Here is a 48,242-nt window from a genome sequence, read left to right on the forward strand (position 1 = left end):
CGGCGTAGGCACCGCCCGCCTTAATCGCGTCCACGACGCCCGGCTCAGCGCCGGGGGCGGCGTGCAGGAGGCGAGCATTCATCTTGCGCGAGCCGTTGGAGGTGAAGGGCGCAACCGTGGCGACCTTGAGGCCCGACTTGCGCGTCCCCTTGCGCAGGCGCAGGAACATGGCACCGCACTCGTCCTCGGGCTCGAGGGCAACCAGCAGCACCTGCCCGGCGCTCTCCAGATCGGAGTACGTGACGTCGAGGCCGGAGCCGGCGACGAAGGAGGCCAGGAAGGAACGCTCTTCCTCGCTGGAAGGACGCGAACGGAAGTCGATCGAGTCGGAACCGACGACGGTACGAGCGAACTTCGACCAGGCCCAGGCGTCCTCGAACGTGAGGCGACCGCCGGGCAGGAAGCCAACGGACGAACCCGCCGACTCCAGGCCCTCGCGGACGCGGTCGAGCGCGTCGGACCAGGAGGTGGGAACCAGCTCGCCATCCTCGCGCACGAGCGGGTAGGTCAGGCGGTCAACCTTGTCCCACTCGAAGGCAAAGCGGTCCTTGTCGGTAATCCACTCTTCGTTGACCTCGGGGTCGTTGCCGCTCATGCGACGCACGACCTCGCCGCGGCGCATGTCCTGGCGGATCGCGCTGCCCGACGCGTCGTGCTCCGTGACCGAGGCCGTGGAAACCAGGTCGAAGGGGCGCGCGCGGAAGCGGTAGGACGCGGCGGTCAGGGCACCGACCGGGCAGATCTGGATGATGTTACCCGAGAAGTAAGACGCGAAGGCGCGACCCGACACGTCGCGCTCGGCGACGGACAACTCGCCCTCGTTGAGCGAACCGACGATCGCGTCCGTGCCGAACGGGGACGACAGGGACGAGGTCGAGGCGTCCTTGGCCAACGGGTCGAAGAAGTCGAGCGTGGTCGTATCGAAGCCGCCGACCTGCTCGCCCATGAAGTAGTGGTGGTCCGTGGGGGCGGTGCCGCCACCTCGGCCCTGCAAGTCCATGAACACGTCGCCCGAAATCTCCTTGCCGAAACGCACGCAGCGCTGGCACAGGATGCAGCGCTCGCGATCCAGCAGGATCTGAGAGGTCAGGCGCAGCGGCTTCTTGAAGGTCCGCTTGGCGTCCGTGAAGCGGGACTTGCCGCGGCCCTCCGTCAGCGCCTGGTTCTGCAGGGGGCACTCGCCGCCCTTGTCACAGACCGGGCAGTCCAGCGGGTGGTTGATGAGCAGGAACTCCATAACGCCACGCTGGGCGCGGTCCACCACCTCGGAGGTGTGCTGGGTCTTGACGACCATGCCCGGGGTGACGGTCTGCGCACACGAGGGCTGGGGCTTGGGCATGAAGCGCAGCTGACCCGTGTTGCGGTCGGGCATGCCAACCTCGACCAGGCACTGGCGGCACGCGGCCACGGGAGCCAGCAGCGGGTGGTCACAGAAACGCGGGATCCGGATGCCGGCCTGCTCGGCCGCGCGGATCACGAGCGTGCCCTGGGGGACAGAAACCTGAACGTCGTCGATGGTGACGTCAATCATGTTGGGCGCGTCGCTCATCGGCCACCTCCTCGCGCGTAGTTAGCGGACGCCTCGTAGGGGAAAAGCTCGCGGGCGGGCGTGGTGAGGCCAGCCTCGAACTCGTCGCGGAAGCGCTTGATACCCGACATGATCGGGGTTGCTGCGGCGTCGCCGAGCGGGCAGAAGCTACGGCCCGCGATGTTGTGTGCGATCTCGTCGAGCAGGTCGACGTCGCCGGGGCGACCTTCGCCTCGCTCGAGACGCAGCATGATTTGCTTCATCCAGTAGGTGCCTTCGCGGCAGGGCGTGCACTTACCGCAGGACTCGTGCTGGTAGAACTCGGACCAGCGGGTGATGACGCGGACGACCGAGACGGTCTCGTCGAACACCTGCAGGGCACGCGTGCCCAGCATCGAACCGGCAGCACCCACGGACTCGTAGTCGAGGGGCGTATCCAGCTCGTCTTCGGTGAAGATCGGCGTGGAGGAACCACCGGGGGTCCAGAACTTCAGCGTGTGGCCGTCGCGGATGCCGCCCGCCATCTCGATGAGCTGACGCATCGTGATACCGAAGGGGGCCTCGAACTGGCCGGGGTTGTTCACGTGACCCGACACGGAGAAGATGCCGTGGCCCTTGGACTTTTCGGTGCCCATGGACGCGTACCACTCGGGAGAGTTGCGGAAGATACCCGCCACCTGGGAGATAGTCTCCACGTTGTTGACAACCGTGGGACGGGCGTACAGGCCGGCCACCGCGGGGAACGGGGGCTTGAGGCGCGGGTGGCCTCGGCGCCCCTCGAGGGAGTCCAGCAGGGCCGTCTCCTCACCGCAGATGTAGGCACCGGCACCCGCGTGTGCGGTGATGCGCAGGTCGCCGAGCACGCCGGCTTCGGTCGCCTCGCGCACAGCCTCCAGCAGGCGGCGGTACACGTGGGTGACCTCGCCGCGCAGGTAGACGAACGCGTGGTCGCAGCCGATCGCGCGCGACGTGATCGCGATTCCCTCAATGAGAACGTGCGGGTTGCCCATGATGAGCGGGATGTCCTTGCAGGTGCCCGGCTCGGACTCGTCGGCGTTCACCACGAGGTAGCGGGGACCGCCGTCGGCCGGGGGCAGGAAGGACCACTTGAGGCCGGACGGGAAGCCTGCGCCGCCACGGCCTCGTAGACCGGAGTCCTTGACGGCCTGAATGATCTCGGCGGGCTCCATCGTGCGGGCCTTTTCGAGGCCCTGGTAGCCACCGCGGCCCCGGTAGGAGTCCAGCGTCCAGGAACGCTCCTCTCCCCACCCATTGGTAAGGATCGGGGTCAGCGGCCCGGGCGTCACGTATGCGGTGCTCACTTCGCCTTCACTCCCTTCTTATTCGAGGCCTTCGTGGATGCCTTCGTGGCCTTCGTGGGGGCCTGGTCGGCGGCCTTGTCAGCCACCGGTTCGGTCCAGCCGTTCTTCGCGGCGATCTCGCGGCCCAGCAGGGTCGCGGGGCCAGCGGAGGGGCCTTCGTTCTCGTGCCCATCCAGGAAGCCAGCCAGGACGCGCTCGTTCTCCTTGAACGTGGGGGCGACGATGGGGCCGCGCGTCGGGTGGATGTCGCGGCCAGCCTGGATGTCCTCGATCATCTCCAGGGCCGACTCGGGACTCTGGTTGTCGAAGAATTCCCAGTTGACCATGACGACAGGCGCGTAGTCGCACGCCGCGTTGCACTCGATACGCTCGAGCGTGATCTTTCCGTCTTCGCTGGTCTCGTCGCTGCCGACGCCGACCTTCTCGGAGACCTTTTCCCAGATCTCGTCGCCGCCCATGACGGCGCACAGCGCGTTCGTGCACACGCCCACCAGGTAGTCGCCGGTGGGGTGACGCTTGTACTGCGTGTAAAAGGTCGCGACGGCACTAATCTCTGCGCGGGGCAGGTCCAGCGTGGCGGCGATAAAGTCGATGCCGTTCGGGCTGACGTAGCCGTCGACGGACTGGATCAGGTGCAGCATCGGCAGCAGCGCGGAGCGCGAGTGACCGTCCGGGTAGCGGGCGATGATCTGCGCGGCATCCGCCTGCAGGCGTGCCAGGGTGTCGGGTGTGTAGCTCATCGGTCAACGCCTCCGAGAACGGGGTCGATAGCGGCCAGGGCGACGACCACGTCGGCCAGCTGGCCGCCTTCGGTCATCATGGCCAGCGCTTGCAGGTTGGCGAAGGAGGGGTCGCGGAAGTGCGCGCGGAACGGGCGCGTGCCACCGTCGGAGACGAGGTGGACGCCCAGGATGCCCTTCGCGTGCTCGACGGTCTGGTAGACCTGGCCGGCGGGCACGTGGAAGCCCTCCGTGACGAGCTTGAAGTGGTGGATGAGAGACTCCATGGACTCCCCCATGATCTCGCGGACGTGCTCGAAGGAGTTGCCCTGGCCGTCCGTGGCGACAGCCAGGCGCGCGGGCCAGGCGATTTCGGGATCGGCGACCATGGTGGGCGCGCCCTCGCACTGGTCGAGCTTGTCGAGCACCTGCCAGATGATGCGCATCGACTCATAGCACTCGTCGAAGCGAACCATCGTGCGGTTGTAGACGTCGGACTTGTCGCGGGTGGGGATATCGAACTCGAAGTTCTCGTAGCCGCAGTAGGGCTGGCTCTTGCGCAGGTCCAGAGGCAGGCCAGCGGCGCGCACGCCTGGGCCGGTCGAGCCGAGGGCCATGAGGCCGCTCAGTGGCATGACGGCCACGTCGCACAGACGCTTCTTGAAAATCGGGTTCTCGACCAGGATGTCCTGGAGCTCGCCGATGTCCTTACGGCAGCGGCGTAGACGGTCACGGATGTAGTCCGTGGTGCCCTCACCGATGTCCTGCACGACGCCGCCGGGGCGGATGTACTCGTGGTTCATGCGCAGGCCCGTGATGCGCTCGAAGATGCGCAGGATCTCCTCACGGCCACGGAAACCGATCGTCATGATCGTCGTGGCACCCATTTCGTTACCGGTCGAGCCGATGGCGACCAGGTGCGAGGCGATCCGGCACAGCTCCATCATGAGGATGCGGATGAGGGACGCGCGCTCGGGGATGTCCTCTTCGATGCCGAGGAGCTTCTCGACGCCGAGGCAGTAGGCGGCCTCCTGGAAGAAGGGAGCCACGTAGTCCATACGCGTGCAGTACGCGACGCCCTGGGTCCATGTGCGGTACTCCATGTTCTTCTCGATGCCGGTGTGCAGGTAGCCGGTGTCGATGCGGGTCTCGCGGACCTTTTCGCCGTCAAGCTCGAGGATGAGGCGCAGAACGCCGTGGGTCGCGGGGTGGACCGGGCCGAGGTTGACGACGATGCGCTCGGAAGTGATGGCCTCGATCTCGTGCAGGACGTCGTCCCAGTCGCCGCCCTGGGTCAGGACCTCGGGGATGTCCTCGAGGGGCAGGTCGGTCGCGCCGGCGGGCGCGTGGAAAGCGGTGGTCATCAGTTCACACTCCTACGAACATCGGCGGAAGCGTTGACGGCACCCTTGAATTCGACGGGGATGCCGCCCAGCGGGTAGTCCTTGCGCTGGGGGTGTCCGACCCAGTCGTCGGGCATCGCGGTGCGCGTGAGCGAGGGGTGCCCGGTGAAGACGATGCCGATGAGGTCCCAGGTTTCGCGCTCCTGCCAGTCGTTTCCGGGGTAGACGGAGACGATGGAGGGGATGCGGGGGTCCTCGTCGGGGCACGTGACCTCGAGGCGGATCATGCGGTTGTACGTGATCGAGTACAGGGGGTAGATGGCGTGCAGCTCGCGCCCCTTGTCGAGGGGGTAGTGCGCGCCGTTAGTCCCCAGGCACAGCTCGAAGCGCAGGTCGGCGTCGTCGCGCAGGTACTTGGCGACGCGCGCGATGTGCTCGCGGGCGATGAAGATGCCGAGCTGGCCGCGGTCAATGGTGACCTTTTCGATGACGTCGGAGACCTTCAGACCGTCGGCGGAGATGAGCTCTTCGAGGACGTCAACGACCTGGTCGAACCAGCCGCCGTAGGGGCGGGAGGCCTCGCCGGGCAGGAAGGAATCGGTCACGAGGCCGGCGAAGCCGGAGGTGGAGGAGTCGGTGCCCGCGCCGAAGAGGCCCTTGCGGTGTGCGATGGGCTCGGGGAGGGCGAAACCGCGCTGGGACGAGGCCTGGGCGACCTCGGCGGGCGCATTTTCCTCGGGGGTGGAAAGGTCGCTCATGCGAGGAGTCCCTTCATCTGGTGGGTGGGGGTCGCCTCGAGGGCGGCCTGCTCGGCGCGGCGCGCGATCTCGCGGCGGTGCACGCCGAGGGGTTCCTTGCCGATCTGCTCACGCAGGACGAGGACCGCGTGGATGAGGGCCTCGGGGCGGGGCGGGCATCCGGGCAGGTAAACGTCGACGGGGACGATGTGGTCGCAGCCCTGGACGACGGCGTAGTTGTTGAAGACGCCGCCGGAGGACGCGCATGCACCCATGGAGATGACCCACTTGGGTTCGGGCATCGAGTCGTAGACGCGGCGGATGACGGGGGCCATCTTGTGCGAGACACGGCCCGACACGATCATCATGTCGGAGTGACGCGGCGAGGCGCGGAAGACCTCGAGGCCGAAGCGCGCCATGTCGAAACGGGGGGTACCGGCGGCCATCATCTCGATGGCGCAGCACGCCAGGCCCATGGTGACGGGCCACTGGCTGTACTTGCGTGCGAGTCCGAGGACTTTTTCGACGCTGGTCAGCGCGATGCCCGCGGGCAGGGATTCTTCAAGTCCCACTTGTCTATCCTTTACTTCTCTTTTAGTAGTCCAGGCCGCCGCGTCGCCATTCGTAGGCGTAGGGGACGCAGAGGGTGACCAGGAAGCTCATCATGACGACCAGTCCGAACAGGCCCAGCTGGTTGAAGCTGACGGCCCACGGGTACATGAACACAACTTCAATGTCGAAGATGATGAAGGTCATCGCGACCAGGTAGTAGCGCACCGGGAAGCGGCCCTCGGTGAGGTGAGCGCTGGTCGGCTGGATACCGCACTCGTAGTTGTCGGCCTTGGTCGTGGACTTTTTGGTGGGGCCCAGGATCGCGGAGGCGACCAGGCCTCCGAAGGCTAGGACGAGGGCGGCTGCGGACATGATGAGCAGCGGCACGTAGGGATTCGTCATCGTTCCTCCCGGTTATGGGTGGTGGTGGTCATGCGGGGCGCACCACCTTGGTCAGCATGGTGATGAGTTGGTCGTCGAAGTCGCCCCCGCTCCTCTCGTACCCGTCCGACAGGAGTTTGTGGACGAGCGTCATGAGGCGCGGAATGGGCAGCCCGACGTTCGTGCAGGTGCGCATGATCGTCGGGTTTTCGATGAGCGCGACGAAGATGCGGCCGAGCTGGTAGTAGCCGCCGTATTCGTCGCGAAGCATGTGGGGGTATTCGCTCATGGCGCGGTCGATGCCCGCGCGGTGGGAGCGGGACAAAGCCTGCGCGATGCACGAGGCCGCGTAGCGTCCGGCTTTCATGGCGGGGGCGATGCCTTCGCCGTTGTAGGGGGAGACCATGCCGCCGGCGTCGCCGACGAGGACGAGGCCCTGGACGTAGTGAGGCTTGCGGTTGAAGCTCATGGGCAGGGCGGCGGAGCGCAGCTGGCCGATTTGGTTCTCGGGGGTGAAGCCCCATTCCTCGGGAAGGTTCGCGGTCCAGGTCTTAAAGACCTCGCGGTAGGGCAGGTTAGTGGCACCGGCGCGCGAGGCGACCGAACCGAGGCCGACGTTCACGATGCCGTCGCCCATGGGGAAAATCCAGCCGTAGCCGGGCAAAAGGTCGGAGGCTCCCGGAGTGCCGCTCCACAGTTCGAGGTGGGATTCCATCCATTCCTCGTCGCCGCGGGGGCTGCGGAAGTAGGCGCGCGCGGCCACGCCCATGGGGCGGTTCATCTTCTTTTCGAGGCCGAGGCTGGTGGCCAGTCGCGCGGCCACTCCCCCAGCGTCGACGGTGATGGAGGCGCGTACCTCGAAGGTTGCGGCGCTCTTGCCACGGCCAGCCTTTGCGGTCACGCCCACGACGCGACCGGAGCCGTCCTGGATGGCTCCCGTGACGGTCACGCCTTCGTAGAGGCGCGCCCCGGCCTCGACGGCGCGCTTGGCGAGCGCCTGGTCGAGGTCCATGCGGGCTCGGGTCATGCCGTATCCGGGCAGGGACTTCTGGTCCGGCCAGTCCATGTGGACGGTATGGCCGCCACCGATGACGGTCAGGCCGCGGTTTCGCATCCAGCCGGTGGTGTCCACGCCCATCGCGATGAGTTCGTGGACGGCGGCGGGGGTGAGTCCGTCGCCGCAGATCTTGTCACGCGGGAACGTGCTTTTCTCAAGAAGGACGACGTCAAGGCCAGCTCTGGCCAGGTGATAGGCGGTGGAGGACCCGCCCGGGCCCGCGCCGACGACGACAACGTCAGCGCTCATGTCGCTAGGCATGGTGGATGCCACGGCATTCCTCCGTAACGTGGGCGCGCGGGTGCAGCCGCGCAAGTGTGCAAGGCGGACGAAGTGTGCACATCACTTCATTCCGCCAGTCAGACTAGCTAGGTCACCCTCACCTCGCCGAGCACGCGACTTTTCCGCACGTTTTCAGTCGCCGAGGCCGAGGAAGGCCACGCTCACACCTGTCATTTGCGCAACGCTTCCTTGTCGTAATTGACACTTTCTGCCACACCATAGTGAACGCTCTCGGGCGCGCCAGCCCCACCGCGCCGTCACCCCACGTTGCGGCCATCATGGGGGGCACTCGCCCCCGCCCACGACAAAGGCCGGGATCCCCGCAAAGGGACCCCGGCCTCGTCAATGACAAACTACGGCAGCGGCTTGACCGCGCGGTGCATGCAGGCGATGCCGCCGGTCAGGTTGCGGTATTCGACCTCGTCCCAGCCGTTCGCGGCGACCATGCGCGCGATTTCTTCCTGCGCGGGCCACTGGCGGATCGACTCGACCAGGTAGTCGTACGCGCCATCATTCGTAGACGCCAGGCGCGCCATCGTCGGCATGACAGTCTTCTGGTAGACGCTATACAGGCCGCGGAACGCGCGCGACGGCGGGGTCGAGAACTCCAGGATCACGAGTCGGCCGCGCGGGCGCACGACGCGCGCCATCTCGCGCAGTGCCAGGGCCGGATCCGGGATGTTGCGCAGGCCCCACGAGATCGTGACCGCGTCGAAAGAGCCGTCCTCGAAGTCCAGGTCCATCGCGTTGCCGTGGACGAACTCGAGTTCGGGGTGACGCTCGCGACCGACCTCGATCATGCCTTCGGACAGGTCGCAGGCGACGACCTCGGCGCCACCCTGTGCAAGCGCAGCGGCCGACGCACCGGTGCCGGCCGCCAGGTCCAAGATGCGCTCGCCGGGGTGCGGGGCGACCGCCTTGCGCAGGGCAGTCATCCAGACGTGATTCAAACCGCCCGTCATCAACGTGTCCATCATGTCGTAACGCGTGGCGACGGAGTCGAACATCGAGGCAATCTCTTCGGGGACCTTGGTCAGGTCCGCGCGGGGGGCTTCTGTCATGCGTTAATCCTCCCACGTCTTTCAGCACGCCGCCGCCCCTGCTCCTACCATGGACCCATGCATGACGACTGTGGCTGCTCACGCCTCGCTTTTCGGGCGTTCGTCCTGCCCCCGCAGCACCCGGGGTCTACTTGCTCACTGACATCTCTGCTTCCCGCGTCGGGTGGGGCGGCCTGGCTCGGCGAGCGCCGCTCCATGATCGGCCTCGGTCGCGCACTCACGCTCGAGTCCGCGACCCCCGACGCCATCGCCCGGGTGCGCCGCGCGTGGGAGGCCGCCCCGGCCTCGTCCCCTGTGCCTGGCCCTTCCCCGGTCCTCTTCGCGTCCTTCGCGTTCCGCTCCCCTGCCCGCTCGGTGGCTTTTGTGCCCGCGCTGACTCTCATCGACGAGGCCGGGGCGCGCTGGGCGATCACCGCCGGGATTGGGGATGCGCCCGATCCGCTGGCGGCGGTTGATGCTGCCCTCTCCTGCGCTAGGCCTGCCGCCCGCGTACCCGATTCCCTGACGTTTGGTCAGGGGTCGATGTCGCGGACCCAGTGGCGTGATTCGGTCCAGGCGATGGCCGCACGGCTGCGCGAGGGAGCGGCCGATAAGGCCGTCATGGCGCGCGACATGACGATTCGGTGCTCGCGCGGCTTCGATGAGCGTTTCCTTCTCGAGCGCCTGACCGACCTGTATCCCTCGACGTGGCGTTTCTGCGTTGATTCGCTGGTGGGGGCGTCGCCGGAGATGCTGATTGCCGCTTCGCATGGGACCGCGTCGTCGCGCGTCCTGGCGGGTACGTGCAAACCCGGCGAGGGCACGATGCTCGCCTCCAGCCCGAAGGATCTGCGCGAACACGAACTGGCCTCGGAATCCGTGTCATCAATTCTGACGTCTCTGTGTTCCGATGTGCGTGCGCAGGGTCCCTTCCTGCTCACCCTGCCCAACGTCGTGCACCTGGCGACGGACGTTCACGCGCGATTGGGATCGGCGCACCTGCTGGACCTGGTGGCCGCCCTGCATCCGACGGCGGCCGTGTGCGGGACGCCGCGGGCGGCGGCGATGCGCCTCATCGAGGAGCTGGAGGACACCGAGCGTGGCCGCTACTCCGGGCCAGTGGGCTGGGTCGACACGGCCGGCAACGGCGAGTTCGCTATCGCGCTGCGCTGCGGACTCGCGTCTGGGACGAGGCTTCGCCTCTTCGCGGGGGCCGGCATCATGCCGGACTCGGACCCCGACCTGGAACTCGCCGAGACCGAGGCAAAGATGCGCCCGCTCCTGGACGCCCTCGGGGTGTGAGCGCTCATTCTGGAGCCAGAGGATTCACCCCCGCCAGGAGGATTCAACCCGATCTGAAGGGATTAAACCTTCGCTGATCGGCTGCAACACCCCATCGGTCACACGCTCACCCGTGGCCGCGGTGCATCGGCGCACAGCCCACCATCACGGCCTCGCGCACAGCCCCTCCCACCATGCGCTTCAGTCCCCTTGACACGCACGCAAGCCCGCTCTTCGGAGCCTGGGTCCCCTCTTCCGCACGTGGGCCTGTTATTCCGAACCTGGGCAACCCCGCCCACGTACAGGACAGACGGCCCACATGCGGGACAGAGGGTTCACGTGCGGGACACGTTGGCCCCCAAGCCGTTGTCACACGCGGCCAATCCGTCACGGTTCATGGGAGAGCCACACACAGGCCGCGATACTTCAGTATTCACATAAACGAGGCACACACGACCAGCTAAAACACAAGTTTTTCCGCACCATTACACCGGAAACTCAACACTCACGCCACGCCTCGTGTCCTATAACCCAACATCCCCGCCACGCGCAAAGGCCCGCCGCCCCACGAGGGGACGGCGGGCCTCGTCGATGAGCGTCAGGACCCCTGGATCGTGACCGACACGTCCCGGGTCGCCCCGTCGCGAGCGATCGTCAGGTTGATGGTGTCGCCCGCCCGGTAGCGGCGCACGTAGCCGATGAGCTGCTTGGGGCTGGTGACTTCCTGGCCTTCAACCTTGAGGATGACGTCGCCGGAGCGCAGCCCGGCAGCGGCGGCACCGGAGCCGGAGGAAACCTCCTGAACCTGCGCGCCGACGTAAGTGTCGGAGCCGACGGTGACGGTTGCGGCCTTGACGGTGACGCCGAGCATCCCGTGGGAGGCAGAACCGGTCGTGATCAGCTGGTCGGCGATGGAGACGACCAGGTCGGAGGGGATCGCGAAGCCCAGGCCAATCGACCCTGCCTGGCCGTCGGCGGAGGTGGCCAGCGACTTGATCGAGGAGTTAATGCCGATGACCGCGCCGGTCGCGTCGAACAGCGGGCCGCCCGAGTTACCAGGGTTGATGGAAGCGTCGATCTGGATGGCGTTGGTGACGACCAGGTCGGAGGACGCCTGCGCCTGGTCCTGCGAGGTGGAATCCTCGTCCATGGAGACCTCGACGGGGCGGTTGAGCGCCGAAACGATGCCGGTCGTGACCGTGTTCGACAGGCCCAGCGGCGCACCGATCGCCATGACGGGCGCGCCGACCTGCAGGCTTTGCGACGAGGCGAAACGCGCGACCGTCAGGTTCGACGGCGGGTTCTCCAGGCGGATGACCGCCAGGTCGGTGGTCTTGTCGTGGCCGACGATGCCCGCACCGTAGAGGCGTCCGTCCGCCAGGGTGACCTGGATCTGCCCGCCGTTGATCGCGGGCGAGATCACGTGGTAGTTGGTGACGATGTCACCCTGCGCGTCGTAGATGACGCCGGAGCCGGTGCCGCCTGATGAGGCGTTCTGGCTCTGGATGGTGACGACTGCCGGCGAAACCGCCGAGGCGACGGCCGTCCAGTCGGTGGCATCGCTCGACGCGGGCACGGTCGCGACGGTGCCGTTGTTGAGGTTCTGCGGCGTGGTGACGCGCAGCAGCTCGGGGCGCATGTAGAGCATCGCGCCCAGCGTCAGAACGATTGTCAGGAGCATCGCGCCGAGCAGGGCGACCCAGCCTGGACCCTTCTTTTTGACGACGACGACCGGTGCGGGGGCCGAGGCCGGGGCCGGGTATCCCGTGACCGGCTGGCCCGTGGGCGCGCCGTAGGTGCCGCCCGGTGCCGTGGTGCCTTGCGCGTGCGGCTGCGTGTCGGTGGGAGCTGCGGCTGGGGGCGTGACGGGGGCTGAGGCTACCTGAGGCGCAGCCGAGTCCTGGGTTACCGCCCCATCCTGGGGTGCCGACGCCGCCTGCTGCATAGCCGATTCCTGGGGCGCGGGAATTGGGGTGTGAGGAGTGTTAGCCGTGCGCATCTCCTGCGTGACGTCCGCGCCGGTCGGCGCTGGAATTGGCGTGGCGGCGCGCGTCTCCTGCGCGGCACGTTGGGCGGCGGTGCCGCCGACGGTGGGCAGGTCGGTGTCAGGTGCGGACGAGGCCGGACGCTGCGGGTAGCTGGGGGCGGCACTGGCCGCCTGATCGGCCTGTTCATCGGGTCTGGGAATACGAGGCTCAGTCATGGTTTCCTCTGGTGTCAGTTCATTAGTTACTCACCAGTATGAGCCGTTTCCTCAAACGAGTACTGGAAGCCCCCTGTGAGTTTCCTGAATAGTGGACACGCGCGCGGGGAATTCGCGCGGCCGGGATCAGAACTCGGCCTCGCACAGGGCGTTGCGCGCCTGCGCGTACAGGTGCGCCGCGCGTTCGATGGGCACGTGGATGAGGCGCGGCCCCGTTACCGGGGCACGAAGGATTGAGGCGAGTTCGCTCGGAGCGTACGCCCGCGCGAATCTGATGCCGTAGGCGGCCGCGAGCGCCTCGTAGTTGACGGCTTGGGCGACGCCGAACCAGCGGTCGTAGGCCTGTGGGGTGGTGGCGCGGCCGTGTTCGAGGGTGGCGAAGATGCCGCCGCCCTCGTCGTCGGCGACGATGATGTCGAGGTCGGCTCCCGTCGCTGCGGCGAGCGCCAGCGAGGATGCATCGTGGCTCAGGGTCAGGTCGCCCATGACCGCTGTGACGCGCGACGCTTGGTTCGGGCCTGCGTCCTTCCCGCATCGAGCGGAGCGGGGGGCCGAGGCCTCGTCGCGGTGAGCGTAGACCCCAAGACTGAGCGCGATGCCGACGGCGGTGGCGATGGTGCCGTCGATGCCGGCTTGTCCGCGGTTGGAGTAGACGTGACGCCCGTTCAGGGAGGCGACGGCCAGGTCGAAGGCACGCACGGGGTTGGAGGCACCGAGCACGAGGGGGCCGACCGTGGCCGCAGCGACGGCCCGTGCCAGGTCGAGCATGCTGCGCCCGGACCCGCCGGCCAGAAGGGCGTCGATGCGAGAGGCGGCTTCGTCGACGGCGGAGCGCACGCGCGCGGCCCACGAGGATTCACAGGACGGGACGCGGGGTGCAGCCAGCGCGGGCACGACGATGGAGGCGTTGCCGGAGATGTCGACCCACGGGGTGCCGGCGTCGACGACGATGACGCGCACGTCGGGACGGGCGAGCAGCGCGTGGATGGGCCGCGAGAGGGTGGGTCGCCCGGTGACGACGACGGTGTCAACTTCTCGTCCCAGAGGCGACGATACGATGGCCTGCTCGAAGGGGGTCACTTCCCCGCCCGCCCACGCGCCGGACGCGGGTTCCGCCAGGAGCGGGAAGCCTGAGGTCAGCGACCACTGCGCGGCCCGCGGCGAGGCACCTTCACCGGCGACGATGAGGCCTGCGCGCGCCTCGCCTACGACGTCCTCCCAGCGCGCGGGCGCGAGGCTGGCGGGGAGTACCCGGGTGGGGCGAGGAACGAACGAGGCCGGGGCCTCGTCTGCGGGATCGGGCGCGGATCCGCCGTCAGACTCCGCGCCAACGCGGACCCCCTGTGGCGTGAGCGGATCCCTGAATGCGACGTTGATCTGGACGGGTCCAGGCGTTCCGGTAGGCGCGCCGAGGGCGGCGGCGAGGGCGCGCGAGAGCTGCCCAACGAGGGAGCGCGAGGGTTCTTGCGGTTCCAGGTCGATGCTGGCGCGGGCGTGGACGCCGAAGAGTCCTGCTTGCGCGGTGGCTTGCGAAGCGCCGACGCCGCGCAGCTCGCCGGGCCGGTCGGCGCTCAGGACGAGGAGGGGGAGGCGCGCGTGGGAGGCCTCGAGGACGGCGGGGGTCAGTTCAGCGACGGCGGTGCCGGAGGTGACGATGATGGCGGGCAGGGCACCGGTGCGCGCGAGGCCCACGGCAGCGAAGCCGGCGCTGCGCTCATCGAGGACGGGACGCGCGTCGCCCCCGAACGCCCCTGCTTCGAGGGCGTAGGCGAAGGGCGCGCTGCGCGAGCCAGGGCAGTACAGGACGTGCGTGAGGCCCAGGTCTTCCAGAGTGGACAGGATCGCGCGGGCGGTATCGACGGCGGGCATGCGCCCAGCCTACCGGGAGACCTCTTCCAGGTGCTCGGCCATGCCTTCGAGGCGCATCCCCCACCGGCTGACCAGGTCGGAGTCCTCGGGGCCTCGCCCGATGAGGTTCAGGTCCGGCGCGAGGCGTCCGACGGGCAGTCGGCCTCGTTCGGGCACGAGGGGGGTGGTGACGTCTCCGACGAGCAACGAGGCCGTGGCAAGACCGGCGGCTCGGGGGACGCCGGGAACGGCGGCGGCAGCTGCGACGCCGATGGACAGGCCCACGGAGGTTTCGAGCGCGGAGGAGACGACGACGCCGAGGCCGCACTTGCGGGCGACCCGCAGGGCGGAGCGGACGCCGCCGAGGGGCGCGACTTTGATGATGACGACGTCGGCGGCTTCCTTGCGAGCCACCTCGAGGGGGTCCTCGGCGCGGCGGATGGATTCGTCGGCGGCGATGGGCACGTCCACGCTGCGACGTACCTCGGCCAGCTCGTCGACGGTCAGGCAGGGCTGCTCGACGTATTCGATGGGGACGACGCCGGCAGCGTCCGTCATCGCGGGGATGGCGGCGCGCGCGTCGTCAACTTCCCAGGCTCCGTTGGCGTCGAGGCGGATCATAGCCTGCCCGCCGACGGTTTCACGCAGCGCGTCGGCGACGGCGGCGATGCGCGCGCAGTCGCGCGACACGCTCACACCGGGTTCAGCGACCTTGATTTTCGCGGTCGCGCAGCCGCCGGACGCTTTGACGCGCTCGTAGGCCTCTTCGGGCGAGATGACGGGGATCGTCACGTTGACGGGTACGTACTTACGACGAGGCACGGGCGGGAAACGGCGCGCGGATTCGAGGGCGGCACCCAGCCAACGCGCAGATTCGGCGTCGTCGTAGTTCCAGAAGGGGGCGGCTTCGCCCCACCCGGCATGACCATGGAGGAGGAGCCCCTCGCGGCGAGTCACCCCGCGGAAGCGCGTGGTCATCGCTACCTTGTACACGAGAATGTCGTCGACGCCTTCGAGGGCGTAGCGCGTCTGGCGGCTCATCGTACGCATGGGGATGCGCATGAGCGTGGCATACGGCGATGCATTCATCGGACCACTCCTTACATATCGGTAATATTGTCACCCATGATGCCCCCCAAGCTCAACCGCTTCACAGTAGCAGTTGTCAGACATTTCGCGCTAACTATCTGAAAATGACAGACTCTCAAGGATTGCCAAACGCCTGGCAAATAAGGATATCTCACACATCACACACGAACTGACTAGTAACAAGCGACTCAACACCCCCACCCCACCCCTCATTCCATGCGGTTAGCTTGCCACCGGGAACGACACGCAGCCGCGCAAGCGACCTACCCGGTTGGACACGCCCTCTTTCCCCAGCCGCCGCGGGACGCGGCCCGGTGCCGGAAGCCCGCCCCGGCCTCGTCCATTAAAATCCGACATATGAGCGCTCTCCCCTTCGTCTCCGACACCTTCGACCCGACGCGCTGGCGCCAGGTCGAGGGCTTCGACTTTTCCGACATCACCTACCACCGCGGTATTTCGCGCGGCCCCGAGGCGGACGGTCGCCCCGAGGGCGCGGATATGCCGGTCGTACGCATCGCCTTCGACCGCCCTGACATCCGTAACGCTTTTCGTCCCGGCACGGTCGACGAGTTGTACCGCGCGCTCGACCATGCGCGCCAGACCTCCTCGGTCGCGGCTGTCATCCTGACCGGCAACGGCCCCTCGGCGCGCGACGGCGGGTACTCGTTCTGCTCCGGCGGCGACCAGAGGGTCCGAGGCCGTGACGGGTACCGCTACGAGGTCGAGGGCGCGGACCCCGAGGCGGCCACCGCCCAGCGGCGCGAGCAGATCGACCCGGCGCGCGCCGGGCGCCTGCACATCCTGGAGGTCCAGCGACTCATCCGCACGATGCCCAAGGTCGTCATCGCGGCCGTTCCCGGCTGGGCTGCGGGCGGCGGTCACTCCCTCAACGTCGTGGCGGACCTGTCGGTGGCCTCCATCGAGCACGCGGCCTTCATGCAGACGGACGCGAACGTGGGGTCTTTTGACGCCGGCTACGGCTCCGCACTGCTGGCCCGCCAGGCCGGGGACAAGCGTGCGCGCGAGATCTTCTTCCTGGCCGAGCGCTACGACGCGCAGACGGCCGAGCGGTGGGGCGTCATCAACCGCGCGGTCCCCCACGCCCAGCTCGAGGACACCGCCCTCGAATGGGCGGCGATCATCGCGACGAAGTCCCCGCAGGCCATCCGCATGCTCAAGTTCGCCTTCAACCTCGCCGACGACGGCCTTGCAGGCCAGCAGGTGTTCGCGGGTGAGGCCACGCGCATGGCGTACATGACGGCCGAAGCCCAGGAGGGTCGCGACGCCTTCCTCGAGCACCGCGCCCCTCGCTGGGAGGACTACCCGTACTACTACTGAGAGCGGTTCCTGTACAGAAACTCCGCGACTCACAGGCCCGGGATCTCTTCGATCCTGGGCCTCCACCTCAGGCGAGGTAGACGCGCGCCTCCCATTCTCCGAGGCTCTCGGGGACTCCCCGCTCGGCCTCGGGCAGGTCGCGGTTGGCAAGGAGCAGCTCGCCGCCCACGCCGCGCGCGGCTTCTCCGAGGGATGCGGGCTGCGAGGAAAGGTTGACCAAGATCGTGGCCACGGCCTCGTCGAGAGTGCGCCGATAGGCGAAGACCGCGGGCGAGGGGGTCGCAATTCTCTCGAAGGTCCCGGAGGCGATCACGGGCAGGCCGTGGCGGATATCCGCGAGCGCACGGTAGTAGGCGTAGACGGAGGACGGGTCACCCACCTGGGTGGCGGCGTTGATCTCCGTGTAGTTCGGGGTGACGCCGATCCACGGGGTGCCGTCGGTGAAGCCCGCGTCCGGCCCCGCGTCCCATTGGACGGGGGTGCGTGCGTTGTCGCGGCCGGTGGCGCGCATCCCGGCCAGGACGTCCTCGGGGCTCTCCCCCGCCGCCACGGCGTCGTGGTAGTAGCGTAGCGCCTCGACATCACGGAAATCGTCGAGGCCATGGAACACCCCGTTGGTCATACCGAGCTCCTCGCCCTGGTAGACGTAGGGGGTGCCACGCAGCATGTGCAGCGCCGTGGCCAAGGCGGTTGCCGACTCATAGCGGTACGCTTCGTCGCCGAAGCGGCTGACGGCGCGCGGCTGGTCGTGATTGTCCAGGTAGAGGCTGTTCCAGCCGATCTCGCCCTGCGCCTCCTGCCACTGGGTGAGGCAGTCGGCGAGTTCACCGGGGCGCAGCGGGCGCGGGTGGAACTTCCCCGCTTCGAGGCCGAGGTCGACATGGTCGAACTGGAACACCATGTCAAGTTCGCGGCGGGCCGGATCCGTGAAGAGCAGGACGTTGTCGCGGCGCACGCCGGGGCACTCCCCGACCGTCATGGTGCCGCTGCGCCCATCGAAGACCTCACGTCGCATCTCGGCGAGGTATTCGTGCAAATGCGGGCCTTCGGAGAAGTGCGGGAAACCCTCGCCCCACGCGCGCCCGGGGTAGACGACGCCGTCAGGCAGGCCCGGGTCCTTCGAGATCAGGTTAATGACGTCCATGCGGAAGCCGTCAACGCCGCGGTCGAGCCACCAGTTCATCATGCGATAGACGGCGGCGCGCACCTCGGGGTTCTCCCAGTTCAAGTCGGGCTGCTTCTTGTGGAACAAGTGCAGGTAGTACTGACCCGTAGCCTCGTCCCAGGTCCAGGCCGAGCCAGAGAAGAAGGACCCCCAATTATTGGGCTGCGCCCCGGCCTCGCCGCCCACGCACCCGGGGCGAGGGTCGCGCCAGATGTACCAGTCACGCTTCGGGTTATCCCGCGAGGAGCGCGACTCCACGAACCACGGGTGTTCGTCGGAGGAGTGGTTAACAACCAGGTCCATAACGAGGCGCATCCCCCGCTCGTGGACCCCCTCCAGGAGGCGGTCGAAGTCCGACAGCGTGCCGAACATGGGGTCGATGTCGTAGTAGTCGGCGATATCGTAGCCATTATCCGCCTGCGGGGACGCGTAGATCGGCGAGAGCCACAGAACGTCCACACCCAGAGCCTTCAGGTAGTCGAGCTTGGAGCGGATCCCCTCAAGGTCACCGAAGCCGTCGCCGTCAGAGTCTTTGAAGGAGCGCGGGTAGATCTGGTAGACGACCGCGCCCTTCCACCACTCGTCGGGGCCGAGGCCGTTGCCCGTCGCGCTCACCGCATCGTCTCGGAAAAACATGGAACACCTGCCATACGTTGAGGGGCGCTCAGCGCCCGTGCTGTTACGCGCAGACTACCGCGTGTGCGACTGCCGCGCAGGCGCGTTGCGTCCACATAAAAGTCGCACGTAATTCTCCCCGGCCGGTTTTCAGCACCGCCCACAAGCACTGCAATTCCAACGGCCTAGTTTCGAAGCCTGAACTAGTTATCGAGGAATTACACGCAACATTATTGGGGAACCGCACCAGCGCCTCCGCCACCCGGGCAGCCCGCCCAGAACAGAAAGCACCACAGAACCCGGAGAGCACAACTGCGATGCCCCAACAGGAAGACCCAGCCCCGACGAAACGATACGGATAGGAAACAAGCAGGCGGATAGGTTAACACCGTCACGGATAGGAAAATAGCCTATCCGCATGCTCACAACCTATCCACGAAGCCACAACCTATCCACGAAGCCATCCCCTAGCCCCACCAGGCCAGACACCCCTACACAGAGACGCCGCACAGCCCCCGCACAACCCGCACAGCCCGCACAACCCGCACAACCCGCACAGCCCGCACAGCCCGCATAGCCCGCATAGCCCGCACAGCCCGACAAAGCAGCGAGCGGGCCGGAACCATAGGGTTCCGGCCCGCTGCGAGATGCTCAGTGGCGATCAGTAGTGCACGACCACCGTGTCGCCCATGTCGGTCCAGTCGTAGATGAACTTGGCAGCGTCGACGGGCATGTTGACGCAACCGTGGGAGCCGCCGTACCCGCTCCATCCGAAGGAGGAGCGCCAAGGGGCACCGTGCATCGCGTAGGAGCCGGTGAAGTAGGTGACCCACGGGACGCCTTCGGTCTCGTACTTGGTGCCGTCGGCGTTCTCGCCGCGCATGGTCTGCACGTCGTACTTGAGGTAGACATGGAAGGTGCCAGTGACGGTCGGGGTATCGGGCGCGCCGGGGACCATGTAGAAGGGTCCGCCAGCGACCTTGCCGCCGACGTACGGGGTGACGGTGGCATCGGTGAGATTGATGTCGACCCACTTTTCGCCTTCAGCGGCCTGGTAAACCAGGTTTTCGGTACCTTCGGCGACCTGCTTGGTTTCAGAGCCGGGCTCGATGTCGTCGTAGTGGAACAGCCCCTCGTAGGAGGTGCCGTTGGTCATGGCCTTGACGACGCCCTTGGTGATCTCTTCGGTGTTGTTAGTCTTGAGGCCCTTCTTGCCTTCGCGGGCGGTGGTCAGCACGTTGCCGGAGGAGTCGACGTTCTCGACGCGGTTCTCGGCCTTGACGTCGGTTTTTGCAGCCAGGGCATTGACCCAGTCAGCGACCTTGACGGTGCTGATGGAGGGTTCGTCGAGGGAGCCGTCATCCTTGGTGAGGAATTCGACCCAGTGCACCTTGTCGGAGCGCTCGGCGACGAACAGGTCGATGCCGTCGGAGATTTCGATCGAGGTGTCGAGCAGGTCGTTGCCTTTTTGGGCGGCCTGCTGCGCATCGGCGGTGGTGACGCTGGGCTCCATCTGTGAAACGGTGACGTTCTGCGACACGGAGGCGAGGGTGGCGCCGGCCTGCTTGACGGCGGCGGCGACCTCATCGCGGGCGATACCGTTGCCGTTTTGCGCGGGCGTGACGGTGAAGGATTCCTCATCGGGAGCGATGATGACCTGGGCGTCTTTCATTTCCGAGGTCAGGGTGGAATTCACGGTCGCGGTGAGCTTCTTGATGGAGTCCTCGCTGACAGTGGTCACGGGTTCCAGGGCGCGGCGGGAGAAGAGGGCACCGATGAAGGACGGTAAGGAGGTCGAGTCTTTCATGGCCTCGTTGGCGGTTGCTTCAGCATCGACGGAGATCCCGGCTTCGTTGAGCGAGACCGTGGTGGTCTTTCCTTCGACGGTGAGAGACACCTTGGCGGCGTCGGCTCGGGCGGTGACCGCGGAGATGACCTGGTCGCGGCTCATGCCTTCGACGGAGATCCCGGCAACGGTGGTGCCGGGCAGGACGCGACCGGAGTAGTTGGCCGCGTATACGATGATGGCGCAGACGACAAGGAGGACGAGGGCGCTTGCTGCGCCGATCGCCCATCTGGTTTTGGTGGAAAGATTTTTGAGCATCGGTGTTCATCCTAACGCCTCGCGCACCCTTGTGGTAGCAGACTGTTGAATTTTCAGTTGCGCAGTATGCCACATGAAAATAACCGGAATATCAAGAAATTGTTTACTAAACGTGATGATTGCCGCGAAGCGGCCTGCCACCAGCAACAACGCAAACGCTTATCCTTGTAATATCTGCGCTCGCTGTCGATCTTGGGAGGCACATCATGACTGCGCCGCGAATTCTTGTCGTCCCCGGCGGGACTGCGATTAGCGCCGTCGCCCTGGCTAACGCGTCGATTCATAAGCTGGTCGAGCTCTACGAGGAGCGCCAGGCCGATCCGAACCACCCCGCGCCGCACACCGTTGTCTTCTTGCGCGACCCCGCCCTGGTTCCTCCCGCCACGCTGCGCGGGTCTGCGGCGACGCCTGAGCAGGCGTTCCCCGAGGAGGACTACCCCGGCCTCGCCAATCAGATCAAGAACGATCCGCATTTCTTCGATGGCGTGGACCTGGTCATTTCGACGTCGGGGTCCAGTGCGGGTAAGCCGCGCCTGGTTGGCCTATCGATGGATGCGCTCATGGCCTCGGTGAAGGCGACTGAGCTGGCGTTGGGCGGCCCGGGACGCTGGATTCTGGCGCTGCCGACGCATCACATTGCCGGCGCGATGATTCTCTTGCGCGCGGCCGTCGCGGAGACGAACCCGCAGGTCGTAGATACGACGAACGGCTTTGACCCGCGTGACCTCCTCCCCGCTATCAGAGGTGTCACGCAGGATGAGATGCCGGGTTACCTGTCGCTGGTGCCCACGCAGCTCGTCCAGTGCCTCGACGCAGGCGAGGAAGTTGTGGACGCGATGCGGTCCCTGTCAGCGGTCCTCGTGGGCGGCGCGGCGATCAGCCAGCATCTGCTGGAGCGCGCCTTGAATGCGGGACTGAAGGTGCGCATCACCTACGGCATGACGGAGACGTCGGGCGGCTGCGTGTACGACGGCGAGCCGATGCCCGGCATGACGGTGCGCGCGGTCGATTGGGATGGCCGTACCCGCCTGGCATTCAACGGTCCGACGCTGATGACGCGCTACTTGGACGCGGAGAGCCCATTCTTCGAGGAGGGCGGTCACCGTTGGCTGATTTCGGGCGATATGGGCGTCATTCGGGCGTCGGGTAAGGTCGAGGTGAACGGGCGCGCGGACGACGTGATCACATCGGGCGGCCTGTCGATCGCGCCGGGTCCTCTGCGTCGCGCGGTCCGCTCCTACGAGGGGATTTCGGACGCGTGGATCATGGGCACCCCGGATGAGAAGTGGGGTCAGATCGTGACGGCTCTGGTCGTTCCGAATCAGATGCCGACTGATTCTTTGGAGATGGCCGAACTCGGTGCGGCGGTGCGCGAGCACGCCGCCGCTCGTATTGGGCGCGCGCAGGCACCGCGCCGCGTGGTCGCGGTGACGGAGCTGCCGTACCTGGGCTTCGACAAGATTGACCGCGGTGCCGCTATGGCGACTGCGAACGCCGCAACAGCCACTGAGAGGAACTGGGTGCGCTAACCCGACCTGGCCCGACCCGGCCCGACCTAACCCTCCTGGCCCGTCCGACGGGCGGGCGCTGGCTCCAACTACACTGGTGGCTATGGCTACCGTGACGGATTGGATTGAAGGCGCTCGCCTGCGCACCCTGCCCGCTGCCGCTGCACCCGTGATTGTCGGGTCGGCGGCCGCGCATCATCTGGGCGGGTTTGACGCGGTGCGGGCTTCCTTGGCGCTCGTGGTGGCGTTGGCACTGCAGGTGGGTGTCAATTACGCGAATGATTATTCGGATGGGATTCGCGGCACGGATGACAATCGTAAGGGTCCGGCGCGTCTGACGGGTGGCGGCCTCGCTACGCCGAAGACGGTGCTGGCTGCGGCGCTGGGCTGCTTCGCGCTGGCCGGCGTTGCGGGCCTTGCACTGGTGGCTCTGTCGGGCACGTGGTGGCTGATCGTGGCGGGCGCGGCGGCTGTCGTGGCCGCGTGGTTCTACACGGGCGGCAAGCACCCGTACGCCTACATGGGCATTGGCCTGTCCGAGCTGATGGTCTTCGTGTTCTTCGGCCTGCTCGCGTGCGTGGGCACGGCTTGGACACAGGTGCAGGTGGCCCCGTGGTGGCTGTGGATGTGTGCGTCGGCGCTGGGTTTGCTGTCGGTGGCGCTGCTCATGGCGAATAACATTCGTGATATTCCGACGGATCGCGAGTCAGGCAAGATGACGGCCGCCGTGCGCCTGGGTGACCGGGCGTCGCGCTGGGTGTTCGCGGCCTGCGCGTGGGTGCCGGTGGGAATGATCGTGGCGCTCGGCGTTGCCCTGGGCATGCATCCGCTGGCGACGTGCGCGCTGGGCGTGGGCACGGCGGCCCCGGCGGTCGGGGTGAGCCTGCCGGTGCTGACCGGCGCGTCGGGCCGGGCGCTCATCGTCGTGTTGCGCAACACGGGCTTCTTCACGCTGGCGTGGGCGGTTCTCGCCGGGTTGGCGCTGGTTCTGTCCTAGAGGGAAAGACGAGGCCGGGGCGCGTTGACGCGGACCGGCGCGGCTACGCTAAACACTTTCACGAGGCCGGGGTAGCCACGCGGGGGCCGACGCGGCTCAGCGTCCCCTGCGGTAGAGGGCCTCGTGTGCCCAGTCGCCGAGGATGCCGATGGCTGCGGCTCCGACGCAAACGACGGCGATGGATTCGAAGGAGCCGGAGGCCAGCCAGGGGGTGAACACGCCGATGCCGATGGCGGCGCTGCCCTGCATGGCCAGGTCGTTCATGGCGACGGCGCGGCCGTTCTGGCCGGGGGCGACGGTGGCGAAGACGGTGTCGTAGATGGGGGTGAAGAGTGCGCCGAAGCCGGCGTAGATGAGGCACATGGCGGCGGTGATGACCCACGGGCCGGAACTCATGAAGAGGGCGAGCAGCGCGGTTCCGGACAGGATGAGGCTGACGCAGCCGCGCACGGTGGCGCCGCGCCCGATGCGGGCCATGACGGCCCCGGAACTCATGGCGGCGGTCAGGGCGACGCAGTAGGCGGGCAGGAGGCGCACGGAGACCTGCGCGGGGGTGAGTCCGTAGTGGGCGGCGCCGATGCCGTTCATGAGGGGGGCGACCGTGAAGTTCATGCAGTAGATGATGACGATGAGGCTGACGGAGCGCGCCCAGGGCACGTTGGTGAAGAAGGAGCGGGTGATGAAGGGGGCGCGGGCGCGGCCGATGTAGCGCCAGAAGATAACGCCGCCGAGGATGAGCCCACCGATGAGCCACCAGCGGGGGTTGGAGGCCGCCAGGGTGAGGAGGAGAGCCAGGGAGGAGAAGATGGCGAGGCCGACGACGTCGACGCGTCCGGTGTGGGCGCGGGCGGGCACGCGGCGTCCCATGATGGGCAGGACGGCGAGGCCGCCGAGGGGGATGAGCAGTAGGATCGCCCAGTTGATGTCGGCGAGGAGGCCGCCCGACAGCATGCCGATGGCGGTTCCGCCTTGGAAGGCGGCGCACATGAGGCCGACGTAGAGGCTGCGGCGTTTGGGGTCGGCGATGCCGGTGGCCAGGATCATGTAGGCGGAGGCGGAGGCCTGGTAGCCCAGGGTCTGGAGCGCGCGGGCGATGATGATGCCGGTCAGGGAGGAGGAGAAGGCAAAGCCGAGCAGCGATCCGGCGACGATGAGTGCGACGCCGACGTCGACGATGCGGCGCAGCGGGACGAAGTCGCCGAGGGTGCCGTACAGGAAGCAGGCGACGCCCAGGACGATGCCGGGAATCGCGGTGATGAGGCCGGAGGAGTCGCCGGCACCGATATCGGCGGCGACTCGCAGGTAGACCAGGTTGAAGCCTTGGAGGGAGACGGTGCCGAGCGCGTAGATGCCGAGGAGGGGCAGGAGGACGCGCGCGGGGTGGTCCATCCCGACCGCGTCGGGTGTGGTGGTGCGCGTGGGGGACGAGGCCGTGGCCCCTTCCCGGATCACCTGGGAGGGGATGGTGGTGACGCGGCAGGATGGGGCTGCCGGGCGTGTCGAAACGAGGTATCGGAAATTGCGCACGGCGGATAGTTCACCATAAAGCGTCACTTTAGTAGTATCGCAGGAAACTGGCATACGACTTAAGCATCACTTAATCGTTGAAATAATGCCGAAATTGCCCCGAGGTGCTTTTAAATACCGACTGTGACGTGGCACAATAGAGCATCCGTCACATAGGAGATGTCATGGCACGCGTCATTGTTGTCGGTTCCATTAACCAAGACATTACGGTCACCGTTGACCGTTTCCCCTCCCCCGGCGAGACCTTGTCGGGTTCCTCCCTCACCTACGGCCTGGGCGGAAAGGGAGCAAATCAGGCGGCGGCTGCCGCGCACTCAGGAGCAGAGACGCTCTTCGTCGGCGCAGTCGGCACGGACTTGTCGGGCCAGCGCCTGCGCGCTGACCTGGCTGCCCACGGCGTGGACGTCACGCACGTGCGCGAGGTCGACGGGCCCACGGGAACAGCGCTCATCACTGTCGCGACCTCCGGCGAGAACACGATCATCGTGGACGCGGGCGCGAACCGCGCGGTGACAATCGAACCCGCCAAGGCCTCGTTATTCCCGGCCCCCTCCGACATCGTGGTCCTGCAGGCCGAGGTCCCCTCCCACACGAACACCGAGGTCCTCGCGTGGGCGCACTCCTTCGGCGCGCGCGTCCTGCTCAACCTTGCACCCGCGCGCGACACGGATCCGGCAGCGATGTCGCACATCGACATCCTTGTCGTCAACGAGACCGAGGCCGGGCTGACCCTGGGCCTGCCCGCTCCCGCGACGCCGACAGAGGCGATTGGGGTGGCACGCGCGCTACGCGGCATGGGGCCGCGCCACGTCGTCGTCACGCTGGGGGCGCAGGGGGCGGCGTGGGCGTCGGGCACCGAGGTGGGTCACTGTCCCGCTGTCAACCTCGGCGAGGCCGTGGACACCACGGGCGCGGGCGACGCGTGCGTGGGTGCGCTGGCGGCGGCCCTGGCGCTCGGCAAGCCCTTCGTCGATGCCGTGTCGGACGGCATGCGGGCGGGAGCCACAGCGATCCTGTCGCCGGGAGCTGCGTCCTCCTACGGGGCGCTGCCGACGGTCACGCGCGACTGAGCGGAGGCGGATTGCCCCGGGAGTGAACGGGGCGGCGTGGGCCAGCGCACGCCCCTAGACTAGGGGCATGGTCAGAATCCTCTTCTTCGTCGCGATGATCGCGCTCACCATTTACGCGGCTGCGGACTGGCATCGCACGCCCGAAGACGAGATGCCCGGCAAGCTCCCCAAGGCGATCTGGCTGCTCATCATCCTCTTCACAGCGACGATCGCCGCGATTGGCCCGATCGTGTGGCTGGCGCTGCGATGGGTATCCCGCGCGGAAAAGAAGCAGACACGTGCGCCCAAGGCCCCTCAGCGTCCCACCGCTCCGGACGACGATCCCGAGTTCCTGTTCCGCCTCGAACGCGACATTCAGCGTAAGCGCCACGAGGAGGAACGCCGCAAACGCGAGCAGGGCAAGGACGGCGACGGCACGGAGAACGAGGCTTCCTAAGACTCGACCTCACATGCAGTAAGGCGTATGGGACGCGTCGTGTTGGCGCGACACGCCACCCCGCACCATGCACCTGACTCCCCTTGATACGCACGCGGGCCTCCTCATCCGCACGTGAACCCGCTATTCCGAGCCTGGGCAACCCCGCCCACGTGCGGAACAGCGGGTTAACATGCGGAACAGGGGGTTTACGTGCGGAACAGGGGGCACAGCCGTACACCAGACCCGCTACATCACACGCGAACCCGCTATTCCGAACCCGGGCCTCCTCATCCGCACGTGGACCCGCTATTCCGAGCCTGGGCAACACCGCCCACATGCGGAACAGCGGGTTAACATGCGGAACAGAGGGTCTACGCGCGGAACAGGGGGCACAGCCGTACACCAGACCCGCTACATCACACGCGAACCCGCTATTCCAAGCCTGGGCCTCCTCATCCGTACGTGAACCCGCTATTCCGAGCCTGGGCAACACCGCCCACATGCGGAACAGCGGGTTAACATGCGGAACAGGGGGTTTACGCGCGGAACAGCAACGGGCGGTCCCGCATGGGGCCGCCCGTCTTGCATGCCTGCGCGCCGCTCACAGACACTGCGGCACTGCGCGTCAGCGTCGCAGGTCGGCGGCGGAGTCTCCGGGGGTCATGTCCTTGGCGAGGGCGACGAGGTCTGCTGCGGGTTCCGCGTAGGAGGTGCCCACGAGCGTCGCGCCCGAAAAGATGAAGGACGTGATGGACGCCAGGGAGCAGTGACGCGACTTGGGCGAGTGGGCCAGCGGCTGGCCGTTGATGAATCGGGTGAGCGTGACGATAGGGTTTTGGTGGGAGACGACCAGGGCCTCGCGGCCGCGTGCTTCGCGCAGGGCCGAGGAGAGGGCCGCGCTCATCCGGGAGGCGACGTCACGGTAGGGTTCGCCCCACGAGGGGCGCAGCGGGTTGCAGTAGTACTTGTAATACTTCGGGTTAGCCAGCATCGCGCGATTGGAGTTCACGGGCAGACCTTCGAAGACGTTGTCCGACTCGATGAGGCGAGGATCGGAGGCAATGCTCAGGCCGTAGGCGGCGGCGGTTGGCGCGGCCGTCAGCTGGGCGCGCAGCAGCGGCGACGAGATGACGCGAGCGATATCCGCACCCGAATCCACCAGATACTGCGCGGCGCGCGCCGCCATCTGATGCCCCAGCTCCGTCAGACCGAAACCAGGCAGACGCCCGTACAAAACACCGTTGGGATTCTCCACTTCTCCGTGGCGCATGACGTGAATGATGGTGCGGTCCATAACGCCCAAGTATAGGGCCCCGGATACACGTGAGGCCCGGCCAACAGGCCGGGCCTCCGCTCGCTCACTTCTTGTTGCGACGCTGGTGACGCGTCTTGCGCAGGAGCTTGCGGTGCTTCTTCTTCGCCATGCGCTTGCGGCGCTTCTTGATGACGGAGCCCATGGGGTTCCTCCCTCGTAGTGTGGGCGGCAGAGGTACTACCGCTGGTTGATGATGGGTGCCCGGAACGAGCACATCGTGCCTATACTACCCGCCAATGACGCGAGCCTGGCCACCGGAGTGATCCGACATACCGGCCTGGATCATCTGGGCGACCGCGGCCTCCGGGACTCGGAAGCTCTTTCCGACGCGAATCGCGGGCATTTCACCGCTGTGAATCAATCGGTACACAGTCATCTTAGAGACGCGCATGATGTCCGCCACTTCCGTGACGGTCATAAAGCGCGGCGCCGACTGCTGTTCCATTAATGACTCCCAGTGTGCTCGCGAGGCGCGTTAAACCCGTTCGTTCATCGCTTACGTAGCCTCACGAAATATACTACTGCCCATCCACATGAAAACTGCAACTTTATCCACTTTTGTTGCAGAGTCGTTAAGGAGGTTCGATGGGAGCGGCACGCAAGGGACGCACGCCTCGACCTCAGCCCCCTCGGCTGCGCACTAATCCCGGTGCTACACGGTCCCTGATGCGCGGGCGAGCCACGGCCTCGTCCCACGCCATTTCAGCGGAAGCCTTGACTCCACAGCCCTCCCCTGTCGTCCGCCAGGTGCCGGGAGGACCCCGCGGCCCACATCCCCAGGTGCCCACGTCCTACGCTCAGCGTGTGCGCGCGTGGCTGTCCCGGCAGGCCCGCTACTCCCCTGCCAGGCTGGCCCTCAGCACGTTCGCCCTCATCATCGGGGTTATCACCGTGCTGCTCATGTTGCCCATCGCTTCCGCCTCTGACGAGTCAGTTCCCTTCGTCGACGTGCTCTTTACCGCCGTATCAGCTGTGTGCGTGACAGGTCTCACGACGGTGGACACGGCCTCGTATTGGTCCCCCTTCGGGCAGGCTGTCATCGCGGCGGGCATCGTCGTCGGCGGCCTGGGCGTCATGACGCTGGCGTCGATCCTCAGCATCGCGGTGTCCCGACACCTGGGACTCACCCAGCGCATGCTCGCCACCCAGGAGACCGGGACGGGAGCGATGGGCCAGATTTCCACGCTGCTCAAGGCCGTCATCGCGACCTCGCTGAGCATGCAGGCGTTCCTGGCAATCATGTTCCTGCCCCGTTTCCTCACCATGGGTATCGACCCCGCGCACGCCGTGTGGGACGCCGTGTTCATGGCAATCTCCGTGTTCAACAACGCGGGCTTCGTGATTCTTCCCGGCGGCCTCGAACCGCACGTCACCGACTGGTGGATGCTGGTCCCCATCATCTTGGGGACGACTGTGGGCGCTATCGGTTTCCCCGTCATCATGGACGTCGCGAAAAACATGTGGACTCCGCGCCGCTGGCGCCTGCATACGAAGCTGACGCTGTCGACCTATCTGATCCTGGCGTTCATCGGCGCTCTCGCCCTGGCGCTGACGGAGTGGCACAATCCGGCGACACTGGGGGCCGTGGACACTCCCTCGAAGATCCTCAACGCGATGCTCGCGGGCGTCAATTCGCGGTCCTCGGGTATTTCGGCGCTCAACGTGGGTTCGATGCGTTCGCAGACGCACTTTGTGCAGGACATCCTGATGATGATCGGCGGCGGCTCCGCGTCCACGGCGGGCGGCGTGAAGGTAACGACGTTCGCGGTGCTGGTTCTGGCCGTCATCGCCGAGGCACGAGGTGACCGCGACATCGAGACCTTCGGCCGGCGTATCCCTACGTCGACCGTGCGCCTGGCGGTCGCCGTGTCCTTGCTCGGCCTGGCCCTGGTCGCCATCTCCGTCGTCGCGCTGCTGACCATGACGGATCACTCGTTGGACATCATCCTGTTCGAGACCGTGTCCGCATTCGCCACCGTGGGCCTGTCTACGGGTATCACGCCTAACCTGCCGGTGGCCGCGAAGTATGTCCTTATCGCCCTCATGTTCGCGGGCCGCACGGGCTCGATGACGGTGGCAGCGGCACTCGCGTTGCGTGAGCGTTCCCGCGTGATCCGTATGCCCGAGGAGCAGCCGATCATCGGTTGACAGCGCAGTGGTGATTTCCACGACGAGGCCGTGGCTGGGTACCGTTCGCGTGCGCGGGACGGGGAGGGAAGAATAGAGTCATGGCAGAAGAACGTGACTCAAAGGACCTTCAGTCAGGCACGCTGGTCATCGGATTGGGCCGTTTTGGCTCAGCCGTCGCGGTGACGCAGGACCAGCTGGGGTACGAGATCCTCGCGGTCGAAAAGAACCCCTCGCGCGTGCAGGCCTTCGCGGGCCGTTTCCCCCTGGTCGAAGCCGACGCGACGTCCAAGGAAGCGCTGGAGCAGCTGGGCGCACGCGAGTTCCGCAGCGCCGTCGTCGGCGTGGGTTCCTCCTTGGAGGCGGCCGTACTGATCACCGCGAACCTGGTCGACATGGGAATCTCGTCGATATGGGTGAAGGCGACGTCCTCCCAGCACGGGCGTATCCTGCGCCGCGTGGGTGCCCACCACGTGGTCTACCCCGACCTGGATGCGGGCAAGCGCACGGCGCACCTGGTGGGCGGCCGCATGGTCGACTACATCGAGATGGAGAAGGACGGCTTTTCCATCATGAAACTGCGCCCGCCCACGGAGGTGCACGGCTTTTCGCTGGAGGAGCTTGACCTGCGCGGCCGCTACGGCGTCAACGTCCTGGCGATTCGCCACCCCAAGCAGCGTTTCGAGTACGCGAATTCGTCGACGCGCATCAACTCCGACGACGAGATCATCGTTTCGGGCGACTCTCGCCTGCTCGAGTACTTCGCGAACCGCCCGTAGTTGCGCTGAGGCGAGCACCCCCGCACGTAGCCGTGTGCGGGGATGCTCGCGCCGTTCTGGAACGAGGCCGGGGCTGGGCCGAGCGAGAGCGCCCAGCCCCAGTTCCTGGCAGATCGTCCTACTTGCCCTTGATCTTGCGAGTCCTGATGTGAGGTCGGCTACCGCCAAAACCACCGGGGTTCGAGGGGTGAGTATTCGGTGTAGCCTTCGGAGGCTGAGGAATCGGAGGCTCAGGCTTCGGAGGCTGAGGAATCGGAGGCTCAGTACGTTTATGTGTCGTCCCCGAGGTGCCCGTAGTCACTGGATTCGTCTTGTTCCCCTGGTTGCCCGAAGTGCTCGAATGCCCCGGATTCGTCTTCTCTTGATGGCCGGTGCCGTTTCCAGAGTGTCCTTGTTCATTCTTGTCGGGTTTGGCGTCGTTGTGGCCGTGCTGTGAACCGCTCTTATCAGGTTTGGCGTCGCTGTGGCCGTGTTGTGAACCGCTCTTATCAGGTTTGGCGTCACTATGGCCGTGCTGCGAACCGCTCTTATCAGGTTTGGCGTCACTATGGCCGTGCTGCGAACCGCTCTTATCAGGCTTGGTGTCGCTGTGGCCGTGCTGCGAACCGCTCTTATCAGGCTTGGTGTCGCTGTGGCCGTGCTGCGAACCGCTCTTGTCGTCGGTCTTCGAGTCGCTGGAACCATCGCCCTGATGGGTGAATGTCGGGTTGACGTCAACATCGACGGTTGTCGTTGAGTTGTCATTGTTGATGGTGCCACCGTTATTGATGACGCCATTATTGTCTCCACCGACGGCGGTTCCGCCATTGTTTGCGTACACGTTGGTGCCACCAGTCTGACCGTTGCTGGTCATACCACTGTTACCGGTTAGGGGCGACGAGAGATCGGCGGTGGAGGCAGTCGCGCCGCAGCAGCCACCCGCAGGCATCGTGCAATTCGCGCCGATGACCTTGACCTCGTTAGTCAGTCCAGTCTGAATCGAGTCCAGATTATCAAACACACGCTGGATGGACTGCAGCAGCTGGACCAATGCCTGTCCGATCTGTGCAATCGTCACCACCCAGCTCGTAACCTTACCACTGACCTTCGCCCCCTCTACGGGACTAGCAACACCGGCGGTCACGCAGGACCAAAATACGCCGCTGATGCACGTCGCGACTACGTCGGCAATCGCATCGCGAACGATATCGTGAATCGCATCGACGATGTTTGCTGCATCATTGAGTGTGGTGCTGAAAGAAGAGGCATTCTCGCTCACCGCGCGCATAGCGGAGGAGACCACTTCCTGCCGATGAAGGTAGGCATCTACGGCTTGACCAGCCATGTCAGACATCGCACTACTTGAGGTGGTGTCGATCTCGTCAGCGACCGATGCCAGCGAGTCTGCGATGGACTGCCAACTATCACTCATGCCAAAGACCTCGGCGGAATCACCTGTGAAGTCGTTGAGCATATTGTTGAGCGGGTCCACGTGCTCGAGGATGAAGCTGACTGCCATCTGTCCAAAGAAATCGACAGGGTCTGCCGCCAGGCACATCATTCCGGAACGAGCATTATCAATCATTGCTTGGACCGAAGCAAAATCGCCGTTGGAAATGTCGACGGCATTGCGATAGATGTCATCGACAACCCCGAGTCCTTCTGTTGCGGTTGAGTTACTCCGGCTGGAGGTATGCACTGGCGACTGCGCCGTCATTTCTCTACTCCTTCAAACACGAAGCGTCGCAGGGAACGCTCCTCATCTTGACGCTGTCGAGTAAGGAATGTCTCGATGTCCTTGTCGCTGTTGCTATCCTGTTTCTCAAAGAGGGAACGAACGTCTTCCGCGGCAGAATCGGACTGTGTCTTCGTGAATTCGTCGATCCTCATTGTCTGAGCCTTCTGCTGATCATTGACAAAGGACCGGTAACTTGTCTCCTGAGTTGTGCGTTGCTCGGCCATGAAGGTGTCAAACTCTCGGGTCGTCGCTTGCGGATGTTCCCGAACGAACTGTCGAATCTGAGCTTCTTCGTCTGCACGCTGTCGCGTCAGGAAGTCACTCATTGCATCTTGCTGTTCCTGCTGATTCGTTTCGATCAGGGCTTTGATATCGGTTATATCTTGGTCGAGATGTAGTTCGGCATAGCGCTCGAGCGCTTCGACCTGATCAGCTTTCTGCCGTTCGTAGAACGTCGCAAGATCAGCGTTCTCCTCGTTGCGCTGCTTGTCGAGGAATGCCTGAAGCTGATCATCGTCGACAATCATCTTGTCTCCGCCGCCAAGGATGCTGCCTAGGCTGCCGACCCCGTCCTTGCCGTCGGAACCATCCGATCCATCCTTGCCGTCGGAACCGTCCTTGCCGTCGCTCCCCTTGTCACCGCGCTTATCATCGTCCTTGGACTTGTCATCATCCTCTGATTTACCGTCATCCTTGGACTTATCGTCGCTCTTAGATTTGTCATCGTCCTTAGACTTATCGTCGCCCTTGGACTTGTCATCATCCTCGGATTTATCATCGCCCTTAGACTTGTCATCATCCTCGGATTTATCGCTACCCTTGGACTTGTCGTCGCCCTTGTCCTTACCCTTAGACTTATCGTCGTCGTTGAGTTCGGTCTCAGGTACCTTGTGTTCTCCCTTGGACTTGTCATCATCCGTGGGCTTGTCGGCATCGTTCGGCTCTGTTGCCGGAGCCTTCGACGGATCAACACTCGGTGCCGAGCCGCCAGTCCCGGACCCACCTCCGCCAGTCCCGGACCCACCTCCGCCAGTCCCGGATCCACCTCCGCCAGTCCCGGATCCACCGCCAGTCCCGGATCCACCACCGGGGGAATAACCACCAGAATCGGATCCGCCGGAGCCATAGCCTCCGGGACCCGGTGCATTGCCTTCCGGATCGATAGCACTCAGCTCGCTCTTATTGGTGCTTTCGGTCTGGTCCATCTCGTATGCCCACTGCTGGAGACAGGTAACCAAACGATGCTCAGCGCCAGCGAGGTCGCTGATCATCTCACGCAAATTGTCAATCTGTTTGTTGACGGGGGCCTCGAAGAAGGAGCACAGGAAACCGAAGGCACCGCCGGTCACTTGACCCTTGGTGGTGTCCGCAACGGACACACTCTCGTCAACCGTTGATGCGGAGCTGCTGATCTCCGTTGAATGAGAACGGATACGGCTGGTATCTACTTTGAGGTCGGCACTGGCCATGTCGATCAGCGCCCCAACGAACCGAGGGTGGCGTCGAGGTTATCAAGGTAACCACGCATGAGACCAACCTTATCGCCGTAGCATTCTGTGGCTCGCTGACGCACGAATTCGCGCATGTTGTTGCCCGCATCAGCATAGGCTTCCATAATTGCCTGCTCAAGGTCGCTGGCTGACCCTTCGAGCGCTTGCTCATCGATCTCGATGTTCACCATGCGACCGTCGGAATTAACCTCGACCTCGATCTCGCTGCGCGAATCATGACCCGTGATGCGAGCCTTCTGCAAGGCTTCTACGAAGTCACGCGCACCCTGAGCTTGACGCTGGGCCTCGTCGATTCGTTCCTGGAGGATTCGCATTGCGTCTTCGGGCGTCTGCCCCATCACATTTACCATATGGTCATCCTAGCCAACTCGACGCCCTCGCGTATGCCCCTTCCCATTTCGCGATAAGTATGTCGTTCGTGCGGATAACAGGACTTATCGACTCGTTCACAATTGGTCCGATGAGGATGCGCGGCGAGTGCCGGGTTCACGCGCGCTTCTCCGCATTCCTCAGAGGTCGTCAGAGTCGGATTCCCTCCGCGCGGGATGTCTGCGCAGGTGGGACAGGATGATAAGTCCTCCCATTGAGGCCGCGCTGAGGACGACGATCCCCGACACGATGGAGGCGCGGATCGTGAGGTTATTGTCGCGATTGAATAGGTTCACTGAGGTGTCGGCGGCACGCCGAGGCAGCGGATGGGCTGCGGTGTCGGGATGGGCGGGGCCAAACCTCGTGCCGATGTCATCGAAAGTGAGCGCGTCGTACGGGGCTGCGATCCCCCATCCGAGTTCGTCGGTACGCGTGTCGGCGGCACCTCGCAGAGCGGTCACCTCCAGGCGGTACTTCCACATGTCGGGGCCCTCATCGGGGTACCGGGAGGCGACGAGGGCTGCGAAGCCACCCGCGTACGCGGCCGCGTAGGAGGACGAGGGCTGTGGTGTCGTCCCCGTATACCCGCCGACCAGGCAATCTGCTTGGTCGAACCAGGTCGTGTGGATGACGGATGCGGGCACGGCTAGAGACACGTGCGAGCCGTGCACCTGCTCGTCTGAAGCAGAGCCGTCGGCATTCGTTGCTGTCACGCCGAGAACCCCGTCGTATGCCGCAGGGTAGACGACCTGACCGGTGGTCTGTTCCTGGTACGTGTTGCCGGTTGATGCAACGATCAGCGAGCGTCCGCGTACCGACTCGACGGCAGCTCGCAGGTCCGGGTCGTCTTCGGGGGTGGACTGGGCGACGACGATGATCTGGGCACCGTTGTCGGCAGCCCACCGGATTCCGCGCGCCAGGCGCTGCACGGAGCTTTCCTCACCCTGTCGCTGATGTGCCCCGGGGGCTGGATCAAGGCCCGTCTCGACGCGCACGGGCAAGATGAGGGATTCGGGGGCCACGCCGACCAGGCCGGACCCCTTCGCGGAGGGCAGTTCACGGGCGGCTATCGCGCCGGCGATGGCCGTGCCGTGTTCGCCCTTGTCGACGCGACCGTCGGTCCCTTCGCCGCTCAGATCAGTTCCGGGCAGCACGACGGTAGGATCACCGAAGTTGAAATGTTCGTTATCGGCGGCGACCCCTGAGTCGACAACAGCGACGGTCACGCCCGAACCGCGCGAGATGTCCCATGCGCGGCGCACGCCGACCTGATCGAGGATCTCAGGGGGTGCCTTGATATAGATGGGCGAGTTCTCCGGGCAGGTCTGGTCCGCCGACGTCGCCGTCGGTGCAGGCGACGGGGTATCCGTGGGAGGACCGCTTGGCGTGGGGCGCACGCTTGGCGTCGGCGACGGGTCCGCGTGCGCGACTGAGGGTGCCAGCGCTATGCCCGCCCCGGCCTCGTCCGTGGAGAAGGCCACCGGAGTAACGACGGGAGCCAGGGCCAGGCCCGCTGCGAGGACTCCACCGGCGAGGCACCGGCGCATCCTCCGGGAACGGGAACGCGTGCTCATCACGACAGCCCGACGGACTCGGCGGCGGCCTGGGGGGTCATGTCTGTGCCGCTCGGGATGAGGAGCGCCCAAGCCTCGGGGATGACGACGGCATCGGACTGAGCCCAGCCCAGGGCGTTGATGGATGCGCTTGGCACTGTCCCGAGTGAGTGGATGTAGCCCATGTCGGACACGAAGGCGTAGGCCGCCGCCTGTCCGCCGCCGGACGTGATGGCGACGAGCGCCCCGGAGCCGCCCGCAACGGTCGCGGCGCGCGTCGTGGTGGGGCCGGACGGGGAGGACACTGACTCGGCGTCATAGGCTGCCTGGACGGCGCGTTGCTTGGGCATGACGCCGAGCGTGATTGTCGGGGAGGCGCGGTCGACGGTGGACATGCGCGCGCACAGCGAGGTGCGGATCTGCGCATCCGCCTTCGGGTCGGCCCATTCGACGTTCGCGAAGTTCTCGTAGGGAGGCCAGTCCTCGCCGATGAAGTCGGCGTGGACGGGTGTGACGTCCTTGAACATGTCCGTCGAGAAGGACTTGGTGGGCGGCGCGTCCTGGTAGAGGCGCGAGGCCGTGGAGTTGAAGACTGCGAGTTGGGAGGAGGAGATAACCAGGTAAGAGTTGAGGACCTCTCCGCTGGAGTTCATCTGTTGGATGACGGTTCCGACCGTCAGGTTCTCGTTTTTGAGAGGACCGGGCAGGTCAGTCGCCGGCTGCCCGTGGCCGGGGATGTCGTAGTAGCTCCACGGCTTGAGGGGCGTGCCCGAGGGAAAGAGTTCGGCCCACTGCGGTTCGACTTCGACGGGGTATCCGATCCGGTTTTGGAAGGAGAGCGCCCAGTCGCCGAGGCGGCTGTCGGTTTCGTCGATGAGGTATTTCTTGTGGGTGGTCGCGTCCACGTAGTAGGTGGTGGTGCCGTGATCGGGGCTGACCAGCGCGGACGTGACGTTTTGCAGCGGAAAGCTGTCGGCGGGAAGGGACTGGGCGACCCACGTGTGGTAGGTGTCGTCGAGGTCGCACGAGAGCCACGTGGTCGCCAGCTGCGCGGTAGCCGGCACGTCGTCGGGGACCTGTGCCAGGCCGATTTGGGCACCGCGCGGAAGATTCATCAGGGACGAGGCACTGGCTGAGATGACCGTCAGGCCGGATTCTTGCGCGAGGAGCCTGGCCGTCGTCACGTTCGAGATCGGGTGCAGGACGCCGTTGGCCCAAAAGTAGCGGGATCCCGTGGATGTGACGTCGACGAGCACGTAGTTGGACGCAGTCAGGTCGGGATTGGGGTTGAAAAAGCGAATACCGACACCAACGACGCACATGATGACGGCGACGACTGCGCCGAACAGGAGCGGACGCACGGGCGAGGGCGTGTCGACTTCACGACCGCCTGGGGTTCCCGAGGTGAAGGCGGTGATCAGGCGAACGCGGTTAAAGCGCTGCGCTTCGAGGATGTCTTTGCTTGATGGCATGAGTCAGCCCCAGAGGTAGACGGCCAGGGGAATGAGGACGAAGAGCGACAGGACCGATAGGGTGTCCGCGAGGCGTGTCATGTGGGGGCGCGCACGAGGCCCCACGACGTTTGTGATGACCAGGACCAGGGCGGTACCGACCGCGATGACTGTGATCCACGACAGGATCGTCGCGTCCGCACGGGTGGCCAGGACCGCTGCTATGAGGATCGTGATCAGGCCCGTGAGGGCACCGATGAGCACCTCGACGCGGGCGCGGATCGAGCGAGTCTGAAGGACCAGGGACACTGATCCCAGAAGGATGAGGATGAGGGGGAGGACGATGGACTTCGTCCCCGTGGCCGTCATCATCGAGACCGTCAGGAAGATCGCGGCGAGCGCGCCGCCGACGCGCAGGGATACGACGAAGACAAAGGAAGTGCTGACCTGGTCCATGATTCCTTGGGCCGGGATCTGTTCGGTTGTCTTCGCGTCCAGGATGCGCACCGGGATGTGGGCCAACGCCACCCACGGTGCCAGCTGGAGGAGGACGACGATCAGGGCGAAGAGGAGCGCGGACACGCCGACCTGGGGCAGGTTACCGAAGCGAACCAGCAGACCCGTCGCGGTGACAACTGATCCGACCACGAGGGGCGCAGCGACCGAGATACGGTAGCGCCCCGGCAAGGTCAGGGCCGCGACCGATCCAACGAGAATGCCGACGCCGATCGCGATCCATCCGGCACCGTCCCACTGGGTCTGTGTGAAGCGCAGGGCGGCGGCGGCAGTCAGGACGGGCACCGTGTGTGCCAGGGCGATGCCGCTCGGCCCCGGGTTCTTGCGCGTAACCACGGCGGAGGTGCCCATGACGAGCAGCGCGGACACCACGCCGATTGCGCCGTTGATGTAGTTGAGGAGGGCAACACGCCCGGGCTGCAGGGCGGCGATGGCGTCCGGGGGTGTCGTCGCCAGCAGGATCGCGGCGACAAATACAAGAGCCGCCGCAGACAGGCATGCAAGCGTCCGCGCGTCGCTTGAGGTCCAAGGGGTGGACACCTGCTCAACTACCTGCCCGACTGCTTCCGTGAGGTCGTCGTAGACCATGTCGGCCACGCCTTCACCAAGGGGTTCGAGCAGGAGCGAGGCACCGGCGCGGACACCCTGAGCAGACAGGGATGCCGACTGGTCGAGTGGACGCCCCGATGCGGTTCGGACTGCGAAGCCGTCATTTGTGCCCGTATCTGCACGGGCACCGATCACGTCAACCAACCCCGGCAGCAGTTCCACGAGGGGAACAGACTGTGGAACTGTGACGTCGCGACGCTCCATACCGTAGGTAATCGTCAGCGGAATTAACGCCACTCCACGAAATGTTTTCGTTGCCATAGCAGTTCCTCCCGGCGACATTTGACAGGCTCAGCGGCTCAGTACCATAACCCACATGAGTCTATCTTTCCGGTCAGACTCTGTCCTAATTTTTGAAGAACACTAACATTTTCAGTCAAAACGCGGTTAGTATTCATTTATTCTCATACTCTCGTGCACCCGCACGAGAACCCGCTTGAACAAATGGAGGTTCACATGGCAGACCAGAGGCTTGATGACGGCGCCCTCAAGGAGGGATACGACAAGGTCGAATCTATCAAGGCTGACATCGATGGCCACATCGCCCGCCTTGAGGGTGACTTGTCGACCATCGGCGATAACTGGAAGGGCGATGCAGCCGCACAGTTCCAGCAGCTGATGACTCAGTGGCACGAGAACGCTGACAAGCTCAACAACGCGCTCCAGGACCTCGCTGACAACCTGAGGGGCACCGACGCGTCGATGGCGCACACCGAGTCCGACGCGCAGAGTTCGATCTCGGCGATCCTCGCCGGAATGTGATTGAGGAAGGTAGGAGATAGACATGGCCGATCAGCAGGTAAATTACAGCGCACTTGACGCGGCTGCAGCAGACATCAGGAGCGGTTCGTCGAACCTGCAGAGCTGCATCGATGACCTTGAGTCCACACTGAACCGGCTGCGTGCAAGCTGGGAAGGCGCAGCGCAGGAAGCCTACGATGCCGCTCAGGTGAAGTGGAACGAGGGTCTGGACGGTCTGAAGGACGTCCTCGATAGGACTTCCAACGCTGTCGATACTGCGAACTCCAACTATCAGCAGACGGACCAGGCCAACGCCAACCGTTTCTGATTTCTAACACGCCGGCGCCGCGCGCCCGGTGACTTACTCCCCGGAAGTTGGGCTGACATTCAGTTCCTTCTTCCGGGGAGTGTTGTATGAGTTGGGGCTTGGGCCTCACATGTTGTCTGCGTCGGCGTGGACGATGGTGGCGCGCCGCTCGCCCAGGATGATTTCGGTGCCCACAGGCACTTCGACGGCCTTGCCACCAGCCAGCGTGGTGATGCGCCCGTCGGGGGTGCGGATCTGCGTCCCGTTCGCGGAAAACAGGTCCTCGAGCCACGCGCCGTTGGCGGTGGGTCCCAGGCGCAGGTGCGTGCGCGAGAGGGACAGGGTCGTGTCGGGGACGTGGACAGCGCGCGAGCCGTCGTCGGATGCGGGAGAGCGCCCGATCGCCAGGGGCGCGTCGATCAGTTCGCACTGGCCGGAGTCGAAGATGATCCACAGCACGGGACTCGACGAGGCCGGTGCGGGGGGACGAGGGACTGCGCTGACAGCCGTGGGATTCGGGAGGCCACCAGAACGCGCTCGCGTGGGCGGGGCTGCACCGACAGCCGTGGGATCCGGGAGTCCCGTGTTCCGCAGCGCGGGATTCGGCGGCGGTGCAGGTGCGCGGCTGGGCATCGCCGAAGGCAACGGGGCCAGGTGAGGCCTGGGAGCCGTCATGGGTGGAGGAATAGCTGGGCCGACCGAAGTGAAGGAGGGCGCAGCGGAGTGCGAAACCTCGGGAGGGGACGGCAGGGGCGCTACGGGGAGCGACACCTCGGGGGGCGTCGGAAGAGGAGCGGTCGGCTCCGGGAGTTCACCGGGCGGGCTGGACTGGACGCTTTCAAAGCCGCTGGAGGCGTGGGCGGAACGGGCGCGTTCGAGGCTCTCGCTGGCCTGATCAGAGTGAGTGAGCGCAAGCGCCGCATGCGCGCGCAGATCGACCAGGCGAGTACCGGTCGGGCCGGTGAGCCAGGTCCGCCCGTCGCGGACCATGGTCAGGGCGGCGAGGGGTCCGATAAGCGTCACCTGGAGCAGCGCGGTGAGCGCGGTGTAGCCCGCCGCCGCACCGAGGGAGGGCGTCTGCGCATCGTCGCTGTCGCGGATGAGACAGACGCGCATGGCAGCCATGCCGGGGGTACGCCCGCTCGCACCGAGCATGATAGCGGAAGCAACCACTGCCTCGGCGCTGATGAGAGTGATCGTCAGGGGCGTGAAGTACACGAACCAGGTGGCTCCCATGAGTGTGCCGAGGATGAGCAGGTCAATGATGTAGGCACCGATGAGGCGTGAGGCGGGAGCGGGGGCGAACCGAGTCGTTGTGGTGTCTGGCATTACAGGACCGCCCTCCAAGCGAACGCGAATAGTCCCGAGGCCACGACTGCCGCGGGGGGAAGTGTGAAGATACTGAAGTTTTGGACGGCATCGAGGATGGTGCCGACGAGGGCGGCGTACCCCTTGGACACATACAGGTTCGCCCAAGCGGCTATCGCAACGCCGACGAGGACCAGGATCGCAACGGGGACCATGGGATACAGGCCGACAGGGCCGCTCCAGGATTGGACCCACGCGCCAAAAAGGAAGGCGCACGCGAGGCTGGCCGCGCAGAGTCGGGGGAGGATGCGTCCGGCGTGGCTGCGGGTGGCGCGCGGAACCGTCAGCAGGGCAGTGATGGCCACGATGACGAGAATGAAACCGGGCAGCCCTCGGCCCATGCTCATCGCGGGGGTGACCGTGTGGGCCAGGGGGATGCCCCCGACGAGGACGAAGAGGGAGGCAGCGACGAGCAGCACGGTGTTGCGGGCGCTGGTGTAACTCAGAACGGTGGCGATGCGCTCGCCGGTCAGGGTGCTGGGGGCTGACGCGGGGGGCTGACGAATGCGCGAGGCGATGGTCTGGAGGCTGGCGGAGTCGATGAGCTGATTGTCGGGCACGCGCAGCGCCAGGCGTGGGGACATGAGGAACAGGAGGACGCCGATCATGACAGCAAGGGGCGCGATGTCGATGAGGGCGAAAAGCGGGTAGGCGTGGATCGTGACGAGCAGGGTCGCCGCGCCCCACGCGATGATCGCGCTGAGCGCGGAGGGGGCTCCCGTGAGAGAAGCGACGGCGAGGGTGACGATGAGCGCACTCCAGACGCCAACGACGGGGGCGACGGACAGCGCATGAATACCAGCCAGTGGGACGAGGCCGATCATCGAGTAGCCGACCAGTGCGGGCAGGAGGAGGAGCATGATGGGGTGGCTTCGCACACGGCGTGAGCAAAACAGCGGGGTGGTGGCACCGATCATGCAGACGAGCGCGCACAGGCCGCGTGCCCACACCGGGATGGACGAGGCCGCGCGAGCCCAGGCGGGTCCGTCCTCCGCGTAGGTGAGTTCCCGGAGGGCGGCGTCGCCCAGCGTAGGCAGCAGGCACAGGGCGCTAGCAGCCGCGAGGAGCAGGAAACTGAAGCCGACCAGGGCCAGGACCGGGGAGAGCCACTGATTCTCCTGGCGCGCCGAGGCCTCGTTCACCTGCTGCGCGGACAGGACGCGGCTGGACAGCGCGATCACGGATCCGGCGGCGAGGTCACGTCCGAGGACAGCGCCGCCGCTGAGGGGGCGCCCGTCGGCGTAGGAGAGGCGCACGGAAGGTTCCGTCAAGTCGATGGCGAGCATCGCGCACAGCCCGGCGACGGTGGTCCCCGCGGGGGCAGCGATATCGGAGGCACCATCGGAGTCAATGACGGTCACGGACACCATGGTGGTGCTCATGAAACCTCCGATCGTTGAGAACACAGCAGTGCCCAGTGTAGTGCACCAACGCTAACCGAAGGTTCAAAATTGTGAGGGTGCTCGGCTAGACTGGCAGCAGCCGTATCGAACACTGACGCGCGCGGCGCGAGGAGAGTTGATGGTGACACGCAAAAATTGGCGCACTGCCAAGATTCCGGAGCATCCCTCCGGCGTCCTTGACCTGCAGATGCCGCCGGAGAAGGCAGAGCCTGCATCCGTGGGCAACGTCCTCATGATGATCATCCCCATGCTGGGTTCGACGGGCGTCATGGTGTTCATGGCGGTGCAGAACGGCGGGACGCGCTCCATGATGATGGGCGGCGGCATGCTCGTCGCCATGCTGGGCATGGTCGGCTTTAACATCTTTCGCCAGCTTAATCAGCATCGCAACACCGTCAAGAATCAGCGCCACGAGTACCTGTCGTACCTGGCGGAGACTCGCGAGTCCGTACGTAAGGTCGCGAAGAAGCAGCGCGCCTACTACAGCTGGGTGTATCCCTCCCCCGACGCGCTGGTGACGCTGGCATCGAATGGATCGCGCCTGTGGTCGCGTGAGGGCAGCACCGTCAACGTGTTGGCGTTCCGTTATGGAAGTGGCACGCAGCCCCTCGGGTTGGTGTTGAAACGTCCTCCCATCGATCCGCTGACGGAGTTGGACGTCGTGTGCCTGGCTGCGCTGGAGCGTTTTGTGGCTGTCCACGACCACACGGATAACGTCGGCAAGTTCTTGTACTTAGGCGATTACAGCCATATCGCGGTCATCGGCGCGGGCGAGAACGCCTACGACGAGATGCGCGCCATTATGATGCATCTGGCGTGCTTCATCGAGCCGTCAAAGCTCAAGATCGCGGTCCTGTGTTCCGCGGATCGGCTGGGCGACTGGGAGTGGGTCAAGTGGATGCCGCACGCCCGTTCATCGGTCGTCGCCGACGCGGTTGGTCCCGGTCGCATGATTTCGACGGATTCAACCGAACTGGCCGAAATGATCGGTCCGGACATCGCGATGCGCGGAGCGTACCGCCGAGGCGAGGACATCGCTGAGTGGCCCCACCTCCTTCTCGTGTGTGACGGCGCTGAATTCCCGTCTTCCTCACCCTTCGGCTCGGCGGCCGGGGTTCGCGGCGTGACCATCATGAGCCGGGTCCGCGAGTGGACGCCGATGACATCGCACACGGCCCTGCGCCTCGTCGTCCGCCCCGGGCAAGAACATGACGGCGGGAACGTCGTCGACGTGGTGACGATGGATTCGCTTCCCGAGACGGCCCGCGCCGACCGCTTGACGGCGATTCAGGCGGAGGCTATCGCCCGGCGCATGACGCCCTTTACGTCGCAGCAGAGTCTGGAGGACACCGAGGAACCCGTGGGCCGCTCGGATGTGTCGCGCCAGAAGGACCTCATGGAGCTGGTGGGCATCGGCGACATCCGCGACTTCGACCCGGAGAAGCAGTGGGTCCGCCGCGAGGGGCGTGCGCGCCTCGCCGCCCCCTTCGCGGTGACACCGGAGGGTAAGCCCGTGGTCCTGGATATTAAGGAATCCGCCCAGCAGGGTATGGGTCCGCACGGCTTGCTGATCGGCGCGACCGGTTCGGGTAAGTCCGAGGTGTTGCGCACCCTCGTGCTGGCCCTGGCCCTCACCCACTCTCCGGAGCAGCTGAACCTGGTTCTCGTCGACTTTAAGGGTGGCGCGACTTTCGCGGGTATGGCGGATCTGCCGCACGTGTCGGCCATGATTTCGAACCTGGAGTCGGAGCTCACCCTCGTCGACCGTATGCAGGACGCCCTCCAGGGCGAGATGGTGCGCCGCCAGGAAATGCTGCGCATGGCGGGTAACTACGCGAACGTGTCCGATTACGAGGCGGACCGCCTGGCAGGCAAACACGGGTATCCGCCGCTGCCCGCCCTGTTCATCGTCCTGGACGAGTTCACGGAAATGCTCATGGCCAAGCCGGAGTTCGGCGAGGTCTTCATCATGATCGGTCGTCTGGGCCGTTCCCTGTCGGTGCACTTGCTGCTGGCCTCGCAGAAAATGGACTTGGGCAAGGCGCGCGGCCTGGAGTCGCACCTGTCCTACCGCATCGCGCTCAAAACTTTCACGGAGGGCGATTCGCGCGAGGTTCTGGGCATCACGGACGCCGCGAAGCTGCCCCCGCTGCCCGGTTCGGGCTTCCTGAAAGCGGGCGGGGACGGCCTCGTTCGTTTCCGCGCGTCCTACGTGGCCGCTCCCCCGCCGCCGCGCACGCTCGCTTCCCTGGCCGAGGCCTCGACGGCTGGCGCTCCGAGCGCTCCCATCGAGATCCTGCCGTTCACGGCCGCGCCCGTCATCACACGCGAGGACCGCGGCGACACGGAGGAAGTCGACCAGAACCAGGAAGTGGTCCTGGCGGGCGACGAGGTCTGGGACGACATGTCCGAGATGGACATTGCCGTGGCGAAGATGAAGGGCAAGGGGTACCCGGCCCACCAGGTGTGGCTGCCGCCCTTGGAAACTCCGGATACCTTCGCGACCCTCATGCCGGACTTGGGGCCCGACCCCGAGTTCGGCTACGTATCGCGCGCGTGGCGCGAGGCGGGCACACTGCGTGTCCCCCTGGGCACGGTCGACCTGCCGCTTGAGCAGCGCCGCGAGACCCTGGTCCTGGACCTGTCGGGGGCGGGCGGTAACTTCGCGCTGGTCGGCGGACCGCAGACGGGCAAGTCAACGGCACTGCGCACGATCGTGCAGGCCCTGTCACTGACCTACACGCCCCAGGAGGTCCAGTTCTACGTGATGGACTTCGGCGGCGGCACCTTCGCAGGCTTTGCGGGTGCCCCGCACGTGGCGGGCATCGCGACGCGCGACACCGAGGAGGTGCGCACGCGTATGCTCGCCGAGCTTGCGGCGATCCTGGATGATCGCGAGCGTTACTTCCGCCAGCGTGGCATCGATTCGATGGATACCTACCGGCGTGGGCGTGCCGCGGGCCGCTACGACGACGGCTACGGCGACGTGTTCCTGGTGATCGACGGCTGGGGCGCGCTGCGCTCCGAGTTCGATAGCCTGGACCGCCATGTGACGACGATGATGAGCCGCGGCCTATCGCTGGGTGTTCACCTCATCATCGCTGCGAACCGATGGATGGATATCCGCGCGGACGCGCAGGATATTTTCGGTTCTCGGTTAGAACTGCACACGGCGAATCCGAAGGAGTCGATCATCAACCGTCAGGGAGCTGCGCGTATCCCGAAGGGACGCCCCGGTCGTGGTATCGACATGGCGGGACACGAGATGATGATTGGCCTGCCGCGCGCCGATGAGGAGCCGGATCCGACAACCGTGTCGCAGGGCGTGGCCTACACGGTCAACAAGATTCGTGAGCACCTGGTAGCTGGCGAGGGGCCAAAGCTGCGCCTGCTGCCCGAGCAGATTACGCTCGAGGACATCCTGTCTCAGCTGCCTAAGCAGCATATCCTGCCGCGCGGCGGCGGCGACATGATCCTGGGTCTGGAGGAATCACGCCTGGGGCCGCTCCTGTTCAACACGCGCACGGACTCGCACCTGTATCTCTTCGGGGATGCGAAGACGGGCAAGACGTCGTTCCTTCGCTCGATCATTTCGGAGATCACGCGCCTGTACACGCCGCGCGAGGCAAAGATCATGGCGATCGACATGCGCCGTTCCCTGTTGGGCGCGGTCCCGGAAGAGTACACGCTGCGCTACGTAACGAATCATCAGGATGCGATGAAGCAGATGCGTGAGGTCGCGCAGTTCATGCGCACGCGTCTGCCGGGTTCGGATGTGACGCCGGAGCAGATTCGCAACAGAAACTGGTGGTCGGGTCCCGAGCTGTGGGTCCTGGTGGACGATTATGACCTGGTGGCAACATCGTCGGGTAACCCGCTGATGGATCTGTTGGACCTGCTGCCGCAGGCGGGCGACATCGGCCTGCACGTCATCATCACGCGCCGCATGGGCGGCGCGTCGCGCGCGACCTACGAGAAGGTCCTGCAAATGATGAACGACCTCGCGGTGACGGGCATCCTCTTGTCCGGTAACCCACGCGAGGGCGCGGTCATCAACGGCGTCAAACCGAAGCGATCGATCCCCGGCCGCGCGCAGGTCGTGCACCGCGAGCTGGGAGTTGTGGGCGCGCAGATGACGTGGACGCCTCCACCGTTCTAACAATGCCTTGACATGCCAGGCCGTTCGTTGCCTATGATTGACCAGTCTGAAAGTAGGAGATATTCATGCCCCCTATTGCTTCTCGTCCCGCCCTGGCGGTGGCGTCGCTTCTCGTCATCGCGACAACGCTGACCGCGTGTTCTCCAGTTTTCTCCTGGAAGGGGGATCGCAAGGATGCGTCCGGCTCTAACGCCGATATTTCCTCGATGCAGAACATTCCGGAGGGCATCAAGCAGGACCTCATCAACCAGCAGAACGCCGCCTCCGGCAAGGAGAAGAAAGCGATCGGCGCAAAGGCGGCGGCCCTGAACAACATGGTGGGGACCCAGCTGGTGGGCACCGATCCCTACTCGATTGCGGATCAGCAGTTCACACTCAATCCCGAGGGAACGATTGGGGTGGACAAGGAACAGAAAATCTACCCCCTCATGTCGGCCACGGACTTTTGGCGCCTGGGCCAGGACACGTACGACCTGTGCGTGGAGCAGGACTGCCAGTACTACTCCTCGTGGACGGTCGACGTGGAAGGCAGCGGCAAGAACGTCACGTACGTGTGGACCATGAAGATCGACGGACCCGAGCAGCCGCCTCAGCCGCTGGTGCGCCGCTTCAAGGTCGCCAACTGAGCGGCCGGCCAGCGACGACTATTCTGCGAGAATTTCCCGTAAGGAGAACCTGATGGTTGATCAAGCGTATGACGACGCGAAGCAGCAGCAAGCGGATCCGTATATGCAAGAGACCATGGACGCGATGACGACCTCGTCGCTGTCCAGTGCCTCGCTCAGTTCCGCTCAGACCGCGGCCGCGTGGGGATTCGAGGAGGGTCCTTCCGCTCTGGGTAGCAGCGCGGGAGCCTTGTTTTCATCGGTGTCGGACCTGCTCGCCAAGGAAAACGACCTGATCTCTGTGTTCGAGACGAACGTGAAGCTGGCGTCGGAGAGCGTCAAGCAGAACGAGTGGGATAACCAGCAGGCCCTGGCGCAGGTGACCAGTGCCCTGGACAACGTGGCCAGGTCGCCACAGGCGCAGGCCCTGCTGGATGACCTGGTTCAGAATGGCTACGTGAAGCCGCAGGAAGGCGCCTCCGGCGCGGAGACGGGTGGTGGATCACCTTCCGAAACGGAAAACGGTGAGGCGTACAGCGATTCTACGACTTTCTAGCCCGTTCACGAACCTTTTCTGTAAAGGACCATTACGATGATATTCTCACCGAACTACCTGCGTTTGCTCACCTTCATGGCCGCGGCGCGCAACAACCGGGGGCTGGATGCCTGGGAGAAAGACCACCAGACGACGCTCGACGGCTTCGACGACGCTATCGCGCGTTTGACCAGTTTTCGAGATGGTCATGGGTTCACGGGCGAGGCGGCCACCGCGATGAACGCGTGGGTGGATTCCTCAATTAGCCGCATTCAGGCGTATAAGGCCAGCTACGAGAACGGCTACAACGCGTATGACACGGGTCGACAGGTGATGCAGGCGGCGTTGGCGGAGGCCGAGACGCTCTCTCCAAATTTGTTGGATGAGAAGACTGCGGCGATGCGTGACGACTGGTTCGTGGTAATCCCCGAGTCCGAACCAGGCGGCGGCTTTACCGGCCTGGGCCAGCGTTTCACGAGCGGGGAGGCATACGTTGAGGCGGTGGAGGCTCAGGCTAATGCTCAACGTGAGGCTGCTGCCCAGCGCATCTTGGATGAGCTGAACGCCCATACGACTTCTATCAACAAGGACATGAAAGACGAGACCGCGCTGAGCGAAAGAGACCTACAACGTGGCATCCTCAATGAAGGACCTGGATCCAATACCGCAGGCGGTAACGGAGCCGGGTTGCCGTGGAGCCGTTCCGCTGCGGACGGTTATGGTCGCGGGACCGGGCGCGACAGTTCGTCGGGCGAGTATCCGGGTGGTTTTGATCAGCCGTGGTGGAGTGAGGCGGACGCGGCGGCGGCGCACAACCGCATTATTTCTTCGGGGGCTGTGCCCACCCAGGAGCCGGCTTACGGTGAGCCGGGGTCGCGCACGAATCCGATCACGGACCCGCAGGACCTTATGGACACGGACCTGCTGCACACGCGCGTGAACGGCACGACCTACCGCAATGGTGTCATCGGCGGTCACACGCCGGCCCCGGCGGCGGATGCGCATCACCCCCTGTGGCGCCTCAACGGCGGACCGGCCTCCGACGCCTCGTCG

General features: G+C 65.4%; 39 protein-coding genes and 1 pseudogene. 14 read left to right on the forward strand and 26 right to left on the reverse strand.

Going from position 1 to position 48,242, the window contains the following annotated elements; all coding sequences use genetic code 11:
• From HMPREF1136_RS05415 to HMPREF1136_RS05455, 9 genes are all read right to left on the reverse strand, one after another.
• A partial coding sequence (locus HMPREF1136_RS05415) for a 2Fe-2S iron-sulfur cluster-binding protein (RefSeq protein ID WP_009648354.1) occupies positions 1 to 1,549 on the reverse strand: 1,549 nt, incomplete at its 3' end.
• The gene (gene nuoF, locus HMPREF1136_RS05420) at positions 1,546 to 2,850 is read right to left on the reverse strand and encodes an NADH-quinone oxidoreductase subunit NuoF (protein WP_009648328.1); all 1,305 of its coding nucleotides are present in this window, start codon (positions 2,848 to 2,850) and stop codon (positions 1,546 to 1,548) included. The genes HMPREF1136_RS05415 and nuoF, both read right to left, overlap by 4 nt.
• Positions 2,847 to 3,590 (reverse strand): NADH-quinone oxidoreductase subunit NuoE, encoded by a 744-nt coding sequence (gene nuoE, locus HMPREF1136_RS05425; protein ID WP_009648353.1) that lies wholly within the window; start codon positions 3,588 to 3,590, stop codon positions 2,847 to 2,849. The genes nuoF and nuoE overlap by 4 nt, the downstream gene beginning before the upstream one ends.
• The gene (locus tag HMPREF1136_RS05430) at positions 3,587 to 4,933 is read right to left on the reverse strand and encodes an NADH-quinone oxidoreductase subunit D (protein ID WP_009648352.1); all 1,347 of its coding nucleotides are present in this window, start codon (positions 4,931 to 4,933) and stop codon (positions 3,587 to 3,589) included. Before HMPREF1136_RS05430 ends, nuoE begins: the two co-directional genes overlap by 4 nt.
• Positions 4,933 to 5,670 (reverse strand): NADH-quinone oxidoreductase subunit C, encoded by a 738-nt coding sequence (locus HMPREF1136_RS05435; RefSeq protein ID WP_009648331.1) that lies wholly within the window; start codon positions 5,668 to 5,670, stop codon positions 4,933 to 4,935. The genes HMPREF1136_RS05430 and HMPREF1136_RS05435 overlap by 1 nt, the downstream gene beginning before the upstream one ends.
• On the reverse strand, positions 5,667 to 6,221 hold the full coding sequence (locus HMPREF1136_RS05440; RefSeq protein ID WP_009648365.1) for an NADH-quinone oxidoreductase subunit B: 555 nt from the start codon (positions 6,219 to 6,221) through the stop codon (positions 5,667 to 5,669). The genes HMPREF1136_RS05435 and HMPREF1136_RS05440 overlap by 4 nt, the downstream gene beginning before the upstream one ends.
• Before the next feature lie 22 nt (positions 6,222 to 6,243).
• Complete coding sequence (locus HMPREF1136_RS05445; RefSeq protein WP_009055563.1) at positions 6,244 to 6,603, reverse strand: NADH-quinone oxidoreductase subunit A; 360 nt, start codon at positions 6,601 to 6,603, stop codon at positions 6,244 to 6,246.
• A 28-nt stretch (positions 6,604 to 6,631) separates the two neighbouring features.
• Positions 6,632 to 7,900: a geranylgeranyl reductase family protein gene (locus HMPREF1136_RS05450; RefSeq protein WP_198002820.1), complete on the reverse strand. Its 1,269-nt coding sequence runs from the start codon at positions 7,898 to 7,900 to the stop codon at positions 6,632 to 6,634.
• 374 nt (positions 7,901 to 8,274) lie between these two features.
• Entirely contained in the window at positions 8,275 to 8,982 is a 708-nt protein-coding gene (locus HMPREF1136_RS05455; RefSeq protein ID WP_009648361.1) for a ubiquinone/menaquinone biosynthesis methyltransferase, read from the reverse strand.
• A 195-nt stretch (positions 8,983 to 9,177) separates the two neighbouring features.
• Here HMPREF1136_RS05455 and HMPREF1136_RS05460 point away from each other — a divergent pair, with 195 nt between their 5' ends.
• Entirely contained in the window at positions 9,178 to 10,263 is a 1,086-nt protein-coding gene (locus HMPREF1136_RS05460; RefSeq protein ID WP_009648337.1) for an isochorismate synthase, read from the forward strand.
• Between the two features lie 577 nt (positions 10,264 to 10,840).
• Here the strand turns inward: HMPREF1136_RS05460 and HMPREF1136_RS05465 are convergent.
• From HMPREF1136_RS05465 to HMPREF1136_RS05475, 3 genes are all read right to left on the reverse strand, one after another.
• Positions 10,841 to 12,445, reverse strand: a complete 1,605-nt coding sequence (locus HMPREF1136_RS05465; RefSeq protein ID WP_009648359.1) for a S1C family serine protease — start codon at positions 12,443 to 12,445, stop codon at positions 10,841 to 10,843.
• Positions 12,446 to 12,571: 126 nt separating this feature from the next.
• Complete coding sequence (menD, locus tag HMPREF1136_RS05470; RefSeq protein ID WP_009648344.1) at positions 12,572 to 14,314, reverse strand: 2-succinyl-5-enolpyruvyl-6-hydroxy-3-cyclohexene-1-carboxylic-acid synthase; 1,743 nt, start codon at positions 14,312 to 14,314, stop codon at positions 12,572 to 12,574.
• A 9-nt stretch (positions 14,315 to 14,323) separates the two neighbouring features.
• Positions 14,324 to 15,382, reverse strand: a complete 1,059-nt coding sequence (locus tag HMPREF1136_RS05475) for an o-succinylbenzoate synthase (RefSeq protein ID WP_009648351.1) — start codon at positions 15,380 to 15,382, stop codon at positions 14,324 to 14,326.
• 357 nt (positions 15,383 to 15,739) lie between these two features.
• Here HMPREF1136_RS05475 and HMPREF1136_RS05480 point away from each other — a divergent pair, with 357 nt between their 5' ends.
• A complete protein-coding gene (locus HMPREF1136_RS05480) occupies positions 15,740 to 16,720 on the forward strand; it encodes a 1,4-dihydroxy-2-naphthoyl-CoA synthase (protein WP_009648340.1) in 981 nt (326 codons plus the stop codon).
• Between the two features lie 67 nt (positions 16,721 to 16,787).
• Here the strand turns inward: HMPREF1136_RS05480 and HMPREF1136_RS05485 are convergent, their stop codons facing one another.
• The gene (locus tag HMPREF1136_RS05485; RefSeq protein ID WP_009648341.1) at positions 16,788 to 18,521 is read right to left on the reverse strand and encodes an alpha-glucosidase; all 1,734 of its coding nucleotides are present in this window, start codon (positions 18,519 to 18,521) and stop codon (positions 16,788 to 16,790) included.
• A gap of 640 nt (positions 18,522 to 19,161) precedes the next feature.
• On the reverse strand, positions 19,162 to 20,604 hold the full coding sequence (locus HMPREF1136_RS05490; protein WP_009648335.1) for a L,D-transpeptidase family protein: 1,443 nt from the start codon (positions 20,602 to 20,604) through the stop codon (positions 19,162 to 19,164).
• 206 nt (positions 20,605 to 20,810) lie between these two features.
• On the opposite strand from HMPREF1136_RS05490, the gene HMPREF1136_RS05495 reads away from it, so the two are divergent.
• Positions 20,811 to 22,133, forward strand: a complete 1,323-nt coding sequence (locus HMPREF1136_RS05495; protein WP_009648347.1) for an AMP-binding protein — start codon at positions 20,811 to 20,813, stop codon at positions 22,131 to 22,133.
• Between the two features lie 82 nt (positions 22,134 to 22,215).
• Positions 22,216 to 23,109 carry a 1,4-dihydroxy-2-naphthoate polyprenyltransferase gene (locus HMPREF1136_RS05500; RefSeq protein ID WP_009648355.1) on the forward strand — a complete coding sequence of 298 codons (894 nt, stop codon included), beginning with the start codon at positions 22,216 to 22,218 and terminating at the stop codon, positions 23,107 to 23,109.
• Positions 23,110 to 23,205: 96 nt separating this feature from the next.
• Here HMPREF1136_RS05500 and HMPREF1136_RS05505 read toward each other — a convergent pair whose 3' ends face one another.
• On the reverse strand, positions 23,206 to 24,690 hold the full coding sequence (locus HMPREF1136_RS05505; RefSeq protein ID WP_442852133.1) for an MFS transporter: 1,485 nt from the start codon (positions 24,688 to 24,690) through the stop codon (positions 23,206 to 23,208).
• Between the two features lie 110 nt (positions 24,691 to 24,800).
• Between HMPREF1136_RS05505 and HMPREF1136_RS05510 the strand changes: the two genes are divergently transcribed.
• Positions 24,801 to 25,706, forward strand: a complete 906-nt coding sequence (locus HMPREF1136_RS05510; RefSeq protein WP_009648350.1) for a ribokinase — start codon at positions 24,801 to 24,803, stop codon at positions 25,704 to 25,706.
• Positions 25,707 to 25,773: 67 nt separating this feature from the next.
• Positions 25,774 to 26,142: a phospholipase gene (locus tag HMPREF1136_RS05515; protein ID WP_009648336.1), complete on the forward strand. Its 369-nt coding sequence runs from the start codon at positions 25,774 to 25,776 to the stop codon at positions 26,140 to 26,142.
• Positions 26,143 to 26,749: 607 nt separating this feature from the next.
• On the opposite strand, the gene HMPREF1136_RS05520 is transcribed toward HMPREF1136_RS05515, so the two are convergent.
• The 3 genes from HMPREF1136_RS05520 to HMPREF1136_RS05525 form a co-directional block, all read right to left on the reverse strand.
• Positions 26,750 to 27,418, reverse strand: coding sequence for a histidine phosphatase family protein (locus tag HMPREF1136_RS05520; RefSeq protein ID WP_009648330.1), 669 nt, complete (start codon positions 27,416 to 27,418; stop codon positions 26,750 to 26,752).
• A gap of 64 nt (positions 27,419 to 27,482) precedes the next feature.
• Positions 27,483 to 27,581, reverse strand: coding sequence for a 30S ribosomal protein bS22 (locus HMPREF1136_RS10660; protein ID WP_003792170.1), 99 nt, complete (start codon positions 27,579 to 27,581; stop codon positions 27,483 to 27,485).
• Positions 27,582 to 27,665: 84 nt separating this feature from the next.
• Complete coding sequence (locus HMPREF1136_RS05525) at positions 27,666 to 27,884, reverse strand: helix-turn-helix domain-containing protein (RefSeq protein ID WP_009648329.1); 219 nt, start codon at positions 27,882 to 27,884, stop codon at positions 27,666 to 27,668.
• Between the two features lie 140 nt (positions 27,885 to 28,024).
• Between HMPREF1136_RS05525 and HMPREF1136_RS05530 the strand changes: the two genes are divergently transcribed.
• Complete coding sequence (locus HMPREF1136_RS05530; protein WP_009648339.1) at positions 28,025 to 29,587, forward strand: TrkH family potassium uptake protein; 1,563 nt, start codon at positions 28,025 to 28,027, stop codon at positions 29,585 to 29,587.
• A gap of 80 nt (positions 29,588 to 29,667) precedes the next feature.
• Complete coding sequence (locus tag HMPREF1136_RS05535) at positions 29,668 to 30,345, forward strand: potassium channel family protein (RefSeq protein WP_009648349.1); 678 nt, start codon at positions 29,668 to 29,670, stop codon at positions 30,343 to 30,345.
• A 118-nt stretch (positions 30,346 to 30,463) separates the two neighbouring features.
• Here HMPREF1136_RS05535 and HMPREF1136_RS10295 read toward each other — a convergent pair whose 3' ends face one another.
• The 6 genes from HMPREF1136_RS10295 to HMPREF1136_RS05565 form a co-directional block, all read right to left on the reverse strand.
• A complete protein-coding gene (locus tag HMPREF1136_RS10295; protein ID WP_009648342.1) occupies positions 30,464 to 32,041 on the reverse strand; it encodes a hypothetical protein in 1,578 nt (525 codons plus the stop codon).
• Positions 32,038 to 33,531, reverse strand: a complete 1,494-nt coding sequence (locus tag HMPREF1136_RS10890) for a hypothetical protein (protein ID WP_009648360.1) — start codon at positions 33,529 to 33,531, stop codon at positions 32,038 to 32,040. The genes HMPREF1136_RS10295 and HMPREF1136_RS10890 overlap by 4 nt, the downstream gene beginning before the upstream one ends.
• Positions 33,532 to 33,536: 5 nt before the next feature.
• Positions 33,537 to 33,923: a YbaB/EbfC family nucleoid-associated protein gene (locus HMPREF1136_RS05550; RefSeq protein WP_009648348.1), complete on the reverse strand. Its 387-nt coding sequence runs from the start codon at positions 33,921 to 33,923 to the stop codon at positions 33,537 to 33,539.
• 159 nt (positions 33,924 to 34,082) lie between these two features.
• Positions 34,083 to 35,516, reverse strand: a complete 1,434-nt coding sequence (locus HMPREF1136_RS05555) for a S8 family serine peptidase (RefSeq protein ID WP_232204185.1) — start codon at positions 35,514 to 35,516, stop codon at positions 34,083 to 34,085.
• Positions 35,516 to 36,967: a type VII secretion protein EccB gene (locus HMPREF1136_RS05560; RefSeq protein WP_009648345.1), complete on the reverse strand. Its 1,452-nt coding sequence runs from the start codon at positions 36,965 to 36,967 to the stop codon at positions 35,516 to 35,518. Before HMPREF1136_RS05560 ends, HMPREF1136_RS05555 begins: the two co-directional genes overlap by 1 nt.
• Before the next feature lie 3 nt (positions 36,968 to 36,970).
• Positions 36,971 to 38,332 carry an EsaB/YukD family protein gene (locus HMPREF1136_RS05565; RefSeq protein ID WP_009648358.1) on the reverse strand — a complete coding sequence of 454 codons (1,362 nt, stop codon included), beginning with the start codon at positions 38,330 to 38,332 and terminating at the stop codon, positions 36,971 to 36,973.
• A 195-nt stretch (positions 38,333 to 38,527) separates the two neighbouring features.
• Between HMPREF1136_RS05565 and HMPREF1136_RS05570 the strand changes: the two genes are divergently transcribed.
• Together HMPREF1136_RS05570 and HMPREF1136_RS05575 are read left to right on the forward strand one after the other, a co-directional pair.
• Positions 38,528 to 38,833: a WXG100 family type VII secretion target gene (locus HMPREF1136_RS05570; RefSeq protein WP_009648333.1), complete on the forward strand. Its 306-nt coding sequence runs from the start codon at positions 38,528 to 38,530 to the stop codon at positions 38,831 to 38,833.
• 22 nt (positions 38,834 to 38,855) lie between these two features.
• Entirely contained in the window at positions 38,856 to 39,140 is a 285-nt protein-coding gene (locus tag HMPREF1136_RS05575; RefSeq protein WP_009648343.1) for a WXG100 family type VII secretion target, read from the forward strand.
• A gap of 105 nt (positions 39,141 to 39,245) precedes the next feature.
• On the opposite strand, the gene HMPREF1136_RS05580 is transcribed toward HMPREF1136_RS05575, so the two are convergent.
• Entirely contained in the window at positions 39,246 to 40,448 is a 1,203-nt protein-coding gene (locus HMPREF1136_RS05580) for an RDD family protein (protein ID WP_009648364.1), read from the reverse strand.
• Positions 40,448 to 41,869, reverse strand: a complete 1,422-nt coding sequence (locus tag HMPREF1136_RS05585; protein ID WP_034505067.1) for a hypothetical protein — start codon at positions 41,867 to 41,869, stop codon at positions 40,448 to 40,450. The genes HMPREF1136_RS05580 and HMPREF1136_RS05585 overlap by 1 nt, the downstream gene beginning before the upstream one ends.
• A gap of 139 nt (positions 41,870 to 42,008) precedes the next feature.
• On the opposite strand from HMPREF1136_RS05585, the gene HMPREF1136_RS05590 reads away from it, so the two are divergent.
• From HMPREF1136_RS05590 to HMPREF1136_RS05605, 4 genes and pseudogenes are all read left to right on the forward strand, one after another.
• Positions 42,009 to 46,049 (forward strand): type VII secretion protein EccC, encoded by a 4,041-nt coding sequence (locus HMPREF1136_RS05590; protein WP_009648366.1) that lies wholly within the window; start codon positions 42,009 to 42,011, stop codon positions 46,047 to 46,049.
• Positions 46,050 to 46,114: 65 nt separating this feature from the next.
• Positions 46,115 to 46,675, forward strand: a complete 561-nt coding sequence (locus tag HMPREF1136_RS05595) for a hypothetical protein (RefSeq protein ID WP_009648363.1) — start codon at positions 46,115 to 46,117, stop codon at positions 46,673 to 46,675.
• A gap of 52 nt (positions 46,676 to 46,727) precedes the next feature.
• Entirely contained in the window at positions 46,728 to 47,210 is a 483-nt protein-coding gene (locus HMPREF1136_RS05600) for a hypothetical protein (RefSeq protein WP_009648327.1), read from the forward strand.
• Between the two features lie 36 nt (positions 47,211 to 47,246).
• A pseudogene (locus HMPREF1136_RS05605) lies at positions 47,247 to 48,242 on the forward strand (hypothetical protein); the annotation flags it as partial.

Source organism: Actinomyces sp. ICM47 (genome assembly GCF_000278725.1).
GTDB lineage: Bacteria > Actinomycetota > Actinomycetes > Actinomycetales > Actinomycetaceae > Pauljensenia.

Coding starts and splice junctions, on each gene's coding strand:
- HMPREF1136_RS05460 (WP_009648337.1), top strand. CDS start 9,178: ATGATCGGCCTCGGTCGCGCACTCACGCTCGAGTCCGCGACCCCCGAC.
- HMPREF1136_RS05495 (WP_009648347.1), top strand. CDS start 20,811: ATGACTGCGCCGCGAATTCTTGTCGTCCCCGGCGGGACTGCGATTAGC.
- HMPREF1136_RS10660 (WP_003792170.1), bottom strand. CDS start 27,581: ATGGGCTCCGTCATCAAGAAGCGCCGCAAGCGCATGGCGAAGAAGAAG.
- HMPREF1136_RS05505 (WP_442852133.1), bottom strand. CDS start 24,690: ATGCCAGTTTCCTGCGATACTACTAAAGTGACGCTTTATGGTGAACTA.
- HMPREF1136_RS05465 (WP_009648359.1), bottom strand. CDS start 12,445: ATGACTGAGCCTCGTATTCCCAGACCCGATGAACAGGCCGATCAGGCG.
- HMPREF1136_RS10295 (WP_009648342.1), bottom strand. CDS start 32,041: ATGACGGCGCAGTCGCCAGTGCATACCTCCAGCCGGAGTAACTCAACC.
- menD (WP_009648344.1), bottom strand. CDS start 14,314: ATGCCCGCCGTCGATACCGCCCGCGCGATCCTGTCCACTCTGGAAGAC.
- HMPREF1136_RS05510 (WP_009648350.1), top strand. CDS start 24,801: ATGGCACGCGTCATTGTTGTCGGTTCCATTAACCAAGACATTACGGTC.
- HMPREF1136_RS05530 (WP_009648339.1), top strand. CDS start 28,025: ATGGGAGCGGCACGCAAGGGACGCACGCCTCGACCTCAGCCCCCTCGG.
- HMPREF1136_RS05455 (WP_009648361.1), bottom strand. CDS start 8,982: ATGACAGAAGCCCCCCGCGCGGACCTGACCAAGGTCCCCGAAGAGATT.
- HMPREF1136_RS05450 (WP_198002820.1), bottom strand. CDS start 7,900: ATGCCTAGCGACATGAGCGCTGACGTTGTCGTCGTCGGCGCGGGCCCG.
- HMPREF1136_RS05590 (WP_009648366.1), top strand. CDS start 42,009: ATGGTGACACGCAAAAATTGGCGCACTGCCAAGATTCCGGAGCATCCC.
- HMPREF1136_RS05430 (WP_009648352.1), bottom strand. CDS start 4,933: ATGACCACCGCTTTCCACGCGCCCGCCGGCGCGACCGACCTGCCCCTC.
- HMPREF1136_RS05475 (WP_009648351.1), bottom strand. CDS start 15,382: ATGAATGCATCGCCGTATGCCACGCTCATGCGCATCCCCATGCGTACG.
- HMPREF1136_RS05500 (WP_009648355.1), top strand. CDS start 22,216: ATGGCTACCGTGACGGATTGGATTGAAGGCGCTCGCCTGCGCACCCTG.
- HMPREF1136_RS10890 (WP_009648360.1), bottom strand. CDS start 33,531: ATGGCCAGTGCCGACCTCAAAGTAGATACCAGCCGTATCCGTTCTCAT.
- HMPREF1136_RS05600 (WP_009648327.1), top strand. CDS start 46,728: ATGGTTGATCAAGCGTATGACGACGCGAAGCAGCAGCAAGCGGATCCG.
- HMPREF1136_RS05560 (WP_009648345.1), bottom strand. CDS start 36,967: ATGCCATCAAGCAAAGACATCCTCGAAGCGCAGCGCTTTAACCGCGTT.
- HMPREF1136_RS05550 (WP_009648348.1), bottom strand. CDS start 33,923: ATGGTAAATGTGATGGGGCAGACGCCCGAAGACGCAATGCGAATCCTC.
- HMPREF1136_RS05520 (WP_009648330.1), bottom strand. CDS start 27,418: ATGGACCGCACCATCATTCACGTCATGCGCCACGGAGAAGTGGAGAAT.
- HMPREF1136_RS05445 (WP_009055563.1), bottom strand. CDS start 6,603: ATGACGAATCCCTACGTGCCGCTGCTCATCATGTCCGCAGCCGCCCTC.
- HMPREF1136_RS05585 (WP_034505067.1), bottom strand. CDS start 41,869: ATGAGCACCACCATGGTGTCCGTGACCGTCATTGACTCCGATGGTGCC.
- HMPREF1136_RS05485 (WP_009648341.1), bottom strand. CDS start 18,521: ATGTTTTTCCGAGACGATGCGGTGAGCGCGACGGGCAACGGCCTCGGC.
- HMPREF1136_RS05555 (WP_232204185.1), bottom strand. CDS start 35,516: ATGAGCACGCGTTCCCGTTCCCGGAGGATGCGCCGGTGCCTCGCCGGT.
- HMPREF1136_RS05595 (WP_009648363.1), top strand. CDS start 46,115: ATGCCCCCTATTGCTTCTCGTCCCGCCCTGGCGGTGGCGTCGCTTCTC.
- nuoE (WP_009648353.1), bottom strand. CDS start 3,590: ATGAGCTACACACCCGACACCCTGGCACGCCTGCAGGCGGATGCCGCG.
- HMPREF1136_RS05515 (WP_009648336.1), top strand. CDS start 25,774: ATGGTCAGAATCCTCTTCTTCGTCGCGATGATCGCGCTCACCATTTAC.
- HMPREF1136_RS05535 (WP_009648349.1), top strand. CDS start 29,668: ATGGCAGAAGAACGTGACTCAAAGGACCTTCAGTCAGGCACGCTGGTC.
- HMPREF1136_RS05435 (WP_009648331.1), bottom strand. CDS start 5,670: ATGAGCGACCTTTCCACCCCCGAGGAAAATGCGCCCGCCGAGGTCGCC.
- HMPREF1136_RS05570 (WP_009648333.1), top strand. CDS start 38,528: ATGGCAGACCAGAGGCTTGATGACGGCGCCCTCAAGGAGGGATACGAC.
- HMPREF1136_RS05580 (WP_009648364.1), bottom strand. CDS start 40,448: ATGCCAGACACCACAACGACTCGGTTCGCCCCCGCTCCCGCCTCACGC.
- HMPREF1136_RS05490 (WP_009648335.1), bottom strand. CDS start 20,604: ATGCTCAAAAATCTTTCCACCAAAACCAGATGGGCGATCGGCGCAGCA.
- HMPREF1136_RS05575 (WP_009648343.1), top strand. CDS start 38,856: ATGGCCGATCAGCAGGTAAATTACAGCGCACTTGACGCGGCTGCAGCA.
- HMPREF1136_RS05565 (WP_009648358.1), bottom strand. CDS start 38,332: ATGGCAACGAAAACATTTCGTGGAGTGGCGTTAATTCCGCTGACGATT.
- HMPREF1136_RS05525 (WP_009648329.1), bottom strand. CDS start 27,884: ATGGAACAGCAGTCGGCGCCGCGCTTTATGACCGTCACGGAAGTGGCG.
- HMPREF1136_RS05480 (WP_009648340.1), top strand. CDS start 15,740: ATGAGCGCTCTCCCCTTCGTCTCCGACACCTTCGACCCGACGCGCTGG.